The organism is Bacteroides sp. D55t1_190419_B8 (genome assembly GCF_015558905.1).
In the GTDB taxonomy this organism is placed as follows: Bacteria; Bacteroidota; Bacteroidia; order Bacteroidales; family Bacteroidaceae; genus Bacteroides; species Bacteroides vicugnae.
Window position 1 is genome coordinate 1 of the sequence record NZ_JADMOU010000026.1, and the last position, 57,671, is coordinate 57,671.

Here is a 57,671-nt window from a genome sequence, read left to right on the forward strand (position 1 = left end):
CTCATAAATAACGTCAAAAAAGATACTGATTTTTAATATTTGTTATTACTCCAGTCCGATTGTCAAGGGTAACAAATGTTCATAATCCCTACGTCCTTTAACAATTTCGCTGAAAAATCTCTTGAAATAATCAAGCACAGACACACCCTGCATCTTACAGGTTGAGATGATGGTATGATATACCGCTGAAACGTGTGCCATCCTGTCACTTCCGAAGAATAACGAGTTCTTTCGCTCACCGGCCAAGGGACGGATAAAACGTTCGGCAATGGAATTGTCGATGGAATAAGAGCCGTCATTCAAGTAGGCGAACAGCTGAGTCCAAAAAGTATTCATATAATTTATTGCCTTCTCCATCAACTCTCCGCGGGGCGGATGACCGTCACTGAGCAAGACGTCAAGCTTACTGCGTAACTTTATGATTACTTCTTTGGTCTTTAAGTTATTCCGGCAAAGCTTTATCTGCTCGGGGGACAACTGCCCTTCTTCATACTCGCGTTCCAGCTTGTAAAGCTCACCGATCAATTCCAATATGAATGCCGCATCCTTATCATTACCCTGATCCAACGCATACTTGAACTTCGCACGGGCATGGGCCATGCAACAAAGATGTTCTATATCGACCATATGATCATCCAAATACAGATAGACATTGTAGCCATCTGACTGAAGAGCTTTCACCTGGCTGTCACCCAAGATATGCTTCAAGGCATCACGTCCTCTGGAACCATCCTCGTAGCAATAGATAACCACTTTTGACAGTTTGTTGACCAGACACCAGATGTATTTCTTCTTATAGCAGCCTTTACGCTTTACCCGGCACCAGGTCTCATCACAGTTCACGATGGAATCCTTTTCCAAACAAGTATTCTTAAGATAAGCAATCAAAACGCAGAAATGGGTAGAGCCTTTCTCCAACCAATTGGTCAGACTCATACGGCTCAAACGCATTGATTCACCTGATAATCTGTACATTTCACGATAAAGAGGGGTATCCAGAACATATTTGTTGAAAGCAAGATAAGCCAGAAAAGAACCGGAAGCGTGCGTTCCAGGAACCACGTCAATGATTTCAGGCTGCCCACTGAAAGGGAAATAGCCTTCATGAATTTTCCCGTCCGAAGTCTTATAGCGGATAACCTCGTAATCATGCTCGACAAGCTTGCTTACCTGTTCATAGGCATATTTACGGAAACGTTTGATGATTTTTGAACCTGCCGGCAGTTGGCGGATATCACTATTATGACAAACCGTATTGTCAGCGCTCATAGTGCGATAAGAAAGTCCTTGACGATAAAGACGGGCTTCTTTTGATTTTGATTCAAAATCCTCTTCCTGCGCATGAGCCTCACCAGATTGTGGCAAGCAGGAGCCGAGGGATTGGGGAGTGCCGTCGAAATCATCCTTGTCACGTGTATGGTCCTCTTCGACCTCACGCTTCTTTTTACGGATTCCCTTTTGGCTCTTACCATCATAAAGGTTTTTATTACGGACTTTAAGACGCTCTTCCAAAACTGTTATTTTAGACAACAGATTGATGTTCATCTGTTTATAATCGTCCAGCTGTTTTTCAGCTGCAATGGCCGATCTCTGCAAAGACAACAGTTCATCAACCTTGGACAACAGTTCATCTATGCGGGCCTCGTCCCGTTGGATGCGTTCAGCGTCACGCTCACGGGAAGCCATCAGCGCGATTATCATTTTTGATTTTTCGTCAGGGGTCATATCTGAATAGGGGTCTTCAAAAGGTTCAGGAGTCTCCTCCCGTTCCTTCAACTTCCGTGCGGAAGAAAGCAGTTTAATTCTTTCCAACTCATTCATATTCAGTACCTTTGCTGCTTCAAAGATACAAAAAAACGATGAAATAAAAGAATAATTTCGATACTTTTTTCTTGTTATTTATTTGATTATCAACTTTTTAATAACAGGAGATTCTAACAAGAGAATGACATCCTGCCAATGGATTGAATAAACACTTTCACCACCATTATAGGTTACCTGCATAAACTTGTAGCCGGGTCTGAAACGTTTCTCAAACATACTGTAAGACCGTCGGTCATAGCTGAACAAACGCACCAAACGTAAATCTTTAGACATCACGATAAATACATCACCATCCTCCGGTTCACGGTTCAACTGTTGATGGATGATGGATAGGACCTTATCATATTTACAGCGCATATCGTGGAAATCACGGACAAAGAAAAAGTGGTTTAGTCCTGTAATATTCAACATAAACCCTCCAGTTTCTCCACTAAGCTTTTCAAACCTGCGTAGCTTAAATTTTTCTGACTGATATGAACACCATTGCTCATACGGATATCCACCAAGATTCGAAGTTCGCTATGCGAAGAAAGCAGAGTATCCGCTTCCGGCTTTCGTTCCGGGATTGGGGAAGGACTTCCCTTCATTTCGGCCTCCGTTGAGGGAGCACCCAGAACCTGAACAGGAATTATCTTCTTGCGGGTATCCGTGTACCATTTGGCAAATAGGTTATAAGGAACTTGGTTGGACATACAAAATTTCTCAATAGAAACACCAGCAGGGATACCTTCCAATTTATAGCGCAAAAATAGACGCTCAAAATCATTGTAACTATACATAAACTTGGATTTTGATTTAACGAAAGCAAAGGTCTAGCTTTTTTATCGGTTATACTATACGGCATTTTTGGACGCTAACGAGCATAAGCTCCATCTTTAGCCTCAAAGATGACAGATGGTTCAATCACTTCCACAGTATGCCATGCACCCTTTGGTATCTGACAACCATATTTGGTTTCTGTAGGATTGAGATGGATACGCTGTACTTCTCGATACTCCACCTTACGAACTACATCTTGCACATTCATCCCCTTCTGAAAATCATTCGTATCATTCTCATATGAAACTACTTCCTCATAAATTACTTCGTCCAAACTGCCACACAGGCAGATTACTGTTTCGGTAGTATCTTCATGCCGATGAATGGGCACTTTAGTTTCTGGCAGCAATGCGTTTAGCATACGTTGACTGGTATCGGCAGATGAAGTGCGTAGGTCAAAGTTCTGACGCAAACGAGGATTTTCTGTGGCCTGTTCAAATAGCTTGTCTAAAAATTCCTTATTAAATTCCATAATCGTTATTGTTTCAATGATATGAGATATTCTTCATGTAAATGATAGTATTTTCTCATGAACAATATGTAAGCAATAGCCAATACAGCTGATACACCCACCAAATATAACCAATGAGCAAACACCGTATCGGGACAAAGATAGATAAATCCAAGAGAAATCACTAACTGCATAACCGTATACAGCAATGAAACTTTTACATGCCCCACTTTCAACTCATTAGCCATAATCTGATAAGCATGCTTACGATGTGCCTCGCCCAAGTTCTCGTGCAACATAATACGATGTACAATAGTCAGACAGCCATCCACACCATATACTAACAAGAATATCAGCCAAGTAATATCCGTTGTCCTGATCATCACATTACCTAACAAAAACAGTATAATAAAAGCAATACCGATAGAGCCGACATCCCCTGCAAAGCATTTCGCTTTACCCTTCGGACGGAAATTAAAAATACAAAACACCAATGAAGCAAGAATCGTTGATATGATCAAACTCTGTTCTACAAAAACACCATTTATATTCACCAGTGCCAACGGTATCAATACAGCCAAAGAGTAGCCTGCTGTGATACCATTGATTCCATCCATGAAGTTTATCACATTCGTGGCACCGACATAGACGATTAGCGCCAGTAATATTATCCACCACATTGACCAATGCAATATGCCGAGTTGATAGAATGCCATTGCGGCAGCTGCAAACTGGGCTATTAATCTTACAGAGTCCGGCAATGAATGAATATCATCTACAAAGCTAATGCCGGCTACAAGTGTCAAGCCTGCCAAAAACCAGGGATATTGAAATCCAAAGAATGCACTCCAAATCCATATGCCAATTAAGAAAATTATACCTCCACCACGCAATACAATCGTAGAGTGTGATGAGCGTTCGTTGGGTTTGTCGATGATGTTAAACTTATCCGCAATATGGAAATAGAAGAGTTCTGCTATGAGAAGCAGAATAAAAATAATAATATAGTTCATATGAATTAGTTTTGTCTGAATATATCCGGAATGATCTTATCTCTATTTATAACTCATGTGCATATTCAAAAAATCATAGTTTTCAAAAATCTCTATGTAACACACAGTAAATAAGACCTAATAATTCGTTTCTTCTTCCGCTTCAAATTTTATAATTCGTTAATACATCCAACGGTTCCCAACCCAATTCCTTACGTGCTTTCTCATTACTGAAAGTGAGGTTCTTGGTCATCTTTTCTAATTTATAGCTGTTGATAGGAGCTCTTGTCCCTAAAAAATCACCGGCCCAAGCCATACACTTGGCCATCCACATTGGAATACAGATAGGCTTACTCTTGCCTAGTTGCTCTGCTATCGACTTGCTAATCTGACCAAAAGTCGGTTGGAATGTATCACACACATTATAAACGCCTCCTTTCTTAACCAAAGCAGGCATGATACGAGCAATATCTTCTGCCATCAAGATACTCTTCATTACCTTACCTCCGGCAATATTCATGTAAAATCCCTTCTTCACACCATTTACCATAGTACCAAGATTACCCGGAGCATCCTTGCCAGCAAGAAGTGAAGGACGAAGAATTCCGAGAACTACATTATGCATTCCACACCATTTAGTCAGATACTCCTCAGCTAAAATCTTACTTTTAGCATATGGAGTATCCCCTTCCAGCGGATGCTCTTCGGTGATCAACTCACCAGACTCACAGCCATATACAGCCACAGTACTGATAAAAACCAGAGCCTTAGGGGGACCCACCTTCTCAAGTGCATTACATAAATGAACTGTACCGATATAGTTCACATCAAAAAAAGCCTGTTTCTCTGCTTCAGTATTAGGCACGACATGAGCCTTACCACAAGCATGCAATACCACACCATAATGTTGCTCCAGTCGAGGAACCTCCTTTGCCAGATTCGTTTTAATCATATCATCAGGAGTAATACCGCAAGTAGTCACCTCATACATTTTGTCCAATATCGGACGGATATTCTTGCCAAGAAAACCCGTACCACCGGTAAACAATAATTTATCCATTATATAGCTTTCAAGAATTTATCCAAAATTACACTTTCAGAATACTCACTCTCAGCCAGAACTCTTGCCTTTCGGCCCATTTCAATCAAGGTTGTTCTGTCCCATTTTTCAGGCCATCCACAATAGCCAATACCTTCCTCACGAATCAGCAAATCTATCTCACTACCTTTAGGTCCAAAGAATAAAATAGGACGACCTGATGCCAGAATGTTGTAAGTCTTACTTGGAACACCCAAACCGTACATACCCTCCTGAAGAGTTACGAGAGCAATATCACAAGCAGCCAATACCTCATTCTGCTGAGAACGGAAATAAGGACCATGAAAAAAAACATTTTTCCGCTTTCTCTCCTTGAGTTTTTTCTCCATCGCTCCCGTACCATAAAAATGCAACTCCACATCCTCTGGTAACATATCCATCACCTTGTCCAATCCTTGTACACGCCCAATGTTACCGGCATATTCAAGAATTATCTTACCTTCCGGAAATGGCTGTGGTTTGATATTGCCGATATCTGCCCAATTTTCTATAATAGTAACCTTAGGATTTTCCCATTTACCAACCTTCTGCTCTAGCACATTTGCCATATCACGCCCAAGAACAATCAGCTGATCGGCTTTCGTATAAGCCTTATCAAAGATATATTTGAACAGACTGTACATGGGTAGTTTCAAGCCAGCGGGACGAGTATTTTCAGGAAATACATCATGTACAAGGATGTTCAGTTCAAATCCTTTTTTTTTCTTTAGTCTCGCCATTAATGGAATCATAGGAGCCGGATTCGTCACCATCAGCACCTTATCTCCAGTACATACATACTTGCATACCAGAGCTATCATTCTTCGACTCATTAAAATGAAAGAAAGAGCCTTACCCTTGGTGGTATTCTTATCCAAATCAGATCCTAACGCACGATGTACCTCAATGCTCTCGTGAAGTTTAAACTTATTGTTTGCGTCAAGCTTCTTTCGCTTGTCATATATCTCAGGACCACAAATTACTCCCACATTGTACTTCTGTACCATCGCATTGGCAATCTCGCCAAGGATATAGCTCGTGGAAGTTTCATCTGGTGGGAAAAGTTCGGTTACTATCCAAAGCCGTTGAGTTATGTTACCCATTATTTATATCCTTTTAATTTTTTCTATTCACAAACAGGAGTAAGCACCTAATACCATCCACCCTCCTGTAAGCATTCAATTAATGGCATCCCCCTTAGTTTGATCACTTTTAAAGTGCCCAAACTAAGGGTTTTGTTAATTAATACGTTTGAATTCCGACGTAACTATCTATTTTTCCACAACACTCCTGAAAATTCATAGAACTAACAAAATTAATTTTTATTTTTCATTAATTCCTGTTCAGCAATCTTTGCATCAACAACGAAACGGTAGAAGTATGCTTGAAGGAATGCCCAAACATGTCCTGCTTCACCGTCGAGGAAACCCAACTTAATGTAAAACTTGTACCAATAGTACATTTTAGCTCTAAAATATTTTGGGAGTCGATAATATAAGCCATCTCGAAGCTTCTTCGCTTTTTCGGGCTCGCCATCTAATACAGCATTTTCTCGTCCGCTCCTGACAGCAAAATAGTCAGCCACCTCTCGGGTTGCATACCAATTGTGCTTATCAATGAAGGCGTTCAGACTTTTAAAGTCATAATGCTCACAATCTTTTTTCAGGTCAATACAGCGACCTTCGCTCAACACGATGTGCTCGCCCATTGAACGATCCTCAAATCTTCCTTTGCCATACTTGAAGATAGTTATCTTCAGGAAAGGATAAGCACCTCCATGTTTCAGAAACTTGCCCAGGAAGAAAATCTTGAAGCGCATCATCATACCTGATACATCATCATCCTTATGCTTCTCACACTCGGTCAGAATCTCCTGCTTCAACTCTGGAGTTACGCACTCATCAGCATCAAAACGGAACACCCAATTGGTTTTGATATCGGTATTGTCAATAGCCCAATTGAACTGTTTTGCATAATCTACAAAAGGTTCGTGATGATATATCTCTGCGCCCAAATTCTCGGCAAGTTCCACGGTTCTATCCGTGCTGCCGCTATCGACTACTACTATTCTTTCTACCCAACCCTTTACAGAGTTGATACATCTCTCGATGTTTGTCTCCTCATTTTTCGTGAGGATAATTACTGTCATATCTAGCATATTACAAATGTAAGATCTGTTTATATAAGTTTACATAATCATGAAAACGGTCGTACTTATTAAAATACAATACAGCTCTCTTGCGACATGCATTTTTTTGAGCAACCTTTTCTTTATTCGATTGTTTACGAACATCTTGTACATAGAAAGCCAAGGCTTCTACATTACCTTTATCAGTAACCCAACCGGTTTCCTTGTCCAATATTTCAGGGGATCCACCTGTTCTATAAGTAATCACAGGAGTTCCACAAGCCAAGGCCTCCATATTAACTGTTGGAAGAGAATCTTGATATGTAGGATTAATAAACACATCAGCAGCAGAGTAGTATTCCGCAAGTTCTTGTTGATTAGCAGTTCTTTGAAGACCTATTACATTATTCGGTAATCCTTGAAGCTGAGATTCCTCCAAACCTATCAATATAATTCTATAGTTATCGTCCAATATTGAACTGAGTTTCATAAACTCATTAAACCGTCTAAGGCCACCACCTTCGAACCAACCTGTTGCAACTCCAAGAACGATAGTACGATTCCCTATGTTATGACGGTCTCTCACAATACTATTCTCAGATATTTTAAAGATATCTAAATCGATACCATTATGGATTACATGTGTAGGGTATTTCTTGAGATATGATTCTTTCACTACACTCTCAACCCAAGTCGAAACAGGTACTATTGTGAGATTAGGAACAGAGTTAAAAATCTTATTTTTTTGGTTCCAATTACATCTTGAATTATCAAATAGAACAGAACTTGGATAATCTGTCTTCAAAGCACATTTTGAGCAACCCTTTTTCCATTTCATACACCCAATTGCATCAAAATGAGAACAATGACCTGTCATAGACCAGCAATCGTGTAACGTCCATACAACGGGTATGTTTGCTCTACTTAGGTATGTAAATAGCAATGAATAATTAATGTAATATCCATGTATGTTGTGCAAATGAATAATATCAGGATCTAGCTCTTTGATCTTCTTGATTAAATTTCGGGTTGAAAAATATGAACCTAATCCATGCATATCAAAAAGGCGTGTTAATACAGCATGAATCTTGCTGACTAATGGTGAACCTATTCGATAGTATTGGGATTTACAAGGAGACTCAGGATTGCGTGCTGAATACATAATCCAACTATCCCAACCACACGCCAATACCTGTTCACCTATAGCTTGAGCAATGGAGCCTGTAGAACGAGTAATACCTGAATTTATTTGAAGTATTTTTGGCATATTCTATAACTGAGGTCTATGTCCAATGATATGTTTTAATGTTTTGATAATAAATCTACAATTCTTTGCACCCAAAACTATCAAGGCGTAGTAGTATATATAAAAATAGAAAGACTGAGCATAGCCCATTTCTTTTAGTCTTCGCGCATACTCTCTAAACACTTTTATTCCTTTATTCCTCTGGATTTCAAGAACTGGATATGAATACTTAGATTGATTTAGCATTAAAATCTTATTGGAATCGTCATTATGTTCTTTGGCAATATAATCTTGCAGCTTGATATACCAAGCCATAAAATTAATGGAGTTGTCAATCGTTATTGTGCCAGGTGTGTATATCGCCTTCTCACTTTCACTACTTCCAAAAAATGGCGTACCGCCCTCTATAGCCTGGGTGATAATTACACGAGAATATGCAGCAGGATATTTATAGCATGTTTCTGCCAACAAATACATTTGATAAAGAAGAGAACTATCAAATTTTTCGCTTTCAAACTCTAAAGCACAGTCTCTGCGAATTGTAAACCCAGAAACAAATACACTCTTACCAAATAAATCTATATAGGTTTCTTTACAAGGTGGAAAGACCCGATCCTCTGAGTAGTACCTAAAATCCTCATGATCTCCGTTCGCAAAATTATTGCGATATGATCTCAGGATATATCCACAATCAGAATGTTCTTTTGCGAAATCAAAGAACTTATCAAAAGCATCTGGCATAAACAGGTCATCATCACCCATGAACATGATAAAGTGGCCCTTTGCTGCACGAATAAGGTTACGGAGATTCTTGTCATAACCACAATTTTCCTCATTTTCGATATAGTTAACCTCATATTGTGTCTTTGACTTGAAATCAAGAACCTGTTTGCGTATTTCTTCTCGTTTAGGGGATTTATCTTCACAAATTACAATCTCAACCTCATCTACATGAGTTGTGTCAATGCTATTGAGCAAACGACATATTTCTGCAGGCCTGTTATAACTTGGGATGCAGATGGAAAAGAGTTTTTCTTCCATTATTTTAATTCTTTATAAGTTTCTACTATTTGTCGGCAACGATCTATTTCTGAGCCGCCCAATTCTTTCAGTCTCCTGTATCCTTTCTCTGCTATTCGCTTAATCTCCGAAGGATTTTCAAGCAACCACTTACACTTCTTTACAATCTCATCCTCATTTCTAAAATATACTGCACATTCATCTGAAGGGTACATTTCATTCAAATCATCAGTATATTCTGAAAGCATGAGTGTTTGGGTAGCAGGTATCTCAAAACATCTACGAGTATATGTATCGCTATTCAGCTTTGATAGGAAAACAATTGTTATCAGACATTCATTAATAGTGTGATTGTATTCTTTGCCTCTTTTTCCCGGTTTTACACAGGCCTTAATATCTTCGTAAAGGGGTGCATCCTCCCACTCAGAACCATTAAATACCGTAACTGGTATATTGGCATCAACTAAAGCTTTTATATATTTATCACGACCATCATTTTCGAAATGTCCCAGGAAGGCTACAGGTATTGTGTCTTCACAATCCTCACGGAAATTATTCTTCTCAATGTAATATGGAAGTAATACTTTTATATTCTTTGCACCTACAGATTCATAGTCTGCTATGTTTTTTTTGCGATAGACATAATTAACATCCGTAAGTCTTAGAATTCTATGAAAGTTTCTATAAAAGCCCAGATTAGGCGTGCCACTGAAAGGATCATCGTTGTTGTATGTAAACACAAAGAACCCTTTCTTTTTCAACTTCTTAACGGTAGATGGCCAAATGCGATAGCAACGATACAGGAATACAAAATCTGCTTTTAAGGCTTCTGCTTTTTTTATAATATCATTGTTATATGCAGATAGCCTATAACCTATGTGAATGCGATTCTGAACTCTTGTAAGTAACGTATTGATTGTACCGCTACCATAAAGATAATCATCATATTTTACGGTAACCACCTCATGCCCCAAAGCTTTGAAACCAGACTCAAAAGCTGGAGCATACATGGGATGTTCAAAGGAGCCAACTAAGAGTATCTTCATTACTTGTTGCTATACATTGATTCATAATACTTTTCGTACTCCCCTGATGTGATATTATCCATCCAAGCTTCATTCTCCAAGTACCACTTTACTGTTTTCTCAACTCCCTCCTCAAACTGTAAAGATGGCTCCCAGCCAAGTTCCTTCTGCAACTTAGTCGAGTCGATGTCATAACGTGCATCATGACCGAGTCGGTCTGTTACGTATGTAATCAAATCCAGGTCTACACCCTCAGGGCGGCCAAGAAGATGATCTACAATAGCGATAACGGTCTTGATGATATCGATATTCTTCCGCTCATTGAAGCCACCAATATTGTAAGTCTCGGCTATTGTTCCATTGTGAAAGATGGTATCGATAACGCGAGCATGATCCACTACAAGTTGTCCGTTGGCACCTGCTACAAGTATGCTCATATTAATAATTCAATTTGAATTCTTCGATTTTAGGCTGCACCTCAGCAATTAAACGAGTTTATTGCATTTGGTTTGCACTAAAATTCAGAATAAAGGTTCATATCAATAGAGAAAGGCGAATCGAAATCTTTCAAGCACTCATGGAGAGTATCCTTTTCGCTCAACAACGCTTTGTCTGCAGGAATCTTCCAATCTATGCCAAAGCTCTCATCCTTAATCGAGATGCCACCATCTGCCTGAGGTGCATAGAAGTTATCGCACTTGTACTGGAAGATTGCAGTCTCTGAGAGTACAGCAAAGCCATGAGCAAATCCTCTTGGCACAAAGAACTGGCGATGATTGTCTTCTGTGAGTTCTACTGCTACATGCTGACCGTATGTAGGCGAGCCCTTGCGAATATCAACTGCAACATCGAGTACTGTACCCTTCACGCAACGAACGAGCTTGCTCTGAGTGAAGGGAGGTCGCTGGAAGTGCAGCCCTCTCATTACACCATAAGAGGACATACTCTCATTATCCTGTACAAAGTTGATCTTGCGAACCTTCTCTTCAAATTCACGTTGGCTAAAGCTCTCAAAGAAGTATCCGCGAGCATCACCAAATATCTTAGGTTCGATGATGACTACACCATCTATTTCGGTTTTAATTACATCCATTGTATTATATATTTTTGTTATTAGTACTGGCTGTCCGTATTGAACGGAAACATACTTGTCCACCTGTGCAGCCAGTTATCCTTATTTAGTCGAGATTAGGATTACCAGTTTCCTTCATCTCAGCAATAACCTTTAGCAGGTACTGACCATACTGGTTCTTGAGCATAGGCTTTGCAAGCTCACGCATACGTTCCTCGGTAATCCAGCCTTGGCGATATGCGATACCCTCAAGACATGCGACCTTCAAGCCTTGACGTTTCTCCAGCACCTCAATGTATGTTGATGCCTCAGAGAGCGAATCGTGTGTACCAGTATCCAACCAAGCGAATCCACGCCCAAGAGTCTGAACTTTGAGTTCTCCATCTTCAAGGAACTTCTGATTTACGGTAGTGATTTCGTACTCTCCACGAGCGGAAGGCTTGATGTTAGCAGCCACTTCCACAACCTTGTTTGGATAGAAGTAAAGACCAACGACTGCATAATTTGACTTTGGCTTTGCAGGTTTTTCTTCAATAGAGAGACAGTTACCTTCACGGTCGAACTCAGCTACACCATAGCGCTCAGGATCGTTGACCCAATATCCGAAGACGGTGGCTTTCTTCTCCTCGTCAGCAGTACGTACAGCTTCCCTCAGTATCTTGGTGAAGCCGGCACCCTGGAAGATGTTATCGCCAAGAATAAGACAAGCGGAATCATCACCAATGAAGTCCTTACCAATGGTGAATGCCTGTGCAAGACCGTCTGGTGATGGCTGCTCGGCATAAGTGAACTCTACTCCATAATCCGAACCATCACCCAAAAGACGCTTGAACCCAGGGAGATCGTATAGGGTACTGATAATGAGTATTTCTCTGATACCAGCCAACATCAGAACGCTTATAGGATAATACACCATTGGCTTGTCGTAAATAGGCATGAGCTGCTTGCTGATACCTTTGGTGATAGGATACAATCTTGTACCACTACCGCCTGCGAGAACTATACCTTTCATATTAATATTATTTATTATTCTTTATTTGGCAAGGTCAACCACTGACCAAATTTGTAATCCCACTCTTCAGGATCAAATGGAGACATCCCCCCTCCACTATAGAATGTTAGCTCTCCAAAAAATACCTGACCATCAATGTCATAAAAGTCAACTCGAACATGAGGAATATCCTTTGACAGCTTTCTAGCCAACTCCTTCATGTGCTCAAAACCAGCAGGCTTCAAAACAGGCTTTGTAGCGTTTGGATGACCTTTCCGAAAGTCAAGATGATTGAAATCCATATCGAAGAAGTCAAACTTCGTATCTACAGTTGGATCAAGTCTATCTGACGCAATAAAGATGGCTTTAGGCTCGCCATTGAAACAGAAATACTTGTAATCTGTGAGCTCACCAGAATTATCTTCCATATACTTTTCTGCAATTACACGAGGTTTAACATTCTTGTATGGCCACTCTCGAGTTGAATAATAGAATTCGACCTTAAAAGATGCTTTGAGTTTTTTTATTGCAGCCTTTTTGTCGAGTTTGCTTTTATCACGACATACAACCAAACCACCACTATCATGAGTACATTTCAATACGAACTGGTTAGGTAGAGAGTCCCAATCAATGTCATCTACGGAATCCCAAACTCCAAGTGTCGGAATTATATATTTCTCTCCTATGATGGAAGCCACATATTTCTTCGCCTCGTATTTATCAACCATCTTTGAGTACTCGGGATTGCGGTTGTAAATCTTCAGCCATTGAAGCTTCTCGTTAAAGGACTGTGGATTCTTCAGGTTAAGAGGTTTCCCACAAAGACATCGATACTGAATCTTCAGATAGACTTTATCCGAAAGCCATCGACGAAGAGGTGTATAGTCAACGATATAATACAAAAGCCATGGAAGTGCATCTTTAGATGTAAGATGCTGAATTACATAATTTGCCATATTATTTTGAAGTATCTATTAAAAGCCATTCTTTACAGTTAATATTATGCTCACTATTTTTGAACCATTTGCTTGGTGCCACAATGATCTTATCAGTATTATTGTTAAGCCATGCTCCCCACCAAGAAAAAGTACTATTGGCAATGATATTATGCTTGCATTGGGTCATGAGGTACATATCTTGATAGCTATCTTTGCCTTGGTTCCAGTTGACAATCTTGAAATTAACTCTAAATTCCTTCATAAACGAATCGCACCAAGATGGTTCGTTAGAAAATACATAGAAAATAGGATTATCTACTCTATCTTTTATTTGTTCTATAGCTTGGCGATAATAATTCTCATTACAAACACAGTAATATGGAAGTTTCAAGTAATCACCTCTGCGGATATGTATACTAACAGAATTGTTCCCATGCATTTCGTTAGCTGTATCAACATTTTTATTACCAATATTGTGAAATCTATATGCATTAACAACGACATCCTTTATGGACTCGAAGTATTTAGGCGATAACCAATCGCCCATAAGAAATGATTTTTTACTTTCTAATGCATCTGGACAAAAGGTATATGGTTCGTCTATTGTAAGAATACTCTTTGGTTTATACCTTCTTAGCATCTTGATCAATAGACTATGCAACGCTGATGTCTGATTTGGGGAGTCCGGAATATCGAATACAGACTTCAGTTCAAATCCGTTATGCATTTTGTTAGTTTGAAAAAGAGTCGTATCTAAAGAACAACTCTTCCCTTTTGCTTTCATACTCAAAAAAAATGCATATTGAAACATTTGATTGCCTAAACCGCCAGATAGTATTATAGTTTGCTTCATTTTCCCAATATTTCTTTAAGTGTGTTTTTCCAACCTTCCCAATCAGTCATCTGTTGATAGAGTTTATAGGCTCCATCAGAGACGTCCTTATATAAATATTTATTATTAGCAAGTTCATTTATTTGAGCAGCCATAGCAACAGATGTATCAGCTACAAATCCATTATAACCAGATTTAATAATCTCAGGATGAATACCAACTTTATATGTGAATACTGGTTTCTTAAGGCCTAAAACCTCGAGAAGTACGAACTCTGTTGTAGATGGCCAAATGGATGGATTGATTACACCACGACTGGCTGCAATAACTTCTCCAAGGTTCGTCTTCCACGTACATTCATTGCGCATTTCGAGAATACCTTCGTCAACGTATGTCTGTAATCCATAATTATTCAAAGCAAAATCAATACTCTTTTGAGATGCGTATGCAGCGACCACCTTTACGTTCGAATTACAATGCTCCAGCACATCCTTCAACAGATGAATACCCTTATCTATTCGGTTTTGAGCTACAAACACAAAATAGTCTCCCATAGTGGGATTATATTTCTTAAGCTTGTCGCCATTGAAGTAAAGAGGGGTAGTATAGCAATGATCGCGATGGATACCATATCTAACGTAGAAACCAACCTGTTGCTGAGAAGATGTGATGACAGCATCAGCCTTAGTTAATTCTCTCTGAAGTCGATAGCGATTGATTGTGGAATTGAGCTTCTTTATGAACCCTTTCAGCCCTTTATCATTTGATCGTACACAGTTACGGAATAGAGCTTCTTTAAAACCAAGGTCAAGGCACTTAGTGCAAAGGCCCCTCTCATCATTAGCATAATAATTATAGCAGAAGAAATCTTGCATGAAGATTTTGGAGATGACTTTTATTCCCCTTTTACGAGCCATTGACCAATAGATTATACTCTTGTTGGTCACTGATCCCAGTGTAAAGATTGTATCTGGATTGAAATCGTCTAGTACATGCGTGTACTGTTTCTTATGTTTGCCTTGAAACCAATTGGCAGTGAAATTGCATGGATAGCGATAATATAACTTTGTACCATCTTCTTCCACTTTATCCTCAGTCACTTCGTCAGAATAGACTGCGACTGTACACCCAAGTTCAAGGAGAAGTTTCTTGGCTATCTGACTAACGTAAGCTCCCGAGAAGTCGCCAAGATAGGCATCTGGAATAAGTAGAACTCGTTTATTTAACATGTTATCTTTTTCTGAATTTTGATACAAATGAACCAAAGAAAGACCTGTTTGTGAGATAAAGTGCTGTAAAATAAACCATTGAGAATACGACAAAATATCCGACATACATATATATATTGTGGTAGTCAGGACTCAAAACATAATGAAGTATTATAAATGGAACAATGACAACCATCGATTTCAAAAACTCCATTACAAGCATTTTGATTTCCAGAGATAGATACTTGCGCATCAATTTTAAATACCAAACTATGAATAAAAGGCTCACAGCAAGTGTTGCAAGTGGTATAGCGTAAATCTGGGTAGCTTTAATGATGGTCAAAAGAATCCCAATATAAGCTATTGCACATAAAATATCCAACTTTGCCGACTTGTTAATCATACCCCCTGTGTAAAGAATATTGTTACAATATGCTCGGAACTGAAATAGAATCTTAGCTACAACAATCACAATAAGCAACCAAGTTCCCCCATATTTATCAAGACCAACCCAATAGTTAACGACTGATTCCGTAAAACAAATGGAATATAGGCCAACGACAGCAAGCGTAATAGCAAAGAATTGTGTTATATTTCGAAATACATTATTTATTTTCCCTTTATCGCCAGAAGACAATGTTAGAGAGAAAAGGGCAAAGAATGAACCGTTAGTCTGGGAAACAAATCCACATGCCACATAACAAACTTTTGACGTGAGATCGTATACTGCAGCCAAAGCCGGATTCATGAAGTGGGCAATAATGAAGCTTTGAGAATTACCCATTAAAACACTGGATAACTTAGAAAAAAAAGGATAAATACAATCCTTTGCTAAAGACTTACTCTCCGATATCGAATAAATTGGTTTTTGAATAGAATCTCGATTCTGTTTATGTATAATCCACCATCCTTGGCAAGTGAGATTGAGTAAGGCTCTAACCAAATAGCTCATTGCGATAGCGACAACTCCTAAACCGAGGAGAAGGAAAGCAATTAAGGATGCAATAGCCAATAGTCCAGTACATGTATTGATCATACCTACCGCCTTAGTGTCTTGCCATACCTGCGGAAAAGCCCCGAATAAGGACACACAAATAGCGACAGAAGAAGCAAACAATGCTATGATATAAGACAAACGAATTTCAGAAGAAACAGCTTCTTCAACGTTAATCCAATTCGTTATGAAAGGGGCAATACATAAACCAAGAAAAAGGATTCCAAAAGCTATTAATATTGCTGTCACTATATTGGCACCAGCAAGTTTTCCATATCTCTCTTTGTCACCTGAACCTATAGCTGCTGCCATCTTCTGCGTAATCACACTAGAGAATCCACTCTCAAGCAATCCCAACATTGCTACCATATTACCTGTTGCAAGCCATGCTCCATATGTAGATACCGACATATAGTGAAAATATACCGGGACCATCACAACGCCGTTGATAATTACGATAATTGCATTAATGGAGTTAAAGAAGTAATTATATATAGAAGCTTTATAAATACTCATACACTATTTCCATAAATTACTAAAACCTACATTTCCGATCATTAGAATTAATATATTTAAGAAAACTAGAATACTTAATGATAACTTAAAGTAACGCGCATAACCAACGCGCACCTGGTAAAAAAACCAAGGCAGTGTAAATATCAGACCTTCTGATATATAACCAATATGCATCTGTTTTGACAAAAAACCGCTTAGCATAATTCCAAAACCCAAAATGGTCATAGTATCCAAATTTTTAAAAGAGACAGATTTCCAGTTGTGGAATAGTGCAATAAGGTATCCAAACTGGAAAGTACCCATCAAAAAATCCTGTAACTGCCAAGAATATGCAACATTGACTTCTACTGATTTGAAAAATTGAACCCAGGGAAATGGACCAATCATTCCAAATATTATTTTTATTGGAAGTGCTAAATAAGACATAGCATTTACATAACCAGCATTATAATCCTCAGTATTGGCAGAATCTGTAATATTCTTTAAATAAACAAATGCTATTATACCTAAAAAGACATAGAAGAGCTTTAATCCAATATTTTTCGTCCTATTAAAATAGCCCCAAAAGGATGATATACCTGCAATTAAGATATACATCGTTCTTTGATAAAAAGAGACTATTGCAGTTACAATGAAAGAAAAGAACTTTTCAATAGCTGAATTGCTCAATGAAATAAGGACAACACCTATGGAAATAAGGCAGATTCCAAAAGGATCGCGCCATATCATATCATTTAGAAGGAATGAAGGGAAAAACGATGTCCAACCTAATACAAGTTTCTTAGATTCTTCATTCACGCTACTAGACCTACAACACAAAAAATAGATATTTACAGAAGTAAAGAGCGAAGAAAATACATTTAATGGCGAATAATTCATCCATTTATTCTGTAGGAAAAAGAAAGGATAGCTTATAAAATGGTAAATCTCAGGATGAGAATTTTGAAATTCATAAGCATCCATCCAGTAAAAAATGCCACTTGATCTTCTTGCTTCTTGTAAACGTTCTATAGCGTCAAATGTTGTCAAATATTCATGCCAAAATGCGCTAGATGGCTGTCCTGTTCCTACAAAATAATGAGGATCCACAAAGTACAAATAGTGCATTAATCCAATAATTATTTGGGCAATGAATGCAAATACATAATACCTAATATAGAACGAGCCTTTAAGTATTAATTTGACACATACTATCGTTAGAATAAAGAAACAAATGCATGATGCTAAATAACTACTTACCGTTGCTGTTGCAAATGGGCTAAGTGCAATAGGCAATACCACAAACAAAGCAGCTACAATAAATAGTTTATATAGATATGAATTGAATGTTATGTTTTGATACATGAACAATCGGATTAGTAAGTTTCAATTATGTCAACAATATTGATTGTATCTTCAAAGCCTGTAGCCTCATGGAGTTTCTTACCATCAAGTGCCAAATACTTCATACCCACATCGGCACGCTGGACACTTCCGAAGCAGCCTTTTGGTACTTCCTTCCCCATAGCATGATGAATCTCGGTAACAATCTCTTTGACGGTTACGGTTTCCTTGCCCTGGATGTTATAGAGACCGGAAGGAAGGTTCTTCTCGAATGCCAATGCGAGCATACGAGGAACTTCATTCACATGGATGTACTGACGGGTCTGATCACCTGCAGTAAAGTGGAGTTCTTCGCCATTACGAATTGCATTGATAACGTATGGGATGAGACGCTTTGGATTTTCACCTGCTCCATAGATTGTAGGAATATAGAAATGCCAGTGAGTGAAGTCGTGCTTATAAGAAGCAACGAACTTACTCAACATGCGTTTGCTGACGGTATAGTCGTTAGGAGCAGTACACATTGAGGTAAGAACGTCTTCCTCTGTGAAGAAGCGCTCTTCTTTAGTTTCTCCCATTTCGAATACGCTACCGAAGGTAACAAATCGACCTTGGTAGTTGAGTTCTTTCAACTTGTTGCAGATAGTGACAGGAGCAGTTACATTGAGGTTATAAATGAGGTTGAAGCCTTCCTTGAGGTTTGCCTGAATACCTGCACCAATGGCATAAATGATTATATCAGAATCCATGAGACCAGAACAATCGAGCTCTGCATCCATGAGGTTCACTTTATAGAAATTGTCATACTTGTGACCAACAGGTTCATCAAGTCCGTACATATCCAAAGCCCATCCGGCTTCGTTGGCATATTTAGCAATGGCTGTTGAGAGGAAGCCATTTGTTCCTAATATCGAAATCTTCATCCTATAAACTTATTGATCTCCTCCACACAGAGGTCATATACATTTTCTGTCTTATAGCGCTTGTACCAGTCGGAAGTGAGGACTGCACACTCTTTGGCATTCAAACGAGGCTTCCAGCCGAGACGGGTCTTTGCCTTGTTGATGTTGAGCATCAAGAGGTTTGCCTCATGGAGGGCATTAGGATCGCTTACGTCCTTCAGCTCACCAAAGCCGAAGTTCTCGATGATGGCGGTTGCTACCTCCCAAACGGTCAGGACACTTTCTGCCTCAGGGCCGAAGTTCCAGCCTTCGCAATAACCGGTTGGATCGTTCCACATCTTCTGAGCGAGAAGCATGTAGCCTGAGAGTGGTTCAAGGACATGCTCCCAAGGACGAACTGCCTTAGGAGAACGGATGTCTATAACCTTGGTCGTTTCGAGGGCACGAATGCAGTCTGGAATAATGCGGTCTTTTGCCCAATCACCACCACCGATCACGTTACCTGCACGTACGCTGGCGAGCGATACGGTATGCTTCTTTCCATAGTCAGCAGGATTGAAGAAGGAGCGTCTCCATGACTGGATGGCTACCTCACAAGCGCCCTTTGAAGAAGAGTATGGGTCGTAACCTCCGAATGGATCGGTCTCAACATAACCTTCGAGCTGCTCGCAATTGTCGTAACATTTATCAGTTGTAATCATCACGCCCACTTTTATGCTCTTGATGGCACGAATAGCCTCCATGATGTGAATAGTGCCCATCACGTTCACTTCGTAAGTCTCCACAGGAATCTCATATGAGAGACAAACGAGAGGTTGTGCAGCAAGATGAAAGACTATTTCAGGCTGATATTCAGTAAAGATCTGCTTCATCTTCTCGCCATCGCGAATGTCGGCACGAATGTCTGCTTTAATCTTGTTGCCAATGCCAGAGAGCACAAAGTTATCGCGCTCTGAATATGGGTCAAGACTTACACCTACTACTTCAGCTCCAAGTTCGTGGAGCCAAATGCAAAGCCAAGAGCCCTTGAAACCTGTGTGACCCGTTACGAGCACTTTCTTGCCTTTGAAGAAACCATTATATATATCAATGTTCATTTCTTTAACTTTCAAATTATTAAATCTTTAACCTTTTATCTCGTATGTAATTGTATCCTTTGGATCATACAGTTTATCCGTATAAGCCAAAAGGATAAAGTCCTTATCACCATTGTTCACCACAACGTGAGCTACATTATTAGGAATAAATACCGTGATAGCCTTTACCAAAGACATTTCAATATCGAGACGCTCATGAGTCTCCATGTCCTCCAGTTTGAGAATAGCACTTCCCTCAATGATGGTGAACCACTCTACAGCCTCAGGATGATAATGCCCACCCTTAGCCTGCCCAAGTTTGCCCATGGTGAGATAAACTTCACCAGTATGAGTAGGTATGCCCTCCTCTGTTCCTGTAATTGCTTTCAGAAACCAACCTCTATCATCTGCTATCAACCGACGCTGGATGATGGTAGCCCTTTCTTTCAAAGATTTATTCATATACGTAATCTTTTATTACTTGAAACCATATTTTATATGCATCAGGAAGTAAGTGAACCCCATCGGCAGTATATCTGTTAGGAAGAATATTATCCTCTGCATAAAGTGAGTGTAGATTAATGTATCTGCACTCATATTTTCTACCAATTTGTTCTATGATGCCGTTCGCTTCGATTATCTTTTGGCAGCTAGGAACATTGATATTTTTGATTGCCTTGTTGACAGGAAGGATGGATTGTAAATAGATGACAGTTAACGGCATTGAATCCTTCAGTGATTTTACCAAGGTTTCGTATTCGTTTTCGAAATCATTAAGATCTTGGTTAGTCAAACCATTAATTCCTCCCATAAGAAACACCTTGGCAGGATGTAGTGCCATAACCTGATTGATGCGTTCTGTCATTCCACATAAATCATCACTTGGATAGCCCAAATTACAGATTCGCTTATCGGAAAATTCCGCTTCGAAAAGACCTCCATAGGTAATCGAATTCCCCAAGAATACGATATCGACAGTGTCTCTTAATGAACACAAACTATTTGTCCATCCTTTCAAACACTCTTCTGCCTTCCATTGATAATTGTTTGAGTTAGTAGTAGCCAAATTAATCAATATATAGCCAACAAGCAGTATATTTGCAATAACAGATACAACCGGCAGTTTTCTCATTCGAAAAATCTCTTGAATATGTGTTTATCCAATAGTTGTGAAACCTTATTTTCTACGTGACTAAATATCAACAGACGCAACTTATCTACTGCCAGTGGTATAGACATAGAAAGAACAAAGAGTAGAGATATCCCAATCCAAAAGTTGAATGTAAATCCATGTTGCAAATATAACTCTCGAACTTGACCATAGCAATGAATACCGCCCTCTTGCATCAAGTATATAGACAAGCAAGATGCAGCCAAATAGTTTATTACATTACTTCTGTATTGAATCTTTGTAAACAACATAAACAACGATATCGCACTTATCAACACAAATGGACTATTGTAGCAAAACACACGATAGGTATCTATTCCACTGCGGTGAAGGACAACTGCAAGAATTGCCGTAATGGTGGATGATCCTGCAAACAAAAGCAAATCGTATTTTCTAGCGATGTGTTTGTGATAATATATCTTCAAGTAGCGACCAATCAAATAGAGCATTATAAAATTGGTAAGATTATAACCATCAGTTACAAATGTTACATCTTGCATCCATCCCAAATAGACATTGACAAACAATAATATAAGAATTGTTGTCAACAATGATTTTTTTGTTGCAACCTCGACATACTTATTAATTGGGCTACTCAAGAACATCAGTATGAAGTAATACTGTATAAACCAATAGGTTTTATTGGATATTACAAAAATACCTCTCTGAGCTATTCTGCCAATCGAGCCAATCACCCCCCCCTGTAAACCATTAGTATACAAGTAGTTACAAAATCCCATCATTGCAAAAAATGAGACAACAGAGAATAGCTTAACAAATCCGCTAGCTTTGAACTTAATAGAGAAATAGCCTGAGATCAATATAAATACATCTACAGCTGCAATCAAGAAACTGTCAACTATCAAAGCATAGTCAATCTGTGAAGAAGACAATAACGGAGTTTTACCGAATGACAAGAATCTGTACTGTCCTAAACCGTGAAATATGAAGTGATGGAGTACAATAAATGCCATCACAACCAGTCGCAGTAACTCTATGTTCGATTCTCTCTGCTTTGCCATTACCATAGACTAAATATTGCCGGTTACTTTACGTGCTTCAATAGAAGGAACCTGACGATCCCAACGCTTCCAAGGAGCCTTATCCTGATCTAAAAGGTTCTCAAGCATATTCTTCTCACGGATGTTGTCCATACACTGCCAGAAGCCTTCGTGGATATATGACATCAATTCACCCTTGTTTGCTAATTCAACAAGAGCAGTTTTTTCAAACACACAAGCATCACCATCAAGAAGGTCGAATACCTGTGGTTCGAGAACCATATAGCCCGCATTGATGGGAGCACCATCGCTCGCATTCTTTTCACGAAATGAACGAACAGAGTTGTTTTCGCTAATATCCAGCACGCCCTTATCCTGTACCATCTTAACAGCAGTAAGAGTTGCGAGCTTGCCATGGCTTTTGTGGAACTCAATGAGCTTATCAATCTCTACATCACACACACCATCTCCATAGGTCATGAGGAAAGGCTCATTACCTACATACTCCTGGATACGCTTGATGCGACCACCGGTCATGGTGTTGTAGCCTGTATCAACCACCGTTACCTTCCAAGACTCCATATTGGTCTGGTGTACGGTCATCTCGTTTTTACCATTGCGGTAATCGAAAGTAACATCGGAGTTGTAAAGGAAGTAGTTGGCAAACCACTCCTTGATGTGTTCCTGCTTATAACCAGCGCAGATGATAAACTCAGTATGACCGTAGTAGGCATACTCTTTCATGATGTGCCAAAGGATAGGCATACCACCAATCTCGATCATTGGCTTTGGTTTAAACTGAGACTCCTCAGAAATACGGGAGCCGAAGCCTCCGGCGAGAAGAACGACTTTCATATTAATTACATTTAAAATTATCGGATATAAAAGACGCACATCACTATAAATTGGGTCATATTTCGTGCGAAGTAATATCGAACCCATAGATCCACACGCCTTAAATGTTAACTTGCTAACTGACTTTGTTTTTGAACTAGTAGGAAATATCGAACTTTTGTTCCACCTGTGTGCTGATTAACCTTATTAAAATTCAAATGAAAATCGCTACTGAAATGAGGAAGGCGATTGTTTGGAGATTTTGCCTCACTCAGAAATCAAGAAAAAATCTTTTTAATGATCTGGATGAAAGAATCGGCCTTTACTTAGAAGCTTATTTTGAAATGATTAGAAAAATCGATTAAGGACAATTTGTATAAATGCTATCTCCACCACTGTTTCTGTTGTTTCAGTCAGAAACTCGTAGTCAATGGTATGTCTCCTATAGTTTTCAAACCAAGAGGACGTTCTTTCCACAATCTATCCTTTAGGAATGACATTGAATTTCTTTGGGGACTGAGAACAACTTCAAATTCCCCACCGAACCTGTCTTTCATCCACATTGCCAAATCTCCTTGACATCTTCCATTAGTAAGAATTATAATTAGCCGACTAATTAACAGATAAATATCTATTGTTTAATCATGTCAAAACAGCTTCTTAGCCAAGTTAGGAATACCAGCTAATTCGTTCTGGATGTACTCAAGATTTGCAATCTTAACCTTGGTCTCTTCAAGATTCAGGCGGCGGGTGTTATCTGAATTAAATTCAGTTAACTCACAGCGTTTCTCATCACCTTCTGTGAAATACTTATCGTAATTTAAACTGCGGTTATCAGCTGGCACGCGATAGAAGTCACCCATATCCTCTGCCTTGGCGCACTCCTCATTGGTGAGGAGAGTTTCGTACATCTTCTCTCCATGACGGATGCCGATGACCTTGATATCTTCTTTCTTGCCGCCAAAAAGCTCACATACGGCTTCGGCCTGGGTCTGGATGGTGCAGGCTGGTGCTTTCTGAACAAGGATATCACCATTTTGACCATGTTCGAAGGCGAAGAGAACGAGATCGACGGCCTCTTCGAGTGACATAATGAAGCGGGTCATTTTGGACTCGGTGAGGGTTATTGGGTTGCCGTTACGAATTTGGTCTATCCAGAGAGGAATAACAGAACCGCGAGAGCACATCACATTACCATAGCGTGTGCAGCAGATTTTTGTTTCACCTGAGTAGCGTGACTTTGCGACTGCAATCTTCTCCTCAATAGCCTTAGTGATACCCATGGCGTTAATAGGATATGCAGCCTTGTCGGTTGAGAGGCAGATGACGGCCTTCACACCTGCTTCGATAGCTGCGGTGAGGACATTATCTGTACCGATGACATTGGTCTTGACGGCTTCCATTGGGAAGAACTCACAAGAAGGAACCTGCTTGAGGGCGGCTGCATGGAAGATGTAGTCTACACCAGGCATTGCGTCCTTACAAGACTGAAGGTTGCGAACATCGCCAATGAAAAACTTAATCTTGCCTGCGTACTCAGGATATTTAGCCTGATACTCATGACGCATATCGTCCTGCTTCTTCTCATCGCGTGAAAAGATGCGAATCTCCTTGATGTCGGTCTGGAGGAAACGATTCAAAACAGCATTACCAAATGAACCTGTGCCTCCAGTAATCATAAGGGTTTTACCTGCAAAAATTGACATAATTGTATGATGTTATTATTTGTTATTCTTTTACTACCTTATCAAAAAATGTATCAGGTCTCTCTGGATTGAAAATCTCGTTACAATACATGACAGTAACAAGGTTTTGCGTATCAGAGAGGTTGATGATGTTGTGGGTATAGCCAGGAAGCATGATGACGCTCTGGATTTTGTCACCTGACACTTCATATTCGAGAATCTCTCCATTTGGATCATTCTCATTACGAAGCTGAATAAGTCCATGACCACTAACTACGATAAACTGCTCCCATTTGGTATGATGCCAATGTTCTCCCTTGGTAATTCCTGGTTTGGAGATATTGATGCTGACCTGACCGCAATTTAAGGTATGAACAAGTTCCGTGAAACTACCTCTGTTATCAACGTTCATCTTCAAATCGAAGATTGCCTTTTCCTTTGGGAGATAACTGAGGAAAGTGCTATAGAGTCGTTTTGCGAATGAGTGGGCAGGTATCTCAGGAATCATCAGAGTTTTAGGCATCTCTGCAAACTTGTGAAGAAGGTCGACAATCTCTCCGAGCTTGACATGATGAGTGATTGGTGCTGCGCAATAGCGACCTTCCCGAGTGAAGACTGCTTTAACTCCATCAAACTCGCAATGATGCTCTTCTCCCTTCAAAGTACAGATCATTTCCTCTACCAAGTCATCAATGTAGAGGAGCTCCATTTCTACGTTAGGATCATTTACTATGATTGGTAGATCATTAGCTATGTTATTACAGAACGTGGCTATAGCACTATTGTAGTTTGGTCGACACCACTTGCCATAAAGATTAGGGAAACGATAAACCAATACTTTTGCTCCAGTCTCTTCGCCATACTGGAACATGAGTTCCTCTCCAGCCTTCTTGCTCTTACCATACTCGCTGGTGCCGAAACGGCCTGAGAGGGTGGCTTGGATAGAGCTACTAATCATCACTGGACAGCTGTTCTTATGCTTCTTGAGGGTGTTCAAGAGGACGGTAGCAAAGCCGAAATTACCTTCCATAAACTCCTTTGAGTCTTGTGGACGGTTGACACCAGCAAGATTGAAGACAAAATCACAATCTTTACACCATGCGTCAAGTTGCTCAAAAGTAGAGTCGATGTCGTACTCATAAACCTCACCAATGGCAAGGTCTTCATAACACTTTGTCTTACCAGTCTTGATGTTATTGAGTTGTGCACAAAGATTTTTGCCCACAAAACCCTTAGCTCCTGTTACTAATACTTTCATAAATCTGAGATTTAGAATTTACGCCAAACCATTTTGTTGACTACACCTACGTATGACTGAATAATCTTAACTACCTTGGTGCTGACGTTCTCATCAGTATAGTTTGGTACTGGAGTTCCATAATCACCGTTCTTGACAAGTTCAACTGCAATATCAACTGACTGGAGAAGGCCATTAGTATCAATTCCAGAAAGGATGAAACCAGCCTTGTCGAGCGATTCTGGTCTTTCGGTAGAAGTACGAATGCAAACAGCAGGGAATGGATAACCTACGCTAGTAAAGAAACTACTCTCTTCTGGAAGTGTACCGGAGTCAGATACCACGGCATAAGCCTTCATCTGGAGACAGTTGTAGTCGTGGAAGCCGAGAGGCTGCTGTACCTGTACGCGAGGATCGAGTTGGAAGCTAGAAGCTACGAGACGGTTACGTGAACGAGGGTGGCAGCTGTAGAGGATAGGCATGTCGTATTTCTCAGCCATAGCATTGATAGCATTGAAGAGAGAGAGGAAATTCTTATCGGTATCGATATTCTCTTCTCTATGAGCTGAAAGAAGGATGTACTTTCCCTTCTTCAGTCCAAGGCGCTGATGAACATCCGAAGCTTCAATCTCTGCTAAATTCTGATGAAGAACCTCTGCCATTGGCGAACCTGTGACATAAGTGCGCTCGCGTGGAAGTCCGCACTCCGCAAGGTAGCGACGTGCGTGTTCCGAATATGCAAGGTTGACATCTGAGATAATGTCTACTATGCGACGGTTGGTCTCTTCTGGGAGGCATTCGTCTTTACAACGATTACCTGCCTCCATATGGAAAATAGGGATATGAAGTCGCTTTGCTCCGATGACGCTCAAACAACTGTTTGTATCACCCAAAACGAGAACTGCATCAGGCCTAGTAGCTACCATAAGCTTATAGCTGGCATTAATAATATTTCCACAAGTTGCTCCGAGATCATCGCCTACGGCATTCATATAAACTTCAGGATCTTTGAGTTTTAGGTCCTTGAAGAACACGCCATTGAGGTTATAATCATAGTTCTGACCAGTGTGAGCAAGGATAACGTCAAAATACCGACGTGCCTTGTTAATGACGGCAGCAAGACGGATAATCTCTGGACGTGTACCGACAATAATCAGCAGTTTTAGTTTGCCATTATTCTGGAAACTGACGTTTGAATAGTCTATTCTGAGTTCCATAAACGTATGTTATATATTCTATTTCTGTTATTTCAATCGGGCAACCGATTCGATGATTTATATCGATCTAGTTGCCCGCATTTCATTCTTAATCATTAGTACTATAGCATTTTGCATACCACTCTGCGAACGCTCTCAAACCATCTCGAAGTGGTGTTGACGGTCTGAAATCAAAATCTTGCTCAAGAGGTATGGTATCGGCGAATGTAACAGGAACATCGCCTAGTTGCATCGGAACGAGTTCCTTATGAGCCTCAAAATCATAATCGGCAGGGAGAACTTTAGCGGTAATTAGTTCCTCTTGAAGGATAGTCACAAAATCGAGCAGATTCTCTGGCGAGTTATTGCCAATGTTATATACTTTATATGGAGGAATTGGCAATCCATCCTCACCATTCTGCTTTTCTGGTGCGTGTTGCATAATGCGTACTACCCCCTCAACAATGTCATCAATGTAGGTAAAATCACGCTTACAATTACCGTAGTTAAAGATCTGAATAGTCTTACCTTCACGAAGTTTATTGGTGAACCCGAAATACGCCATATCCGGACGACCTGCAGGACCATAAACCGTAAAGAAACGCAAGCCTGTGGATGGAATATTGTAGAGTTTTGAGTATGCGTGAGCCATTAACTCATTACTCTTCTTTGTTGCTGCATAAAGGCTAACCGGGTTGTCAACCTTGTCATCAGTTGAATACGGAATTTTCTTGTTACTGCCATAGACTGATGATGAAGAAGCATAAACCAAATGCTCCACCTCATGATGACGGCAGGCTTCAAGGATATTATAGAAACCGATAATATTACTTTGGATATAGGCATCGGGATTGGTGATACTGTAACGGACACCCGCCTGGGCGGCAAGATTTACGACAACAGAGATTTTGTTTTCAGAGAAAATTTTCTTTACCACATCCTTGTCGGCAATCGAGGCACGGACAAAAGTCCAGTCACGGTTTAACAACTCGATCTCCTTGAGACGTTCGTACTTGATATTGACATCGTAATAATCGGTGATGGAATCAATACCGATTAGCTTGATATTTCGGAAATCATAGAAAAGACGCCTGACAAGATTACTCCCTATAAAACCGGCAGCACCTGTTACGAGCACTGTCTTTCCATCCAGCTCTACATTATATGGCAACATGGTCAGTCCCTTCTAAAAATATCACGTGTATAAACCTTGTCTGCCACATCTTCCAAATTGTTGTCAAAACGGTTGGCTATGATAGCCTTGCTCTGCGCCTTGAATCCGGCAAGATCGTTAACGACCCTGCTGCCAAAAAATGTAGTCCCATCCTCAAGCGTGGGTTCATAGATGATCACTTCCGCACCCTTTGCCTTGATACGTTTCATTATACCTTGAATGGCAGACTGGCGGAAATTGTCAGAGTTCGATTTCATGGTCAGACGATATACACCGATGACACAGGCATGCTCTTTGGATACATCCCATTGTCCGTTCCCTGTATAATAGCCCGCCATACGGAGTACCGCGTCGGCTATATAGTCCTTACGGGTCTTGTTTGACTCCACGATAGCGGACATCATATTCTGGGGAACATCCTGATAGTTGGCAAGGAGTTGCTTGGTATCTTTCGGCAGGCAGTAACCGCCATAACCAAATGAGGGATTGTTATAATGTGTCCCGATACGTGGGTCAAGACCTACGCCCTCAATGATGGCTTTACTGTCCAATCCTTTCATTTCAGCGTATGTGTCAAGTTCATTGAAATAGCTGACACGGAGAGCCAGGTAGGTGTTGGCGAAGAGCTTGACTGCTTCAGCCTCTTTCATGCCCATGAAGAGTGTATCAATATTTTCTTTGATAGCCCCTTCCTGCAAAAGGGCGGCAAATATTTTAGCTGCTTCCTCCAACATAGTGACATCCGTAACGGAACAGATCGCCTCATTTTCTTCCGCAAACTCCGGACGATCGATGATCTTCGGATAACCTACGATGATACGGCTCGGATAAAGGTTGTCATAAAGAGCCTTGCTTTCACGAAGGAACTCCGGTGAGAACAGCAGGTTGAACTTCTTTACTCCTTTTTGGGCGTACTTTACATAAAGGTTACGGGTATAACCCACAGGAATCGTTGACTTGATGACCATTACGGCATCCGGATTCACCTCAAGCACAAGGTCGATAACCTCCTCCACGCGGCTCGTATCGAAATAATTCTTCACCGGGTCATAGTTTGTGGGAGCAGCTATTACCACAAAGTCGGCATCAGCGTAGGCTGACCTCCCGTCCAAAGTAGCAACAAGTTTCAAAGGCTTTTCAGCTAGATACTTCTCGATATAATCGTCTTGAATAGGAGAAATCCTATGATTTAGTTTCTCTACTTTTTCAGGGATCACATCCACCGACATTACATGATGATGTTGTGATAGTAGTGTCGCTATGCTCAGTCCAACATATCCTGTACCGGCTACTGCGATCTTAATGTCTTTGAAATCACGCATATTTTATTTGATTTGTTTTTCTAATATTACAGACCTAATATTCATTCCAGAAACCTGTTACGCTTTATTTCCATGTTTTTCTTCGTATCTATAACCATAACGCTTGCCATAGCCATAATACTTGCCATATTTACCATAGCCATAATAATAGCCATACTTCTTTTTCTGAAGATCCAAACCGTTAATGACAATACAGAGATTAGGTAATTTATTGTTTTCAGAAAGCTCATTAATCAAAGTAAACTCTGCCTTACGGGTATAATCGGCACGGCATACATAGACCGACAAATCAGCAGTACGACCTATCAGCAAGGTGTCGGTTACCATACCCACGGGAGCGGTGTCCAGAATCACATAATCAAAGTTGGTCTTCAATGTTTCAATAACCTTCTCCAATCCGTCACGGGCCAACAGTTCCGTTGGATTGGGAGGAACTGCTCCACCGGGAAGAATAAACAGATTCTTGTTGATATCAGAAGGCTGTACTAAATCCATCAGATTAACAGTTGGATTAGTCAAAAATTGAGTAATACCATGTTCTTTTCTAGAAAGATTGAATACTTTATTCAATCCCGGTTTGCGAATGTCAAGACCTACTATCACAACCTTTTTACCTAACAAAGAAAGACTAATAGCCAAATTAGATGATACAAAAGACTTACCTTCACCACTGATGGTAGAAGTCACCAGAATCACATTCTTGCCATTTTCAAGTATAAACTGAAGATTAGTACGAACATTTCGGAAAGTCTCACTCATCAGATTATTCTGATTCTCAAATACAGCTATAGAACCGGACTTTTCATCTGCTAACGGAATATCACCAATAACAGGAAGCGAGGTTAACTTTTCAACATCAACACGTCCCTCAATCTTGAATTTAGTCAATCCAATCAAATAAATGATACCTACCGGAAGACCTACCCCCAGCAGTAAGGCGGCAAGATAGACCATCATATTTTTAGGAGAAACCGGATTATTATCTGCTAACGCTTCATCAATAATCTTGGCATTATTTGCAGTAGCTGCCAAAGTGATAGCATTCTCCTCACGTTTTTGTAATAACATCAAATATAGTCCAGCCTTGATTTCCTGCTGCCGGGCGATACTTACGAACTGACGTTCCTGGGTCGGAGCGTCATTAATGCGACGGGAATAGCGGTTCGCCTCACGGGCAAGGTCTTCTTTGGTTATCTGCAATCCTTTCAATGTAGCATCCAGCGTAGCCTGTACATTGCTCCGCATCGCACGGATACTAGTATCCAAATTTATGATCGTCGGATTATTCTCGGTTGATGTACGGAGCAAACGCTTTCTTTCAACCAACATTTCATTATATCTGTCTATTGCACCAGCTGATGCCGCATCCTGTAATCCAATATTACTTGGCAAGACCTCATATTCATTACCTTGCATATAGCGTTGCAAATCCATCACCAAATTGATTTGAGTCTGGTTTTCCACACGCTTCTTTTCATATTCAGCATTACCGGTTAAGGCTATTTGCGCCTCACTGCTCAAATCTGTAATTCCGGCGCTACGCTTGAAGTTCTCCAAGTCTTGTTCTGTACTTCCAAGTTCCTTGGAAATAATGCCGATACGTTCGTCGATGAATTCTGCGGTTTTTTGGGCTACCTCATTCTTGTCATTATTGGCATTGATATTGTACATTTCAAGTAACTTATTGATAAAATCCTTGCCACGCCGAGCATTGGAATTTTTCAATGATATAACCACAACAGAAGTCATCTTCGATGTAGGAGATATTGACAGAGAATTAGCATATCCTTTCGCTACAGAAGAAGGACTGTTAATAAAAGCCGTAATATGCCGTTCTTGTGTTACACTTTCCGGCCGAACTGACGATAGTGTATCATTATTTACAAAGAAAGCAACTGTACCTTCATCTGTTGGAAACACAGCGGGTAACTTCTCAAATTGTTTCCGATATTCCTTTTCCCCCATTATAATCTGTACATCCATCGCACCCGCAGGTTGCAAAGTCATATTTACCTTCATCGAATGCGGAAGCTTATCCGCTTCTTGCGGAGTCAAGCTCACCACTACAGGCGAAGTACGGTAAAGTTCCCTACTGGGAAACTCATCTTCATCCTTATAAGTCACAAACAAGCCTAAATGATTGACCACCTCTCTTGCTAACGACTTAGAACGTAAAACTTCTATTTCATTATCTACATTATTTGACGAAGAAACAAAACCATCCAGTCCCATTCTTTCCAATTCAGAGGACATACTTGCCCCACTGCCTTTCTTGTCATCTTTAATCAAAACAGTGGCAGAAATATTATAAACTGGTGTTGCTAGTCGCAAGTACCCCCATGCACAGGCAATACAAATAACTACCGATACTACAAACCAAGGCCAATGAATCAGATAACGAAAAAGAATCTCCAGAATATTCACCTGCTCTTCTGATTGTTCACCTCGTTTTTCTCTTTTTTCCTCAATCATATGATACTACTATTTGAAGATTGTTACTAATAAACTCGCCAGTGATACCAGAATAGAAGTAGCGGAGAACCACAAACTAGTACTGTTACCGATATCGGAGTTACGTGCTTTTGCTTTATTAGGAGTCACATAAACAATGTCATTCTGTTGTAACCAGTAATATGGGGAAAGAATTGTCTCCGCTTTGTTTAAATCTAACGTCACAATCTCCTGTTTGCCATTAGCACCCTCACGAATCAGTTTAACATTATCACGAACTCCCCAGACAGTCATATCACCTGCCATAGCAAGAGCTTCCAGCAGATTCACTTTTTCATTGCTGATCGTAAATGTACCAGGACGGGCAACTTCACCCAGTACAGAAATTTTATAATTTACCATGCGGACGGTTACGATCGGAGTTTCTTTGATATAAGGTTTTAATTTATCCACTATCAGTTGTTCAGCCTCTTTCTTCGTTAGTCCTCCTACATTCAATTCACCCAAAACAGGAAAATTAATCTTTCCTTCATTATCCACTAAATAAGGTTGTAGGACGGACTGAGTTGTCAACTGTGTATTTCCAGTAGCCACACTAGCAGGACTAGCTACCGTCAGATTGAAAGGAACCGCCAGCTCCGGACTAGTACACGAAACCACAATAGTAAGTAGATCTTTAGGCATTATTTTGGCGTCATACAAATTTTCCTGTTGAGCTGTCTGTTCCATAACTTCCACATCCTGCAAGTAAGGCACCTTTTTGTATGACTGACAAGACGCAAGTAAAAATATCGTAATCAGGCAGGTAAATACATTGCGTCCCATGCCTTGTACATTCATATACATATAAAATGGTTTATTCATAAAATCTTCTAGTTTATTATTCTTTATCTAAAACTTCAAATCGCGGAGAATTCTTTGATTTGAACTCCGGGACTATTTTCTTCATCAACCGCACGGTATCCATGATCTTTACCGCACGCGACAACTTTTCAAATTCTGCATAAGTATCAAGAATATCTGCATACTCATACCGACGAACTTTGGCTATCATGATTTTCTTATTCTCCGTCGGGATTGTATTTTCTTTATCGCTCAACACCTCTTCATAAAGTTTCTCACCCGGACGTAAGCCCGTAAATTCTATTTTTATGTCTTCATCCGGACGATAGCCAGCCAATTCGATCATACGAGTCGCCAGATCAACAATCTTGACAGCTTTTCCCATCTCAAAGACAAAGATCTCATTGCCCTCACCCATTGTGGCGGCCTCCATTACCAGACGGCAAGCTTCGGGAATGGTCATAAAGAAACGGATGATATCAGGATGAGTAACAGTGACAGGACCACCATTCTCAATTTGTTCTTTAAAACGAGGAATGACAGAACCGTTACTACCCAATACATTACCAAAGCGGGTGGTGATAAATTTTGTATGACCTTTCACTTTTCCCTCACGGATAGCACATCCCAGACTTTGAACATAGATTTCAGCTAAACGCTTGGAACAGCCCATTACATTAGTAGGATTTACAGCTTTATCCGTAGACACCATAATCATCTTTTCAGCACCATATTCCACAGCCATATCAGCCACCTGACGAGAACCGGTCACATTGACAAGTACAGCTTCACAAGGATTTTCTTCCATCAAAGGCACATGTTTATAAGCAGCAGCATGAAAAACAATTTGAGGATGATACAATTCAAATACCATACGAACGCATTCCTTCACACGCACATCACCAATCACCGGAACAAAATCTATATTTGGATATTTTTTCTCAAACTCAAGACGGACATTATGCAAAGGTGTTTCTGCAGAGTCGAACATGATAAGTTTCTGAATTCCCATCTGCACCAACTGACGGCAAAGTTCACTACCAATACTCCCTGCCGCACCAGTCACCAACACCACTTTTCCCCTGAATTCTTCTGCAACCTGACGAAGGTTGATATTTATTTCGGCACGGCCCAGCAAATCCTCAATCTTAATGGGACGTACCCACTGATGAAAGTTTCCGTCAGAATCCGCTTCACTGATAGTAGGAGCTATCAATGTTTTAAGTTCATTGTTTTTACAATATTCCAAAAGTCGTTTTTCTTCCAGGCGGGTATCTTCATAACGGGCAAACAGAATCCCCTTAATTCCGCGCTTCCGCATGATATAATCAACATCCGATTCATTTTCAAAGTAATAAACGGGAAGATCTGCCAATCGGCGTCGGCTGTTATTTTTACCATATACATAAAAACCGGTTACTTTATAATGTGCACTATCCCTAAGACGTAACTTCAAGGCTACACTCTCTTCATTAGTACCATAAATAAGAATACGTGTGTTCTTTTTATTCACCCAATCCAATAAAAAATCATAGACGATTATCAATGATACACGGAAGGTCGTCAAGATCACTAAAGTCAATAAACCGTCAAATAGAAGATAGGATATTTTATAATTGTATGGCAATTGGGTCTCATATATAAATCCAAAAGAAATAATGGCCAAACAGGCAATTTTAAATAAAACGGCACACATGATACGCCAAAGTTCACGTGCCTGTGAAAAACGAATCGTATTACGATAAGTATGGAATAATAAAGAGCCTGCAACACTTGCCACCAAAGAAACGCAAGCAAACTTACAAAGCATCCAGTCGGTCATTGGAACACGCGCCATATAATGAATTACCGCATAAGCAACCAATGAGCATAATACAGAAATTGCCGTGTCAATACCTAAAATAACCCAATAACTGAAATAATTTTTGCGGGCATATTGCACTATGCCCTTCAATGTCTTTTCCATTATAGTATAAATGAATAAAATAATATTTCGAAATTTGATTTATCTGATTGATTACGATCAGTACAAGGGCTATGACTACGATTTCCATGTTGGGATAGCCCAACAGAGAATATCTTCATCTTTCGATACGTACATACATTTTCACACTATATCTTTCAAAAGATATAATTCATAATACTTTTATGGATTTTTATTTTTGAGAGAGGTCATCGATAAATATATCCACTGTTTTGTTACCGATGTCAGATAGACTGCCTGCTATTTTACAGACTTTCATTACATTTTTGCAGTAAAATCCCCATACCCCTATAAAATAGATTGATTACTCAATCACGTAAATCCCCATTTTCAGATACCGGTTCTACACATCCCACCGGTATATCTACACATGCACACCCCAACATTGTCAATCGAACAGCAACTTTCGATTTCCCATTTACATTTACTAATTCCCCTTCCAGTCCAGCCAATGGTCCCTTGATTACCCGTACTTTTTCTCCCGGAGCCAATGGAGATGTACTCATACTAATCGTTTCATCCGAATAGTCGAGCATAAACTTAAATCGCAACATTTGTTGGTCAGGAATAACAGCCGGAGTACTCTCCCCACGTAATACCATGTAACGGCTGATAGCTGATAAAGTTAAGACTTCTTTTTGTTCTTGCAGATCAACGTGAACGAAGATCATCATCGGAAGTAGCACCCGATCGACAACTTTACGACGGTCACTCCATTGATGGACTTCTTGTTGAATTGGAAGGAAATTTTCGATCCCCATTTTCGTAAGCCGCTCGCTCGTTTTTTTCTCGTGACAGATACGCACAATGGCCACCAACCAACGTTTTGAGCGTGCTACGCCTCTGCCAATCACATCTGTTGGCAGAAGATTCCGATCGTCATTTTTCTTAATGATCATGTATTTTTACCCCTCATTTTTCCGTTACTTCCTAGGTAACGGATTGAATTCGGTGACAAAGATAGACAAAATTATAAATAATAAACAAGAAAATACTTTTCTTTTTTTACAAACAGACTGAATTAAACTTTTTTCTGCATCTATTTTGATCATCCCTGCAGGAAGCATATTTCTCAAAAATAAATCAGGCGTGAAAAATTCATTCCACGCCTGATTTATTTACCTTATAATTTATTTACCACTTATAATTGATACCGAAACTAAGCAATTCTTTCAACTGGAAGAAACTATCTCCTTCAGTCGGTTTGGAGCTGTCATCAAAACGGGTATGTATATAGAGCTTGGTAGAAAGATAACGGTTTAATACGAAATTGAACGTATTCTCCCACTCTACACGTGCCCAATGATAGTTGGTCAGGCAATTGAGACGAGACTCTAAAGTCACCGCAGAAATGATAGTCCAATTGAGTGTTGATTGTAACTGGGAACCAAAGTCATTTTTGGAGCATTTTCCTTTGTCTAAGCCAAACTTAGTTTCATCCACTTCAGAATTACCAATATAACGCAAGTTGTAAGTCAACGGCGCCATAAACACGGAAAGATTAAATTTCTTCTTACTCAACTTATAATCCATACCGACACTGACCGCCAAATCTGCCGGAGACAAGAAAGACGAAACCAATTCTTCACTGTTAGCTTTATATCCGTTGAAGAACTGTGTTTTAAACTCGGAAGAAATGGTATAATACCAATTCTTGAAAGCTCTCAAACCTAATTTATTATATATGCGGAATTGGTCAGTGTTAAAAAGGTATTTATGATATTCATCTGACGGAGTGGAGGTCATACCCACTTTAGCTTCCAACTGGTTCTCAAACAAGACCTTTTCATTGTCATTATAATTGGCAAAAATCTGGAAAGTGGCCAATCCGGAGAAGTTACTTTCACCTCCTTTATACCAGTTATCCGAAAGGTGGTTCTGACTGATCTGCAACGATCCGTTACCTCCGGTCACCCACCAGTTCGGCCGACTAATCTTCATATTGGCTTTCCCTACATTATCATCCATATTTTCCGGTTGAAACAGATGAATAACGTTTGCTTTGGGAGATATTTTCGGCTTCACATCGTGACGGAATACATCACGACTCATGATGCGGTCTTCTGTAGTGACAACCAAGTTCGGACGTTCCAAATAAAGATCCATCAATGCACTGTTCACTATTTTCTCGGCACGCTGGGTTTTGGTAAATGCCAGGGTATCATAAGGCAGAAGTTCCGCTGTCAGTTGAGGAGTGGTGTCCCATTGCATAGGCTTCCATTCCAATTTCGAATATTGTGCCATCGGAGCATAATAATATGCCAATGGTGTGAACAGACGAAAATAATCGGGATCAGACGGAATATAACGTGGCGGCACAGACAGGTCGTTCAAATAATCTAATTGCGCGACATACTTATTATATAAATAAGAAACGGTATCCAGTTTCGGAGTCGGCCCCGACATATTCAGTTTGAGCATCAAATATTTCTGAAGCTCCGCCGAAAGCGTATCTGCTTTCACAACTCTGGCTTTTGCCACAACTGTTGAAGATTTAACCGTTTTGGCAGGTTTAATCACTTCAGGAGCAGGCTGCAGAGAGTCAGTCGGAAGTGAAGCGGATTCGACAGGTTCCTGCGCAAAAAGCGATAACGATAAGATTGACAGGATAAACGCTGAACATAAAGTAGTAATTCTCATCATATTTGTCTATGGTTTAGGCTGCAAAGCTACATTATTTTGTTTAGAAATCATAGGATTCTTTTAAAATTGCATTTTTTAATAAAATTGTGGAGACGAAAGACTGTAATCTTCCTCTTTTTTTTATAATTTTGCGGTTTTTAAGTTCGTAAGAATACTACTAAGTAAACAATTATTAAAACAGTTATAGCTGTGGGAGAAACAAAGTATATTTTCGTCACCGGTGGTGTTGCCTCTTCTTTAGGAAAAGGGATCATCTCATCATCCATCGGTAAATTGCTGCAAGCAAGAGGTTATAATGTAACCATCCAGAAGTTTGACCCGTATATCAACATCGACCCGGGAACATTGAATCCTTATGAGCACGGAGAGTGCTATGTAACCGTAGACGGACACGAAGCCGACCTCGACTTGGGACACTATGAGCGATTCCTGGGTATACAAACGACAAAGGCGAACAACATTACTACGGGACGTATCTACAAGAGCGTCATTGACAAGGAACGTCGTGGAGATTATCTGGGTAAAACGATCCAGGTGATTCCTCACATCACAGACGAGATCAAACGGAATGTTAAACTGCTTGGTAATAAATACAAGTTTGATTTTGTGATTACTGAAATCGGTGGTACGGTAGGTGACATCGAATCACTCCCCTACCTCGAAAGTATCCGTCAGTTGAAATGGGAACTCGGTAAGAACGCTCTTTGCGTACACTTGACCTATGTTCCTTATCTTGCTGCTGCCGGAGAATTGAAAACAAAACCGACGCAACATTCTGTAAAGGAACTCCAAAGTGTGGGTATTCAGCCGGATGTACTGGTACTGCGTGCCGAGCATCCGCTAAGTGACGGACTGCGTAAGAAAGTGGCACAATTCTGTAATGTAGACGATAAAGCCGTTGTGCAATCTATTGATGCGGAAACAATTTACGAAGTACCTATCCTGATGCAAGCGCAAGGGCTGGACAGCACTATCCTCGAAAAGATGGGACTGCCGGTAGGAGAAACTCCGGGACTCGGTCCATGGCGTAAATTCCTGGAACGTCGTCACGCTGCAGAGACTAAAGAACCGATCAATATTGCACTGGTTGGAAAATACGATTTGCAGGATGCTTACAAATCTATCCGTGAAGCTTTATCGCAAGCGGGTACTTACAATGACCGCAAAGTGGAAGTTCATTTCGTAAACAGCGAGAAACTGACAGATGAGAATGTAGCTGAAGCTTTGAAAGGTATGGCGGGCGTAATGATTGGTCCGGGATTCGGTCAACGGGGTATCGACGGCAAGTTTGTCGCTATCAAATATACACGTACACATGACATTCCGACTTTCGGTATTTGTCTGGGTATGCAATGTATTGCTATTGAGTTTGCACGCAACGTACTAGGATACGCAGATGCCAACTCACGTGAAATGGATGAAAAGACTCCGCACAACGTGATTGATATCATGGAAGAGCAGAAAGCAATCACCAATATGGGTGGTACGATGCGTCTGGGCGCTTACGAATGTGTATTGCAGAAAGGTTCGAAAGCATATCAGGCTTACGGACAGGAACATATTCAGGAACGTCACCGCCATCGCTATGAGTTCAACAATGATTATAAAGACCGATATGAAGCTGCCGGCATGAAATGTGTAGGTATCAACCCGGAATCGGATCTGGTAGAAATCGTTGAAATCCCGGCTTTGAAATGGTTTGTCGGTACACAGTTCCATCCGGAATATGGTAGTACGGTACTGAACCCTCATCCGCTGTTCGTGGCATTTGTAAAAGCTGCCATCGAAAACGAAAAAGCAACGGTGAACGGCTAACGATACGTGGTAAACAACCGGTAGTTTGTAATTTATATAATTTGTAATTAAAATAAGAATGGATAAAAACACCATCACAGGTCTCGTTCTGATAGGTATATTATTGGTAGGATTCAGTTTTTTGAGCCGTCCAAGCGAGGAACAGATAGCTGCGCAAAAGAAATACTACGATTCTATTGCCGTGGTACAGCAGCAGGAGGAAGCGTTGAAGGCTAAAACGGAAGCGGCACTGGCTAACAGTCAAAAAGAGGTGGCATCGGCTGCCGATTCTTCTGCTTTGTTTTTCAATGCCTTGCATGGAACCGACTCTAAAATCAGCATCCAGAATAATGTAGCGGAAATCACTTTCACAACCAAAGGCGGACGTGTCTATTCAGCCATGCTGAAAGATTATATGGCACAAGACAAAAAGACGCCGGTCATGTTGTTCGACGGTGACGATGCTTCGATGAACTTCAACTTTTACAACAAGGCAGGAGCCATCCAGACCAAAGATTATTTCTTTGAAGCTGTGAACAAGACGGACAGTAGTGTTACAATGCGTCTGGCTGCGGATAGCGCAAGCTATATCGATTTCATCTATACGCTGAAACCGGATAGCTACCTGATGAACTTTGAAATCAAAGCGACAGGCATGGAAGACAAGTTGGCTAGTACTAAGTATGTGGACATCGACTGGTCACAACGTGCCCGCCAACTGGAAAAAGGATTCACTTATGAGAATCGTCTGTCGGAACTGACTTATAAAGTAACAGGTGACAATGTAGACAACTTGTCTGCTGCCAAAGATGACAGTCAGGATTTGCCGGGACGCATTGATTGGGTAGCTTTCAAGAATCAGTTCTTCTCGTCTGTATTTATCGCTGAACAGGATTTCGACAAGGTTTCCGTTAAGTCAAAAATGGAACAACAGGGAAGCGGATATATCAAAGATTATTCTGCTGAAATGAATACTTTCTTTGATCCGTCAGGCAAAGAACCGACAGAGATGTACTTCTACTTCGGTCCGAACCACTTCAAGACGCTGAAAGCGCTGGATAAAGGACGTGACGAGAAATGGGAGCTTCACCGACTGGTTTACCTGGGTTGGCCGCTGATTCGCTGGATTAACCAGTTTATCACGATCAACGTATTCGACTGGTTGTCCGACTGGGGATTGAGCATGGGTATCGTTCTGTTGATTCTGACTATTATGGTAAAAGTGCTGGTTTATCCGGCTACCTGGAAAACGTACATGTCTTCTGCCAAGATGCGTGTATTGAAACCGAAAATTGACGAAATCAACAAGAAATATCCGAAACAGGAAGATGCAATGAAGAAACAGCAGGAGGTGATGGGCCTTTACAGCCAGTACGGGGTAAGCCCGATGGGCGGCTGTCTGCCGATGTTATTGCAGTTTCCTATCCTGATGGCTTTGTTTATGTTCGTGCCGAGTGCTATCGAGCTGCGTCAACAGAGTTTCTTGTGGGCGGACGACCTTTCTACTTATGATGCGTTCATCACATTCCCATTCCATATTCCGTTCCTGGGTAACCATCTTAGCTTGTTCTGCTTGCTGATGACAGTAACCAATATTCTGAACACAAAGTACACAATGTCTATGCAGGATACCGGAGCGCAGCCACAAATGGCGGCTATGAAATGGATGATGTATCTGATGCCGATTATGTTCTTGTTCGTCTTGAACGATTATCCGTCAGGTTTGAACTATTACTACTTCGTGTCAACGCTGATTAGTGTGGGTACTATGATTCTGCTTCGTAGAACGACTGACGAAACTAAATTGTTGGCTATTCTTGAAGCGAAAAAGAAAGACCCGAAACAAATGAAAAAGACCGGATTTGCTGCTCGCCTGGAGGCGATGCAAAAGCAACAAGAGCAATTGCAGCAGCAAAGACAGAATAAAAAATAAGGAGTAATTCCCGAAATCTATTCTAAGAAAGCCGGACACCTATTTTGGTCGCCCGGCTTTCTTTCTCTAAAAAATAAAATAGGATGAAAACTAAATATTCTTATAAACAAATCTGGACAATCTCCTACCCTATCCTAATCAGTCTGATTATGGAACAGATGATTGGTATGACGGACACTGCTTTTCTGGGACGTGTCGGAGAAATCGAATTAGGTGCTTCCGCCATTGCAGGTGTATATTACCTTGCCATTTTCATGATGGCATTCGGTTTCAGCATCGGTGCCCAGATATTAATTGCGCGTCGCAATGGAGAAGGAAACTACAAGGAAATCGGACCCATTTTTTATCAGGGCATATATTTCCTGCTTGCCATGGCAGTGATTTTATTCACGTTCTCCATCGTATTCTCACCATATATCCTCAAGAATATCATTTCGTCTCCTCACATTTACGATGCAGCCGAGAGTTATATTCACTGGCGTGTGTACGGGTTCTTCTTCTCTTTTATCATGGTCATGTTCCGCGCCTTCTTTGTAGGTACGACACAAACCAAGACGCTGACTTTGAACTCTATTGTGATGGTACTTTCGAATGTGGTATTCAATTATATCCTGATTTTCGGTAAATTCGGTTTCCCGCAATTGGGAATTGCCGGTGCTGCTATCGGCTCTTCGCTGGCTGAAATGGTATCGGTGATTTTCTTTATCATCTATACCTGGAAACGGATTGACTGCAGGAAGTATGCATTGAATATACTGCCTAAGTTCCAAGGGAAAACACTGAAACGAATACTGAATGTTTCTGTGTGGACAATGATTCAGAACTTTGTTTCTTTGTCTACCTGGTTTATGTTCTTTCTATTTGTGGAACATTTGGGAGAGCGCTCTTTGGCAATTGCGAACATTATCCGAAACGTGTCAGGAATCCCGTTTATGATTGCAATGGCATTTGCATCCACCTGTGGTTCATTGGTCAGCAATCTGATCGGTGCAGGTGAACAGGATTGTGTACGGGGTACTATCAGGCAGCACATTCGCATTGGATATATATTTGTATTGCCAATTCTGATATTCTTCTGTCTATTTCCGGATCTGATCCTACGTATTTATACAGATATGCCGGATTTGAGAGCAGCATCCGTGCCTTCACTGTGGGTATTGTGTTCTGCCTATCTGGTACTGGTGCCTGCCAATGTTTATTTCCAATCGGTATCAGGTACAGGGAATACGCGGACTGCACTGGCTATGGAACTTTGTGTATTGGCTATCTACGTCACATACTCTGCATATTTCATCATGTACCTGCGGATGGACGTCGCATTTGCCTGGACAACGGAATGCGTATATGGTATTTTCACGCTGATGTTCTGCTACTGGTACATGAAGAAAGGAAACTGGCAGAAAAAGAAGATTTAAATCCTTTTTTCACTATCTTCGCAAGAAAATAAACATTTTATAAAATATATGAGACAAGCTAATTTATTTATGATGTCGGCAGCAATGTTGTTAGCTGCCTGCGGAGGAACCAAAGACGCAGGCAAGACAGATCAGGTGCTTATCGAGAAATCGGATATTAAGATCGAAGGGAAGCGCATGACTCCCGAAGCACTTTGGGCTATGGGACGTATCGGCGGATTCGCCGTATCGCCCGACGGAAAGAAAATTGCGTATACGGTAGCGTATTACAGCGTACCGGAAAACAAGAGTAACCGCGAAGTTTTCGTGATGAACGCAGACGGAAGCGAAAACCAGCAAATCACTCGTACCCCGTATCAGGAAAATGAGGTGACTTGGATTAAGGGAGGCACTAAACTGGCATTCTTAAGTAATGACAACGGAAGCAGCCAGCTTTATGAAATGAATCCGGATGGTAGCGGGCGCAAGCAGCTGACCAACTACGACGGAGATATTGAAGGATATTCCATCTCACCGGATGGCAAAAAACTGCTATTTATTTCACAAGTAAAGACGAAAGAAAGCACCGCTGATAAGTATCCGGACCTGCCGAAAGCCACCGGTATCATCGTTACCGACCTGATGTACAAGCATTGGGATGAATGGGTGACAACCGCTCCGCATCCTTTTGTTGCCGACTTTGATGGTAACGGTATTTCCAATATCGTGGATATCCTGAACGACGAACCGTATGAAAGTCCGATGAAGCCTTGGGGTGGCATCGAACAACTTGCCTGGAATACAACCTCGGACAAAGTGGCTTACACTTGCCGTAAAAAGACAGGACTGGAATATGCGATTTCTACCAACTCTGATATTTATATCTATGACTTGAATACTAAGAAAACAGAAAATATTACTGAAGAGAACAAAGGATATGATACCAACCCGCAATACTCACCGGACGGCAAGTATATTGCCTGGCAGAGCATGGAACGTGACGGATACGAAGCGGATTTGAACCGTCTGTTCATCATGAACCTGGAAACTGGCGAGAAGCGTTTTGTGAGTAAGGCATTCGAATCGAATGTGGATGCTTTTGTCTGGGGAGCAGATGCTAAAGTGATCTATTTCACAGGTGTATGGCATGGAGAATCACAAATTTATGCGCTTGACCTGGCAAATGATTCGGTAAAGGCTATTACTTCAGGAATGTATGATTACGAAGGGGTAGCTCTTTTCGGAGATAAGCTGATTGCGAAACGTCATTCAATGAGTATGGGTGATGAGATTTACTCTGTGGCACTGGATGGTTCTACCACTCAACTGACACAGGAGAACAAACAAATCTATGACCAGTTGGAAATGGGTAAAGTGGAAGGTCGCTGGATGAAAACAACAGATGGTAAACAGATGTTGACATGGGTGATTTATCCTCCACAGTTTGATCCGAACAAGAAATATCCGACTTTACTGTTCTGCGAAGGAGGTCCGCAGAGTCCGGTAAGCCAGTTCTGGTCTTATCGCTGGAACTTCCAGATTATGGCAGCTAATGATTATATCATCGTTGCTCCGAACCGTCGCGGTTTGCCGGGATTCGGTGTGGAATGGAATGAACAAATCAGTGGCGATTACGGTGGCCAGTGTATGAAGGATTACTTCACTGCTATCGATGAAATGGCAAAAGAGCCGTATGTGGACAAAGATCGTCTGGGATGCGTAGGTGCCAGCTTCGGAGGATTCTCCGTATATTGGTTGGCCGGACATCACGACAAACGGTTCAAAGCGTTCATTGCTCATGATGGTATCTTCAACATGGAAATGCAATATCTGGAAACTGAAGAAAAATGGTTTGCCAACTGGGATATGGGAGGCGCATACTGGGAAAAACAGAATCCGGTGGCACAGCGTACGTTTGCCAACTCTCCTCACCTATTCGTAGAGAAATGGGATACTCCTATTCTCTGTATCCATGGAGAAAAAGACTACCGTATCCTGGCTAATCAGGCTATGGCTGCTTTTGATGCTGCCGTGATGCGTGGTGTTCCTGCAGAGCTGCTGATTTATCCGGATGAAAACCACTGGGTATTGAAGCCACAGAATGGGGTTCTATGGCAACGCACATTCTTTGAATGGTTGGACAAATGGGTGAAGAAAGCTCCGTCTAAATAAAATTTTACGTTAATTACATAGTAGAATAAACATAGTAAACTAAAAGAAGCCCCTGTTCTCAATCTTTTGAGTTCAGGGGCTTCTCCATTGCATTCATCAAAATCGGCTAAAATTATAAAAAAGTTCGCTAAATTTACTCCGAATAAATATTTTCAATTTCTACAATATACATCTTATGGAAACCTCCATGAGCACCACCGTACCACTTCTCTATTGATTCTTTATCCAGAAAACATTCCGGTTTGATAGTGTCAGCATAAAGTTTCTTACATTCCAGACTCAAACGTGCCTGCTCGAACAGGACATTTCCTTTTTCTGTAAATACAGGTTTCAATCCGGTTTCTTTTACTTTATCTATATTACGTCCCGACTTGGAGCCACAAACAGCGTGAATTTTCTTATTTTCTTCTCCTAAGAAAGAAAGTGTCAGGTAATCGTTCTTCTCTACAAACTCGTATGTATACCGTTCGGGACGGATAAAAACGAAAGCAACCGGTTTATTCCACAACCAGCCGATGCCACCCCAACTTGCTGTCATCGTGTTAAACTTCTCTTTTGTTCCGGCTGTAACCAGCATCCACTCTTTTCCGATCGCTTCGAAAAAGTTTTCTTTCAAATCTTTTACTTCTAATTTCTTCATCTCTTTATTCGTAAATATGTATTCATAATTAGTTTATATAATAATTTAGGCACGGATTACACAGATTAACACGGTTACTTTGCAACAATAACAACACTAAAAACCGTGAAATCCGTACCTAGAAAAATAACGATTAATTCATGGCAGGTACTTATCTAATTATTTCTGTTTATTCAATTTCACAATCTCTCCCAAATAGGGAATCTTCACCGGAATCTTCCGTTTCTTAGCCTCTGTTGCGAAGACTTTCGGGGGATCATGCAAAGGCTCGTCAGACAAATCGAATGTGCCATAATGCATGGGAATGGTAAGCCCAGCATGCATTTCCTCGGCGGCAGTCAATGATTCGTAAGGCGATATATGATTGGGACGCATAAACCAGCGAGGTTTGTATGCCCCGATGCCTAACAAAGCATAATCCGGTGCTCCGAACAGATCGGGAATCTCACGGAAGTGACTGGAATAACCTGTATCACCGCTATAATAAAGAGAAATTCCATTTCCTTGCAGCATGAAAGCTCCCCACAGTCGCTGGCCACCATCACGTACGGAACGTTTGCTCCAGTGTTGTGCCGGTAGAAAAGTAATCTTCAATCCCTCATCTTCCATTTGTTGATACCATCCGGCTTCAATCACTTTCATTTCGGGAAACCATCCCTGAATCAGCTCACCGGTTCCCAAGCCGCAAAAGAGTTTCATTTGCGGGTTATTCTTCAGTAAACGGGCTATACTCTGTTTATCCAAATGATCGAAATGGTCATGGCTGACAAGTAGATAATCAATCCCTGTAAATATGTCAGGATTAGCGGGAAACTCGCTCTGTCTCTTCACAAAAGGAATACTGCCGAACACAGGATCGAACATGATTCGTTTACCTGCTAACTGGAGAAAGAAAGAATTATGTCCGAGCCATATCAGGGAATCTCCCACCACTGCATCCAATGAACGGAGATAACAAACCTTTGGATCCCATTTCACCGTTTTCTTCTCTTTGCGTTGGGGATTGGACGAAAGACGCCATTTCAGTACACTCCCCATCCCCGGACGGAAGCGATGCTGCCGATTAAAAAAACGCCCGCGCACCATCGGATTTCCTCTCCAATAAGGGTTGACTGTCGCTAAACGTTCGTTTCTCCTAAAACATATATGTTCACCCATTTTTATTTCCTGAATACGTATTTACAAACTTACTAAAAATTTCTCGATTTACGATGAATTAGAGTAAACAAAAAATGTACCCCGGACACACTATCGGGGTACATTTACTTATAAAGGAATAAATATTATCCTTTTTTAATAGAATGAGACTTCGTTAAGAGCAGTGCAAGCCATACAAAGGCAGTTGCCAGCCAAGAGCTGAAAGATTAATAATCATTATGACTGCACCCAATATCCATAGAATCAATAGCGACCATTTCAAACCCGTTCCCATCGGTGACCAATGGAATAATTGCCGCAAGATAGTATACAAGAAAGCTCCTAACGGAATGCCGATGAGGGCAACTCCGGCAATCGTACCTAGCAGTGTCATCATTGGAGATACGGAAGCAACCGGCATCCAGTCGATGGCAGGCAGCATCTCGTAAAGCAGTGCTCCTCCGCTAACTGCCACGGCAATTGCTGCAAACACCAGTGCTACCAGTACAACGGCCAGTACGAACAAGACAGGGCAGCAGAGAATGACAAGAGCTACCAGAAATATTTTAAAGAGAACAGCAGCAATGGAAACAAATACATCGCCTATCTTTTGAAGAAAGGTACGAGGTTTGCCGGAGTTCATATAGTTGTTAACTCCGTCCGCTACACGTTCGAAACCGTCTGTCACTGTTTTGCCAATATTCTCAATGGTCACTGCTTCTCCACGCATACTCAATTTTTCCGCGGCAGTACGGGCTTCCGGAATAACGATCCATCCGATAATATAAAGTATAATCATCGGGCAATAAGGTACAAATACAAGGATAATCATCAATATACGCACTAATGTGATGTCCCAACCGAAGTAAGCTGCCAATCCTGCCGCTACGCCTCCCAACAATTTATTATCCGGATCACGAAACCAGCGGCGTTGAGCAGCGGTTTGCGTACTGCCTTGATTAGCGGACGATGTTTGTTCCGTTCTTTTCTGTGAGTCCATATCCTCATCAGCAATTCCAAAGTCTTCCGGTTTGCCGACACGAGCGATAATTTCTTCTACATCCGAAACTGTGATGACCTGTTTTCCTTCAGTTACTTTCTCTGCAAACAGTTCGGCAATACGCATCTCAATATCGTTTACGATCTCTTCCGCACCCTCCTGTTTACGAAAGTAATGTTTGAGGTTAGACAGATAATTGTCTAACAATCGGTAGGCGTCATCATCTATATGATAGACAATTCCTCCTAAATTTATGGTCAATGTCTTTTTCATTTTTATTTCTTCTTTTTCGGATTATCTATTGGCAATATGATTCACTGTTTCATTAAGTTCCTTCCAGGAAATTTCAAGTTCTCCCAAAAAGACTTCTCCCTGTTCGGTCAATTTATAGTATTTGCGGGGAGGTCCTTGGGTAGATTCTACCCATTCATAACTTAACAGGTCGTCATTTTTCAGACGGGTAAGCAATGGATACAAGGTGCCTTCCACTACAATCAGTTGGGCTTCTTTCAATTTCTGAATAATATCAGAAGCATAAGCGGGCTCCTTGTGCAACAAAAGCATGATACAATATTCAAGCATGCCTTTCCTCATCTGTGATTTTACATTGTCTACTTTCATTATTCACTTCTTTTAGATGCACAAATATATGCATTACTTTAGTACCTTGCATTACAAAGTACTATAAATTAATAATAATTAAAACATTAGAGACTCTCCACCTTATTATAAAAAGAAATAATGGCTATATTTGTGCCCGTTAAACCAAGAAATAGAAAATACATATGTTTACAATTCGAAAAGCAACGGTAGCCGATTGCGAGCTTATTCATAAGATGGCAAAGGAGGTATTCCCCGCCACCTACAAGGAAATTTTATCTCCCGAACAACTGGATTATATGATGGACTGGATGTATGCTCCTTCCAATGTGCGCAAACAAATGGAGGAAGAGGGACATGTGTACTCCATTGCTTATAAGGAGAATGAACCATGCGGATACGTTTCCATTCAACAACAGGAAAAGGATGTATTCCATCTTCAGAAGATATATGTCCTCCCCCGTTTTCAGGGTACGCATTGCGGCAGTTTTTTATTCAAGGAAGCAATCAAGTGTATCAAAGAAATACACCCGGAACCTTGTTTGATGGAGCTCAATGTAAATCGTAATAATAAGGCTTTGCAGTTTTACGAACACATGGGAATGAGAAAGTTACGGGAGGGTGATTTCCCGATTGGTAACGGATATTACATGAATGATTATATTATGGGATTGGATATTTAAAAATTAGGGTAATAAACGGGTTTTATACAAACCGTTTATTACCCTAATTTATTATTAGATCTCAGGCAAATACCTGCCTTATTTTAAGCAACTTTTTCAAGCTTCTTCATGATAGAGAATATGAATAGAGCTGATAACAGACAACAAGCAATCAATACGCTCCATACCATCCACAGTTGCATATCACCCCACAAATAACCAATAATAGCAACCAGGTAATTTCCAATAGCTGTAGCTACAAACCAGCCTCCCATCATCATACCTTTATACTTGGGTGGCGCTACTTTTGATACAAAAGAAATACCCATTGGTGAAAGCAACAACTCTGCAAAAGTCAATACCAGATAAGTAGAAATCAACCAGTTGGGAGAAACAAGAACATCCGGATTAATACCAGCCGTTTCTACTGCTTTCGGAGTAGGAAGGCCCATGGAACCAATGGCTAAAATCAAGAAACCACACGCTGCAATCACCATACCAATACCGATTTTGCGCGGTGCGGAAGGTTCTTTTTTCTTTTTAGCCAAATAACCAAAGACAGCCAAAGACACCGGAGTCAGAGCCACTACAAAAAATGGATTAAACTGCTGGAATATTTGAGGAAGAATTTCTACGGTTGAATCCATAGAGCAATAGCTCCACACTAATATAGCAAGAGAAGCCAATACGACAACACCGGCAATGGCTTTTCCACGACCAGTTTTTGACTGGAATAGAGAGAATGCGCCATAAACAGCAATGATAACAAGAACCAGATTCCAAACATCGAATCCAATACGATCAATTCCTATCACAGATTGAGTAGTGTAGTCACGTGCAAAGAATGTCATAGTCAAACCGTTCTGGTGGAACGCCATCCAGAAAAAGATAACCACAGCAAACACAAGCAACAAAGCAACAATACGTTCTTTTGTTTGTGCCGGAGTCAATTCCGGCTCATTATAGTTATTTACAGCCTTAGCTTGTTTTGAGTTATAGTCTGCATGCTTAAACATGGAACGGCAACAAATATAAATTGCCATTGAAATAATCAAAGAAATACAAGCTACGGCAAAGCCATAGTTATATGCCTCTGACAGTTTCTCGATATAAGTACTACAGAATGCAGCTGTATCACCGGCAAAGCCTTGTGCCGCCTGTAATCCACTAAGGGTAACATTACCTTCCGGAGTAATAGTCCCACCAAGAAATTGATGGGCCAATGAAGGTATTTGAGCATTATAGGTAAATCCTGCGCCACTTAAGATATAATTAGTCACTTTGGTAGCAGCTGTCGGAGCAAATAAAGCCCCCACATTGATTGCCATATAAAACAAACTGAAAGCAGTATCACGCTTTGAGCTATATTCCGGAGAATCATAAAGATTACCTACCATTACTTGCAGGTTTCCTTTAAATAAGCCGGTCCCGCAAGCGATCAGAAACAGTGAACCAAACATCATCATCTTGCCTGTAAGATTCGCTGCTGTAGGAATAGCCAAAAGCAAATAACCAATAAACATAACAACGATACCCGTTGTTACCATCTTACCATAGCCACACTTATCAGCCAAAATACCACCTATAAGAGGCATAAAATAAACTGCTGCCAGAAATGAGCCAAAAATAGTAGAAGTTTCTGCTGCCGTGTAACCAAACTTCGCTTGTAAGAAAAGTGTAAAAATAGCAAGCATCGTGTAGTAGCCAAAACGCTCGCCCGTGTTAGCCAAGGCTAAAGCGTATAGCCCTTTCGGTTGTCCTTCAAACATATAAACAAGAATATTAGATTAATAAAATTGATATTTTCTGCAAATATATACTTTTTTTAATTCATTCAAAGAATATGTAGTCATATTTACTCTACAAATAATAAGACTTACTCCTCAAATAAACGACAAATTTCCGCTCTGGATTCACGAATCAAATCTTCCGGTGCTATTTTTATCTGAAGTCCCCGTACACCGGCACTTACATAAATATATGGAAATTGTTGACTGGTTTCATGAATATAAGTCGGAAAATGCTTTTTCATACCAATCGGCGAACAACCTCCGCGGATATATCCGGTAAGTGGCAGAAGTTCTTTTACGGGAATCAACTCGCACTTCTTGTTACCCGAAGCTTTAGCCGCCAGTTTCAAATCAACTTCATGTTCCCCCGGAATGACACAGACAAAATATCCGCTTTTATCGCCGTGCAGAACAAGCGTTTTAAATACCTGCTCGATGTTCTCTCCTAAACTTGCTGCCACATGAACAGCACTCAAGTCGTTTTCATCTACTTCGTAGGGAATTAACTCATAGGCTATCTTAGCCTTATCTAACAGCCGTGCGGCATTTGTTTTATTGATTTTCATTTTCGTTGTATTTATAAGTTCTGTATCTGATAAATAAAGAATATGATATGATAAGTGCCAACTCATCGAAGATTGTCCGATAAGTTGGCACTCTATGATTTAAATTAGAGACCCAGCTCTTCGCGAAGAAACTTAGGTGTATATCCTTTAGGGCTCTTCGCAACTTCTTCCGGTGTTCCGTAACTAAGGAGTTCTCCCCCGCCCTTACCACCTTCAGGGCCCATATCGATAATATAATCCGCCATTTTAATCACATCCAGATTGTGCTCGATGACGATAACAGTATTACCTTTATCTACAAGCTTATTCAATACTCCCATCAACACACGGATATCTTCAAAATGAAGTCCGGTAGTCGGTTCGTCAAGGATATAAAGAGTTTTGCCCGTATCTCTTTTTGATAGCTCCGTTGCCAGTTTCACACGCTGGCTTTCTCCACCGGAAAGAGTGGTAGAAGATTGTCCCAGTTTTATATATCCGAGTCCGACATCCTGCAATACTTTAATCTTATTCAAGATTTGCGGCACATTTTCAAAGAATTCCACAGCACGGTTGATCGTCATGTCAAGTACATCGGCAATTGATTTTCCCTTGAAACGCACTTCCAGTGTTTCCCGGTTATAACGTTTACCGTGACAAACCTCACAAGGCACATATACGTCAGGAAGGAAATTCATTTCAATCGTCTTATAACCATTTCCCGTACATGCTTCACAACGCCCACCTGCAACATTAAAGGAGAAACGTCCCGGTTTATAACCACGAATCTTAGCTTCCGGCAGACCCACAAACAGGTTACGGATATCAGAAAACACACCGGTATAAGTCGCAGGATTGGAGCGTGGCGTACGTCCCAAAGGTGATTGATCCACATCTACTACCTTATCTATATTTTCCAACCCTTCAATCGAATCGTATTCCAAAGGATCTTGTAAAGAACGATAGAATTTCTGTGAAAGAATCGGCTGCAAAGTTTCATTAATCAAGGTGGATTTTCCACTTCCTGATACACCAGTTACGCAAATCAGTTTACCCAACGGAAATTCAACATCTACATTCTTCAGGTTATTCCCCTTCGCTCCTTTCAGCCAGATAGATTTCCCATTTCCTTTTCTACGCTTGGCAGGGATTTCTATCTTCATCTTGCCATTCAGATATTGCGAAGTCATTGTATCTGTATTCAGCATCTCCTGCGGGGTTCCGGCGAAAACGACTTCGCCTCCGAGACGTCCGGCTTTCGGACCCATATCGATGACATAGTCGGCAGCTAACATCATATCCTTATCATGTTCCACTACAATCACGGAGTTCCCCATGTCGCGGAGTTCTTTCAACGAGTTGATAAGACGCAGATTATCACGCTGATGCAGACCGATACTCGGCTCGTCGAGAATATAAAGTACATTCACTAATTGCGAACCAATCTGTGTAGCCAAGCGGATACGCTGACTCTCACCACCGGAAAGACTAACAGAGCTACGATTCAATGCCAGATAATCCAGACCCACGTCCAGCAAGAACTTCAAACGTGTGCGAATCTCTTTCAGAATCTCCACCGATATTTTCTTCTGCTTATCGGACAGGAACTCATCCACCTTCATCAACCAGTCGTACAACTCGTTGATGTCCATATTCGCCAACTCATTGATATTCTTATCATGGATACGAAAATGCAAAGCTTCTTTATTCAAACGAGCCCCTTTACATTCGGGACAAACCGTTGTTTTGGCAAATTGTTCCGCCCATTTCTGTGCTGTTGCAGAAGCATCCTTTTCCTGCAACATCTGAATATACTTCACCACTCCTTCGTAAGTAACAAAGTAATCGGAGGAAGTACCGATCAGTGAACTCTTGATTTTAATCCGTTCGTCAGAACCGTACAATACTTCATCAATCGCATCGTCCGGCAACTCCTTTATCGGAGTTTTCAGTGTTGCGTCGTACTTCTCGAGCAAAGCACCGATTTGCCAGAAAATCATCGCATTCTTATATTTTCCCAAAGGTGCTATCGCTCCTTCATAAATGGAAAGTTCACGATCGGGAATCACTTTGTCCACATCAATCTGATTGACTACTCCCAATCCCTTACACTTCGGACATGCTCCTTGCGGTGAATTGAATGAGAAGTTATGCGGAGCCGGCTCACGATAAGACAATCCGGTGACAGGACACATGAGCCGCTTACTATAATGACGGATGCTTTCAGACTGGGCATCCAGAATCATCATCAACCCATCTCCCTGGCGCATAGCGGTTGCCACACTCTGTTTCAAGCGCCGGTCATCTTTCTCCGCTACCACTAATTTATCAATAACCACTTCTACATCGTGATTTTTATAGCGGTCGAGTTTCATGCCATGCGTTATTTCACGCACTTCACGGTCCACCCGTACATACAGGTATCCTTTTTTACGTATTTGTTCGAAAAGTTCCCTGTAATGTCCCTTACGTGAACGAACTAGCGGAGCCAGCAGATATATTTTCTTTCCTTTATAATCTTTCAGAATCAAGTCCAGAATCTGCTCTTCGGTATATTTCACCATCTCCTCACCCGACAGATACGAATAAGCCACTCCCGCACGGGCATACAGCAAACGGAGATAATCATATATCTCCGTAGTCGTTCCTACGGTAGAACGGGGATTTTTATTCGTTGTTTTCTGTTCAATGGAGATAACCGGACTCAAACCTGTTATCTTATCGACATCCGGACGTTCCAGATTGCCCAAGAAGTTACGGGCATACGCTGAAAAAGTTTCGATATAACGACGCTGTCCTTCGGCAAAAATCGTATCGAAGGCTAAAGAAGATTTTCCACTACCGCTCAATCCGGTGATAACAGTCAAACTGTTACGGGGAATTTCGGCATCAATATCCTTTAAATTGTGCACGCGCGCACCGTACACATTAATATATTCTGTTTCCTGCATATTCATATCCTTCCATAAATGTTGCAAAATTAATGTTTCCGCCCGAAATATGCTCCTAAAAAAGCACAATATTATTTTCTTAACTCAAATCTTATGAAGATATAGGGCATTATTTGTACCTTTGTTCCTTGATTTCAAGAACCAATAGTTATAATTTGATGAAACCGATAAACCGTATATTCTTATTTTTGCTTTTTATAAGCGTTTCATATGCTATCAGTTATGCACAAGAAAACCAATCATATTTCTTGCATACCATCGAAAAAGGACAAAGTTTATACTCCATCTCCAAGATGTATAATGTCACTACATCAGACATCATACGTCTGAATCCTGGCTGTGACGAAAAGATCTATGCCGGACAGACAATCAAAATCCCTACAGGGAAAGAGAGTCAGAAGGGAGAAACATTCCATACGATTCAAGCCGGAGAAACACTATACAAACTGACAACCATGTATAATGTATCCGCCAAAGATATTTGTGAAGCAAACCCCGGTTTGAGTGCCGAAAATTTCCGCATCGGACAGGTCATCCTGATTCCGCAGAAAAAAGAAGAGCAAACTGCTACTGCAACTCAAACGCCTACCGAACAGACCACCATTCAAGGTCCTGTTGTGCCGAAATGCAAGGATATGCATAAGGTAAAACGCAAAGAGACTATTTTTAGCGTGAGCCGTGAATATGGAATCAGCGAGCAGGAGTTAATTGCAGCTAACCCGGAACTGAAAAAAGGCATGAAAAAGGGACAATTCCTTTGCATCCCTTACCCGGCAGCAACGACCGTGCAACCTACACAGAAGGAAGATCCTTACGCTATTCCTCCCAGCAATAGCGAGCTTTTCCGCAAAAGTAAAGAGACTCCCCAAAAGCTGTCTACCATTAAAGCAGCTTTATTGTTGCCTTTCCAGGAAGACAAACGCATGGTGGAATATTACGAAGGTTTCCTGATGGCAGTAGACAGTCTGAAACGTACAGGTATTTCTCTTGATCTATATGTATATGATTGTGGAAAAGACGTTTCTACATTAAATACGATTCTTGCCAAGAACGAGATGAAAAGTATGAATATCATCTTCGGTCCGATGCACCAGAATCAAATAAAGCCATTGTCCGACTTCGCAGAGAAGAACGACATACGCCTGGTGATTCCTTTCTCTCAAAAAGGAGAAGAGGTATTCAACAACCCGGCTGTTTATCAGATCAATACGCCTCAATCTTACTTATATTCAGAGGTTTATGAGCACTTCACCCGTCAATTCCCCAATGCAAACGTTATCTTCATAGAACCAGCGAGCGTTGATAAGGAGAAAGCGGAATTTATCAGCGGCTTGAAACAAGAGTTGAAAAGCAAAGGAATTCCAATGAGAACCGTCAGTGAAAGCGCAACGAAAGAAACGTTGAAAGCAGCGCTCCGCAGTGATAAAGAAAACATCTTTATTCCGACATCAGGCAACAATGTCTTACTAATTAAGATACTTCCTCAACTGACGCTGTTAGTCAGAGAGAATCCTGCAGAGAATATTCATCTGTTCGGCTATCCGGAATGGCAGACCTATACCAGAGATCATCTGGAAAATTTCTTTGAGTTGGATGTATATTTCTATTCTTCATTCTATACAAATACGTTGTTCCCGGCAGCTGTGCAGTTTACCAACGCTTACCATAAATGGTATAGCAAAGACTTGGCAAGCAAATACCCTAATTACGCAATGCTGGGTTTTGACACCGGTTTCTTCTTCCTGAAAGGATTATCACTTTACGGCTCGGAACTGGAAAACAATCTGCCTAAAATGAACCTGACTCCTATCCAGACCGGATTCAAATTCCAACGTGTGAATAACTGGGGAGGATTTATTAATAAAAAGGTGTTCTTCATACGTTTCACTAAGAATTTTGAATTAGTAAAACTTGACTTCGAATAATACGAAAATGATAAAGATAAAACCATTTTTGATCGCAACACTCCTACTTACAGGATTTGCCCTTCCTGCTGTCGCTCAAATCGGAGAAGCACGAAACAATTTATCGGTAGGTATCAATGGAGGTGTCAATTTAAACAGTGCTTCCTTTACTCCCACCATCAAGCAAAATAGCCTGATGGGAATTACCGGAGGTTTGACAGCACGTTATATATCCGAGAAGTATTTTGCCATGATTTGTGGCGCACAAATCGAGCTCAATATATCGCAACGAGGTTGGGATGAGTTATTTGAAATAACAACAACTAATGCAGATGGATATGAGGTAACAGAAAAGGACCCTAGTAAAACTTATACTCGCAAAATGACCTATCTTGATATTCCTTTTCTTGCCCATTTGGCCTTTGGGAAAGATAGAGGATTGCAAGCATTTATAAATCTAGGTCCCCAAATCGGATTCCTAATTAGCGAATCAGAAACAATGAAAGGTATAGATATGAATGATGTGAGAACTAATAGTCCCCAGAAAGCCGTGTACGGAGTTAAGATTCAAAATAAATTTGACTATGGTATTGCCGGTGGCGGTGGTGTAGAACTTAGAACAAAGAAAGCTGGTAGCTTCATCGTTGAAGGCCGTTATTACTTTGCCCTGTCTGATTTCTACAGCACTACTAAGAAAGATTATTTCGCCCGTGCAGCGCATGGAACCATTACCATAAAGCTCACATATTTATTTGATTTGAAGAAATAACCCCTCTTTCAAGGAGGAAGAGATTAAAACCTCTTATTTATAAACAAAATCCCATTCATAACGAACTAAAAAATCCCCACTAACTCTAAACGAATTAGCGGGGATTTCTATTTCTGGGGACTTTAGTCCCTTTTATCGCAATCTATCCGCAGCCTTCACCATCACCTCATCGCGTCCGATAGCACGAACAGCCAATATATTCAGAATGATGGAAATAAGTGGCAAACACAATGCCCAGCCTATACGGAACATATTTTCATCATTCTTCAATGCAAAATAAAAAGCAAGGGCAGCAATGTAATAACCTACCAATAATAAGCTATTGAAAATTGTCATGCGAATCTGCAACATACGGTTCTTATACAAAAAGATAGTAGCCACAGCCACGATGGTGCTAACCATCA

General features: G+C 40.7%; 49 protein-coding genes and 1 pseudogene (1 of these 50 running past the window's edge). 7 read left to right on the top strand and 43 right to left on the bottom strand.

What is annotated here, in order from left to right; translation table 11 throughout:
- Positions 1–45: 45 nt before the first annotated feature.
- The 35 genes and pseudogenes from I2I13_RS18535 to I2I13_RS18705 form a co-directional block, all read right to left on the bottom strand.
- Entirely contained in the window at positions 46–1,821 is a 1,776-nt protein-coding gene (locus tag I2I13_RS18535) for an IS66 family transposase (protein WP_195650182.1), read from the bottom strand.
- A 78-nt stretch (positions 1,822–1,899) separates the two neighbouring features.
- Positions 1,900–2,235 (bottom strand): IS66 family insertion sequence element accessory protein TnpB, encoded by a 336-nt coding sequence (gene tnpB, locus I2I13_RS18540; protein WP_008998566.1) that lies wholly within the window; start codon positions 2,233–2,235, stop codon positions 1,900–1,902.
- Positions 2,229–2,603: a hypothetical protein gene (locus I2I13_RS18545; protein WP_195650183.1), complete on the bottom strand. Its 375-nt coding sequence runs from the start codon at positions 2,601–2,603 to the stop codon at positions 2,229–2,231. The genes tnpB and I2I13_RS18545 overlap by 7 nt, the downstream gene beginning before the upstream one ends.
- Before the next feature lie 74 nt (positions 2,604–2,677).
- Positions 2,678–3,115: a WbuC family cupin fold metalloprotein gene (locus I2I13_RS18550; protein ID WP_195650184.1), complete on the bottom strand. Its 438-nt coding sequence runs from the start codon at positions 3,113–3,115 to the stop codon at positions 2,678–2,680.
- A 5-nt stretch (positions 3,116–3,120) separates the two neighbouring features.
- On the bottom strand, positions 3,121–4,107 hold the full coding sequence (locus tag I2I13_RS18555) for a glycosyltransferase family 4 protein (protein WP_195650185.1): 987 nt from the start codon (positions 4,105–4,107) through the stop codon (positions 3,121–3,123).
- A 142-nt stretch (positions 4,108–4,249) separates the two neighbouring features.
- Entirely contained in the window at positions 4,250–5,146 is an 897-nt protein-coding gene (locus I2I13_RS18560) for an NAD(P)-dependent oxidoreductase (RefSeq protein ID WP_195650186.1), read from the bottom strand.
- Complete coding sequence (locus I2I13_RS18565) at positions 5,146–6,267, bottom strand: glycosyltransferase family 4 protein (protein ID WP_195650187.1); 1,122 nt, start codon at positions 6,265–6,267, stop codon at positions 5,146–5,148. The genes I2I13_RS18560 and I2I13_RS18565 overlap by 1 nt, the downstream gene beginning before the upstream one ends.
- A 212-nt stretch (positions 6,268–6,479) precedes the next feature.
- Complete coding sequence (locus tag I2I13_RS18570) at positions 6,480–7,313, bottom strand: glycosyltransferase family 2 protein (RefSeq protein ID WP_229127499.1); 834 nt, start codon at positions 7,311–7,313, stop codon at positions 6,480–6,482.
- Between the two features lie 10 nt (positions 7,314–7,323).
- Positions 7,324–8,559 carry a glycosyltransferase gene (locus I2I13_RS18575; RefSeq protein ID WP_195650189.1) on the bottom strand — a complete coding sequence of 412 codons (1,236 nt, stop codon included), beginning with the start codon at positions 8,557–8,559 and terminating at the stop codon, positions 7,324–7,326.
- A gap of 3 nt (positions 8,560–8,562) precedes the next feature.
- Positions 8,563–9,579, bottom strand: a complete 1,017-nt coding sequence (locus I2I13_RS18580; RefSeq protein WP_195650190.1) for a glycosyltransferase family 2 protein — start codon at positions 9,577–9,579, stop codon at positions 8,563–8,565.
- The gene (locus tag I2I13_RS18585) at positions 9,579–10,604 is read right to left on the bottom strand and encodes a glycosyltransferase (protein WP_195650191.1); all 1,026 of its coding nucleotides are present in this window, start codon (positions 10,602–10,604) and stop codon (positions 9,579–9,581) included. Before I2I13_RS18585 ends, I2I13_RS18580 begins: the two co-directional genes overlap by 1 nt.
- Positions 10,604–10,984, bottom strand: a pseudogene (locus tag I2I13_RS18590) (GDP-mannose 4,6-dehydratase); the annotation flags it as partial. The gene I2I13_RS18585 and the pseudogene I2I13_RS18590, both read right to left, overlap by 1 nt.
- A gap of 113 nt (positions 10,985–11,097) precedes the next feature.
- The gene (gene rfbC / locus I2I13_RS18595; protein ID WP_195650193.1) at positions 11,098–11,676 is read right to left on the bottom strand and encodes a dTDP-4-dehydrorhamnose 3,5-epimerase; all 579 of its coding nucleotides are present in this window, start codon (positions 11,674–11,676) and stop codon (positions 11,098–11,100) included.
- Positions 11,677–11,761: 85 nt separating this feature from the next.
- Complete coding sequence (gene rfbA / locus I2I13_RS18600; RefSeq protein ID WP_195650194.1) at positions 11,762–12,667, bottom strand: glucose-1-phosphate thymidylyltransferase RfbA; 906 nt, start codon at positions 12,665–12,667, stop codon at positions 11,762–11,764.
- 14 nt (positions 12,668–12,681) lie between these two features.
- A complete protein-coding gene (locus I2I13_RS18605) occupies positions 12,682–13,602 on the bottom strand; it encodes an ATP-grasp fold amidoligase family protein (protein WP_195650195.1) in 921 nt (306 codons plus the stop codon).
- Position 13,603: 1 nt separating this feature from the next.
- Complete coding sequence (locus I2I13_RS18610) at positions 13,604–14,437, bottom strand: alpha-1,2-fucosyltransferase (RefSeq protein ID WP_195650196.1); 834 nt, start codon at positions 14,435–14,437, stop codon at positions 13,604–13,606.
- On the bottom strand, positions 14,434–15,645 hold the full coding sequence (locus I2I13_RS18615; RefSeq protein WP_004317928.1) for a glycosyltransferase: 1,212 nt from the start codon (positions 15,643–15,645) through the stop codon (positions 14,434–14,436). Before I2I13_RS18615 ends, I2I13_RS18610 begins: the two co-directional genes overlap by 4 nt.
- Before the next feature lies 1 nt (position 15,646).
- Positions 15,647–17,134, bottom strand: a complete 1,488-nt coding sequence (locus tag I2I13_RS18620; protein WP_195650197.1) for a lipopolysaccharide biosynthesis protein — start codon at positions 17,132–17,134, stop codon at positions 15,647–15,649.
- A gap of 3 nt (positions 17,135–17,137) precedes the next feature.
- Complete coding sequence (locus tag I2I13_RS18625) at positions 17,138–18,241, bottom strand: hypothetical protein (RefSeq protein WP_229095110.1); 1,104 nt, start codon at positions 18,239–18,241, stop codon at positions 17,138–17,140.
- Positions 18,242–18,489: 248 nt separating this feature from the next.
- The gene (locus I2I13_RS18630; RefSeq protein ID WP_004317925.1) at positions 18,490–19,380 is read right to left on the bottom strand and encodes an NAD(P)-dependent oxidoreductase; all 891 of its coding nucleotides are present in this window, start codon (positions 19,378–19,380) and stop codon (positions 18,490–18,492) included.
- Positions 19,377–20,456, bottom strand: coding sequence for a CDP-glucose 4,6-dehydratase (gene rfbG, locus I2I13_RS18635; RefSeq protein WP_004317924.1), 1,080 nt, complete (start codon positions 20,454–20,456; stop codon positions 19,377–19,379). Before rfbG ends, I2I13_RS18630 begins: the two co-directional genes overlap by 4 nt.
- Before the next feature lie 27 nt (positions 20,457–20,483).
- Positions 20,484–20,897: a WxcM-like domain-containing protein gene (locus I2I13_RS18640; RefSeq protein ID WP_115484262.1), complete on the bottom strand. Its 414-nt coding sequence runs from the start codon at positions 20,895–20,897 to the stop codon at positions 20,484–20,486.
- A complete protein-coding gene (locus tag I2I13_RS18645; RefSeq protein ID WP_195650198.1) occupies positions 20,890–21,567 on the bottom strand; it encodes a GDSL-type esterase/lipase family protein in 678 nt (225 codons plus the stop codon). Before I2I13_RS18645 ends, I2I13_RS18640 begins: the two co-directional genes overlap by 8 nt.
- Positions 21,564–22,628, bottom strand: coding sequence for an acyltransferase family protein (locus I2I13_RS18650; protein ID WP_195650199.1), 1,065 nt, complete (start codon positions 22,626–22,628; stop codon positions 21,564–21,566). The genes I2I13_RS18645 and I2I13_RS18650 overlap by 4 nt, the downstream gene beginning before the upstream one ends.
- A gap of 9 nt (positions 22,629–22,637) precedes the next feature.
- On the bottom strand, positions 22,638–23,462 hold the full coding sequence (gene rfbF / locus I2I13_RS18655; RefSeq protein WP_044917497.1) for a glucose-1-phosphate cytidylyltransferase: 825 nt from the start codon (positions 23,460–23,462) through the stop codon (positions 22,638–22,640).
- Between the two features lie 626 nt (positions 23,463–24,088).
- Positions 24,089–25,147, bottom strand: coding sequence for a polysaccharide biosynthesis protein (locus tag I2I13_RS18660; RefSeq protein WP_004317919.1), 1,059 nt, complete (start codon positions 25,145–25,147; stop codon positions 24,089–24,091).
- A gap of 22 nt (positions 25,148–25,169) precedes the next feature.
- Positions 25,170–26,384 (bottom strand): NAD-dependent epimerase/dehydratase family protein, encoded by a 1,215-nt coding sequence (locus I2I13_RS18665; RefSeq protein ID WP_195650200.1) that lies wholly within the window; start codon positions 26,382–26,384, stop codon positions 25,170–25,172.
- 11 nt (positions 26,385–26,395) lie between these two features.
- Complete coding sequence (locus tag I2I13_RS18670) at positions 26,396–27,580, bottom strand: UDP-N-acetyl glucosamine 2-epimerase (RefSeq protein WP_115484268.1); 1,185 nt, start codon at positions 27,578–27,580, stop codon at positions 26,396–26,398.
- 88 nt (positions 27,581–27,668) lie between these two features.
- The gene (locus tag I2I13_RS18675; RefSeq protein ID WP_115484269.1) at positions 27,669–28,733 is read right to left on the bottom strand and encodes an NAD-dependent epimerase/dehydratase family protein; all 1,065 of its coding nucleotides are present in this window, start codon (positions 28,731–28,733) and stop codon (positions 27,669–27,671) included.
- 2 nt (positions 28,734–28,735) lie between these two features.
- A complete protein-coding gene (locus I2I13_RS18680) occupies positions 28,736–30,055 on the bottom strand; it encodes a nucleotide sugar dehydrogenase (RefSeq protein WP_195650201.1) in 1,320 nt (439 codons plus the stop codon).
- Positions 30,056–30,112: 57 nt separating this feature from the next.
- The gene (locus I2I13_RS18685; RefSeq protein WP_195650202.1) at positions 30,113–32,527 is read right to left on the bottom strand and encodes a polysaccharide biosynthesis tyrosine autokinase; all 2,415 of its coding nucleotides are present in this window, start codon (positions 32,525–32,527) and stop codon (positions 30,113–30,115) included.
- 9 nt (positions 32,528–32,536) lie between these two features.
- Positions 32,537–33,370, bottom strand: a complete 834-nt coding sequence (locus I2I13_RS18690; RefSeq protein ID WP_195650203.1) for a polysaccharide biosynthesis/export family protein — start codon at positions 33,368–33,370, stop codon at positions 32,537–32,539.
- Positions 33,371–33,386: 16 nt separating this feature from the next.
- A complete protein-coding gene (locus I2I13_RS18695) occupies positions 33,387–35,315 on the bottom strand; it encodes a nucleoside-diphosphate sugar epimerase/dehydratase (RefSeq protein WP_195650204.1) in 1,929 nt (642 codons plus the stop codon).
- A gap of 326 nt (positions 35,316–35,641) precedes the next feature.
- On the bottom strand, positions 35,642–36,232 hold the full coding sequence (locus I2I13_RS18700; RefSeq protein ID WP_195402101.1) for a UpxY family transcription antiterminator: 591 nt from the start codon (positions 36,230–36,232) through the stop codon (positions 35,642–35,644).
- Positions 36,233–36,467: 235 nt separating this feature from the next.
- Complete coding sequence (locus I2I13_RS18705) at positions 36,468–37,976, bottom strand: DUF3078 domain-containing protein (RefSeq protein WP_195402100.1); 1,509 nt, start codon at positions 37,974–37,976, stop codon at positions 36,468–36,470.
- 189 nt (positions 37,977–38,165) lie between these two features.
- Between I2I13_RS18705 and I2I13_RS18710 the strand changes: the two genes are divergently transcribed.
- The 4 genes from I2I13_RS18710 to I2I13_RS18725 all read left to right on the top strand — a co-directional run bounded on the left by I2I13_RS18710 (position 38,166) and on the right by I2I13_RS18725 (position 45,269).
- Positions 38,166–39,791 (top strand): CTP synthase, encoded by a 1,626-nt coding sequence (locus I2I13_RS18710; protein ID WP_195564424.1) that lies wholly within the window; start codon positions 38,166–38,168, stop codon positions 39,789–39,791.
- Between the two features lie 58 nt (positions 39,792–39,849).
- Positions 39,850–41,703, top strand: a complete 1,854-nt coding sequence (yidC, locus tag I2I13_RS18715) for a membrane protein insertase YidC (RefSeq protein WP_074558363.1) — start codon at positions 39,850–39,852, stop codon at positions 41,701–41,703.
- An 83-nt stretch (positions 41,704–41,786) separates the two neighbouring features.
- Positions 41,787–43,118 (top strand): multidrug efflux MATE transporter BexA, encoded by a 1,332-nt coding sequence (gene bexA, locus I2I13_RS18720; protein ID WP_004309255.1) that lies wholly within the window; start codon positions 41,787–41,789, stop codon positions 43,116–43,118.
- 48 nt (positions 43,119–43,166) lie between these two features.
- Entirely contained in the window at positions 43,167–45,269 is a 2,103-nt protein-coding gene (locus I2I13_RS18725) for a S9 family peptidase (protein ID WP_195650205.1), read from the top strand.
- Positions 45,270–45,402: 133 nt separating this feature from the next.
- Here I2I13_RS18725 and I2I13_RS18730 read toward each other — a convergent pair whose 3' ends face one another.
- The 4 genes from I2I13_RS18730 to I2I13_RS18745 all read right to left on the bottom strand — a co-directional run bounded on the left by I2I13_RS18730 (position 45,403) and on the right by I2I13_RS18745 (position 48,667).
- Complete coding sequence (locus I2I13_RS18730) at positions 45,403–45,909, bottom strand: flavin reductase family protein (RefSeq protein WP_004299977.1); 507 nt, start codon at positions 45,907–45,909, stop codon at positions 45,403–45,405.
- 159 nt (positions 45,910–46,068) lie between these two features.
- Positions 46,069–47,067: an MBL fold metallo-hydrolase gene (locus I2I13_RS18735; protein ID WP_004317905.1), complete on the bottom strand. Its 999-nt coding sequence runs from the start codon at positions 47,065–47,067 to the stop codon at positions 46,069–46,071.
- Between the two features lie 154 nt (positions 47,068–47,221).
- Positions 47,222–48,319, bottom strand: coding sequence for a PspC domain-containing protein (locus I2I13_RS18740; protein ID WP_004299979.1), 1,098 nt, complete (start codon positions 48,317–48,319; stop codon positions 47,222–47,224).
- Positions 48,320–48,340: 21 nt separating this feature from the next.
- Complete coding sequence (locus tag I2I13_RS18745) at positions 48,341–48,667, bottom strand: PadR family transcriptional regulator (RefSeq protein ID WP_074638611.1); 327 nt, start codon at positions 48,665–48,667, stop codon at positions 48,341–48,343.
- Positions 48,668–48,831: 164 nt separating this feature from the next.
- Between I2I13_RS18745 and I2I13_RS18750 the strand changes: the two genes are divergently transcribed.
- Positions 48,832–49,329, top strand: a complete 498-nt coding sequence (locus tag I2I13_RS18750) for a GNAT family N-acetyltransferase (protein ID WP_004299981.1) — start codon at positions 48,832–48,834, stop codon at positions 49,327–49,329.
- 83 nt (positions 49,330–49,412) lie between these two features.
- Here the strand turns inward: I2I13_RS18750 and I2I13_RS18755 are convergent, their stop codons facing one another.
- From I2I13_RS18755 to uvrA, 3 genes are all read right to left on the bottom strand, one after another.
- The gene (locus tag I2I13_RS18755; RefSeq protein ID WP_195650206.1) at positions 49,413–51,077 is read right to left on the bottom strand and encodes a peptide MFS transporter; all 1,665 of its coding nucleotides are present in this window, start codon (positions 51,075–51,077) and stop codon (positions 49,413–49,415) included.
- Positions 51,078–51,184: 107 nt separating this feature from the next.
- Positions 51,185–51,664: a Cys-tRNA(Pro) deacylase gene (gene ybaK / locus I2I13_RS18760; protein WP_004309260.1), complete on the bottom strand. Its 480-nt coding sequence runs from the start codon at positions 51,662–51,664 to the stop codon at positions 51,185–51,187.
- Positions 51,665–51,768: 104 nt separating this feature from the next.
- On the bottom strand, positions 51,769–54,594 hold the full coding sequence (gene uvrA, locus I2I13_RS18765) for an excinuclease ABC subunit UvrA (protein ID WP_195650207.1): 2,826 nt from the start codon (positions 54,592–54,594) through the stop codon (positions 51,769–51,771).
- A 158-nt stretch (positions 54,595–54,752) separates the two neighbouring features.
- Here uvrA and I2I13_RS18770 point away from each other — a divergent pair, with 158 nt between their 5' ends.
- Together I2I13_RS18770 and I2I13_RS18775 are read left to right on the top strand one after the other, a co-directional pair.
- Positions 54,753–56,519: a LysM peptidoglycan-binding domain-containing protein gene (locus I2I13_RS18770; RefSeq protein ID WP_195650208.1), complete on the top strand. Its 1,767-nt coding sequence runs from the start codon at positions 54,753–54,755 to the stop codon at positions 56,517–56,519.
- Between the two features lie 7 nt (positions 56,520–56,526).
- Positions 56,527–57,267: a porin family protein gene (locus tag I2I13_RS18775; protein ID WP_195650209.1), complete on the top strand. Its 741-nt coding sequence runs from the start codon at positions 56,527–56,529 to the stop codon at positions 57,265–57,267.
- Positions 57,268–57,399: 132 nt separating this feature from the next.
- Here the strand turns inward: I2I13_RS18775 and I2I13_RS18780 are convergent, their stop codons facing one another.
- Positions 57,400–57,671, bottom strand: the 3' portion of a protein-coding gene (locus I2I13_RS18780) for a DUF4293 domain-containing protein (protein WP_195650210.1). Its footprint extends 172 nt past the window's final position; the window shows 272 of its 444 coding nt (coding positions 173–444); the start codon falls outside the window, past its right edge; it ends in the stop codon at positions 57,400–57,402.

Bases quoted from the DNA above. Each gene is read 5' to 3' on its own strand.
- I2I13_RS18535 (WP_195650182.1), bottom strand. From the start codon at position 1,821: ATGAATGAGTTGGAAAGAATTAAACTGCTTTCTTCCGCACGGAAGTTG.
- tnpB (WP_008998566.1), bottom strand. From the start codon at position 2,235: ATGTTGAATATTACAGGACTAAACCACTTTTTCTTTGTCCGTGATTTC.
- I2I13_RS18545 (WP_195650183.1), bottom strand. From the start codon at position 2,603: ATGTATAGTTACAATGATTTTGAGCGTCTATTTTTGCGCTATAAATTG.
- I2I13_RS18550 (WP_195650184.1), bottom strand. From the start codon at position 3,115: ATGGAATTTAATAAGGAATTTTTAGACAAGCTATTTGAACAGGCCACA.
- I2I13_RS18555 (WP_195650185.1), bottom strand. From the start codon at position 4,107: ATGAACTATATTATTATTTTTATTCTGCTTCTCATAGCAGAACTCTTC.
- I2I13_RS18560 (WP_195650186.1), bottom strand. From the start codon at position 5,146: ATGGATAAATTATTGTTTACCGGTGGTACGGGTTTTCTTGGCAAGAAT.
- I2I13_RS18565 (WP_195650187.1), bottom strand. From the start codon at position 6,267: ATGGGTAACATAACTCAACGGCTTTGGATAGTAACCGAACTTTTCCCA.
- I2I13_RS18570 (WP_229127499.1), bottom strand. From the start codon at position 7,313: ATGACAGTAATTATCCTCACGAAAAATGAGGAGACAAACATCGAGAGA.
- I2I13_RS18575 (WP_195650189.1), bottom strand. From the start codon at position 8,559: ATGCCAAAAATACTTCAAATAAATTCAGGTATTACTCGTTCTACAGGC.
- I2I13_RS18580 (WP_195650190.1), bottom strand. From the start codon at position 9,579: ATGGAAGAAAAACTCTTTTCCATCTGCATCCCAAGTTATAACAGGCCT.
- I2I13_RS18585 (WP_195650191.1), bottom strand. From the start codon at position 10,604: ATGAAGATACTCTTAGTTGGCTCCTTTGAACATCCCATGTATGCTCCA.
- rfbC (WP_195650193.1), bottom strand. From the start codon at position 11,676: ATGGATGTAATTAAAACCGAAATAGATGGTGTAGTCATCATCGAACCT.
- rfbA (WP_195650194.1), bottom strand. From the start codon at position 12,667: ATGAAAGGTATAGTTCTCGCAGGCGGTAGTGGTACAAGATTGTATCCT.
- I2I13_RS18605 (WP_195650195.1), bottom strand. From the start codon at position 13,602: ATGGCAAATTATGTAATTCAGCATCTTACATCTAAAGATGCACTTCCA.
- I2I13_RS18610 (WP_195650196.1), bottom strand. From the start codon at position 14,437: ATGAAGCAAACTATAATACTATCTGGCGGTTTAGGCAATCAAATGTTT.
- I2I13_RS18615 (WP_004317928.1), bottom strand. From the start codon at position 15,645: ATGTTAAATAAACGAGTTCTACTTATTCCAGATGCCTATCTTGGCGAC.
- I2I13_RS18620 (WP_195650197.1), bottom strand. From the start codon at position 17,134: ATGAGTATTTATAAAGCTTCTATATATAATTACTTCTTTAACTCCATT.
- I2I13_RS18625 (WP_229095110.1), bottom strand. From the start codon at position 18,241: ATGCACTATTTGTACTTTGTGGATCCTCATTATTTTGTAGGAACAGGA.
- I2I13_RS18630 (WP_004317925.1), bottom strand. From the start codon at position 19,380: ATGAAGATTTCGATATTAGGAACAAATGGCTTCCTCTCAACAGCCATT.
- rfbG (WP_004317924.1), bottom strand. From the start codon at position 20,456: ATGAACATTGATATATATAATGGTTTCTTCAAAGGCAAGAAAGTGCTC.
- I2I13_RS18640 (WP_115484262.1), bottom strand. From the start codon at position 20,897: ATGAATAAATCTTTGAAAGAAAGGGCTACCATCATCCAGCGTCGGTTG.
- I2I13_RS18645 (WP_195650198.1), bottom strand. From the start codon at position 21,567: ATGAGAAAACTGCCGGTTGTATCTGTTATTGCAAATATACTGCTTGTT.
- I2I13_RS18650 (WP_195650199.1), bottom strand. From the start codon at position 22,628: ATGGCAAAGCAGAGAGAATCGAACATAGAGTTACTGCGACTGGTTGTG.
- rfbF (WP_044917497.1), bottom strand. From the start codon at position 23,462: ATGAAAGTCGTTCTTCTCGCCGGAGGCTTCGGCTCCCGTATTTCTGAG.
- I2I13_RS18660 (WP_004317919.1), bottom strand. From the start codon at position 25,147: ATGTCAATTTTTGCAGGTAAAACCCTTATGATTACTGGAGGCACAGGT.
- I2I13_RS18665 (WP_195650200.1), bottom strand. From the start codon at position 26,384: ATGAAAGTATTAGTAACAGGAGCTAAGGGTTTTGTGGGCAAAAATCTT.
- I2I13_RS18670 (WP_115484268.1), bottom strand. From the start codon at position 27,580: ATGGAACTCAGAATAGACTATTCAAACGTCAGTTTCCAGAATAATGGC.
- I2I13_RS18675 (WP_115484269.1), bottom strand. From the start codon at position 28,733: ATGTTGCCATATAATGTAGAGCTGGATGGAAAGACAGTGCTCGTAACA.
- I2I13_RS18680 (WP_195650201.1), bottom strand. From the start codon at position 30,055: ATGCGTGATTTCAAAGACATTAAGATCGCAGTAGCCGGTACAGGATAT.
- I2I13_RS18685 (WP_195650202.1), bottom strand. From the start codon at position 32,527: ATGATTGAGGAAAAAAGAGAAAAACGAGGTGAACAATCAGAAGAGCAG.
- I2I13_RS18690 (WP_195650203.1), bottom strand. From the start codon at position 33,370: ATGAATAAACCATTTTATATGTATATGAATGTACAAGGCATGGGACGC.
- I2I13_RS18695 (WP_195650204.1), bottom strand. From the start codon at position 35,315: ATGGAAAAGACATTGAAGGGCATAGTGCAATATGCCCGCAAAAATTAT.
- I2I13_RS18700 (WP_195402101.1), bottom strand. From the start codon at position 36,232: ATGATCATTAAGAAAAATGACGATCGGAATCTTCTGCCAACAGATGTG.
- I2I13_RS18705 (WP_195402100.1), bottom strand. From the start codon at position 37,976: ATGATGAGAATTACTACTTTATGTTCAGCGTTTATCCTGTCAATCTTA.
- yidC (WP_074558363.1), top strand. From the start codon at position 39,850: ATGGATAAAAACACCATCACAGGTCTCGTTCTGATAGGTATATTATTG.
- bexA (WP_004309255.1), top strand. From the start codon at position 41,787: ATGAAAACTAAATATTCTTATAAACAAATCTGGACAATCTCCTACCCT.
- I2I13_RS18725 (WP_195650205.1), top strand. From the start codon at position 43,167: ATGAGACAAGCTAATTTATTTATGATGTCGGCAGCAATGTTGTTAGCT.
- I2I13_RS18730 (WP_004299977.1), bottom strand. From the start codon at position 45,909: ATGAAGAAATTAGAAGTAAAAGATTTGAAAGAAAACTTTTTCGAAGCG.
- I2I13_RS18735 (WP_004317905.1), bottom strand. From the start codon at position 47,067: ATGGGTGAACATATATGTTTTAGGAGAAACGAACGTTTAGCGACAGTC.
- I2I13_RS18740 (WP_004299979.1), bottom strand. From the start codon at position 48,319: ATGAAAAAGACATTGACCATAAATTTAGGAGGAATTGTCTATCATATA.
- I2I13_RS18745 (WP_074638611.1), bottom strand. From the start codon at position 48,667: ATGAAAGTAGACAATGTAAAATCACAGATGAGGAAAGGCATGCTTGAA.
- I2I13_RS18750 (WP_004299981.1), top strand. From the start codon at position 48,832: ATGTTTACAATTCGAAAAGCAACGGTAGCCGATTGCGAGCTTATTCAT.
- I2I13_RS18755 (WP_195650206.1), bottom strand. From the start codon at position 51,077: ATGTTTGAAGGACAACCGAAAGGGCTATACGCTTTAGCCTTGGCTAAC.
- ybaK (WP_004309260.1), bottom strand. From the start codon at position 51,664: ATGAAAATCAATAAAACAAATGCCGCACGGCTGTTAGATAAGGCTAAG.
- uvrA (WP_195650207.1), bottom strand. From the start codon at position 54,594: ATGCAGGAAACAGAATATATTAATGTGTACGGTGCGCGCGTGCACAAT.
- I2I13_RS18770 (WP_195650208.1), top strand. From the start codon at position 54,753: ATGAAACCGATAAACCGTATATTCTTATTTTTGCTTTTTATAAGCGTT.
- I2I13_RS18775 (WP_195650209.1), top strand. From the start codon at position 56,527: ATGATAAAGATAAAACCATTTTTGATCGCAACACTCCTACTTACAGGA.